Origin of the sequence: Ectothiorhodospira mobilis, assembly GCF_016584115.1 — a bacterium.
In the GTDB taxonomy this organism is placed as follows: Bacteria; Pseudomonadota; Gammaproteobacteria; order Ectothiorhodospirales; family Ectothiorhodospiraceae; genus Ectothiorhodospira; species Ectothiorhodospira mobilis.
In genome coordinates this window covers 1-55,040 of record NZ_NRSK01000014.1, presented here as the reverse complement: position 1 = coordinate 55,040, position 55,040 = coordinate 1, and the positions used below count along the sequence as shown (strand labels likewise).

At 68.4% G+C, this 55,040-nt stretch carries 54 protein-coding genes and 2 tRNA genes (1 of these 56 running past the window's edge); 33 read left to right on the top strand and 23 right to left on the bottom strand.

From position 1 onward, the window contains the following. Together CKO33_RS07475 and CKO33_RS07470 are read right to left on the bottom strand one after the other, a co-directional pair. Window positions 1–18, bottom strand: partial view of a type I secretion system permease/ATPase gene (locus tag CKO33_RS07475; protein WP_200181009.1) — the beginning only. 1,734 nt of this gene lie to the left of the window's left edge; the window shows 18 of its 1,752 coding nt (coding positions 1–18); its start codon is at window positions 16–18; its stop codon lies off the left edge, out of view. Window positions 19–206: 188 nt separating this feature from the next. Beyond that, entirely contained in the window at window positions 207–539 is a 333-nt protein-coding gene (locus CKO33_RS07470; protein WP_200181007.1) for a high-potential iron-sulfur protein, read from the bottom strand. Window positions 540–1,261: 722 nt separating this feature from the next. Between CKO33_RS07470 and CKO33_RS07465 the strand changes: the two genes are divergently transcribed. Next, window positions 1,262–1,786 (top strand): tetratricopeptide repeat protein, encoded by a 525-nt coding sequence (locus tag CKO33_RS07465; RefSeq protein WP_200181005.1) that lies wholly within the window; start codon window positions 1,262–1,264, stop codon window positions 1,784–1,786. A gap of 27 nt (window positions 1,787–1,813) precedes the next feature. Here CKO33_RS07465 and CKO33_RS07460 read toward each other — a convergent pair whose 3' ends face one another. The 3 genes from CKO33_RS07460 to pilV (CKO33_RS07450) are packed head-to-tail and all read right to left on the bottom strand — an operon-like array spanning window position 1,814 to window position 4,034. Continuing rightward, window positions 1,814–3,010, bottom strand: coding sequence for a pilus assembly PilX family protein (locus CKO33_RS07460; RefSeq protein WP_200181004.1), 1,197 nt, complete (start codon window positions 3,008–3,010; stop codon window positions 1,814–1,816). 29 nt (window positions 3,011–3,039) lie between these two features. Then, window positions 3,040–3,582 (bottom strand): prepilin-type N-terminal cleavage/methylation domain-containing protein, encoded by a 543-nt coding sequence (locus tag CKO33_RS07455; protein WP_200181002.1) that lies wholly within the window; start codon window positions 3,580–3,582, stop codon window positions 3,040–3,042. Continuing rightward, window positions 3,579–4,034 (bottom strand): type IV pilus modification protein PilV, encoded by a 456-nt coding sequence (gene pilV / locus CKO33_RS07450; protein WP_200181000.1) that lies wholly within the window; start codon window positions 4,032–4,034, stop codon window positions 3,579–3,581. Before pilV (CKO33_RS07450) ends, CKO33_RS07455 begins: the two co-directional genes overlap by 4 nt. A 216-nt stretch (window positions 4,035–4,250) precedes the next feature. Between pilV (CKO33_RS07450) and frdA the strand changes: the two genes are divergently transcribed. From frdA to frdD, 4 genes are read left to right on the top strand one after another with little or no spacing between them, the layout of a single operon-like run. Then, window positions 4,251–5,999 (top strand): fumarate reductase (quinol) flavoprotein subunit, encoded by a 1,749-nt coding sequence (gene frdA, locus CKO33_RS07445; protein ID WP_200180998.1) that lies wholly within the window; start codon window positions 4,251–4,253, stop codon window positions 5,997–5,999. After that, window positions 5,996–6,751, top strand: a complete 756-nt coding sequence (locus CKO33_RS07440) for a succinate dehydrogenase/fumarate reductase iron-sulfur subunit (RefSeq protein WP_200180997.1) — start codon at window positions 5,996–5,998, stop codon at window positions 6,749–6,751. Before frdA ends, CKO33_RS07440 begins: the two co-directional genes overlap by 4 nt. Then, complete coding sequence (locus CKO33_RS07435) at window positions 6,748–7,146, top strand: succinate dehydrogenase/fumarate reductase transmembrane subunit (protein WP_200180995.1); 399 nt, start codon at window positions 6,748–6,750, stop codon at window positions 7,144–7,146. The genes CKO33_RS07440 and CKO33_RS07435 overlap by 4 nt, the downstream gene beginning before the upstream one ends. Continuing rightward, window positions 7,143–7,487, top strand: coding sequence for a fumarate reductase subunit FrdD (gene frdD, locus CKO33_RS07430; protein WP_200180993.1), 345 nt, complete (start codon window positions 7,143–7,145; stop codon window positions 7,485–7,487). The genes CKO33_RS07435 and frdD overlap by 4 nt, the downstream gene beginning before the upstream one ends. A 6-nt stretch (window positions 7,488–7,493) precedes the next feature. Here frdD and CKO33_RS07425 read toward each other — a convergent pair whose 3' ends face one another. The 3 genes from CKO33_RS07425 to pilV (CKO33_RS07415) form a co-directional block, all read right to left on the bottom strand. After that, window positions 7,494–7,973 (bottom strand): DUF1640 domain-containing protein, encoded by a 480-nt coding sequence (locus CKO33_RS07425; RefSeq protein WP_200180991.1) that lies wholly within the window; start codon window positions 7,971–7,973, stop codon window positions 7,494–7,496. A 70-nt stretch (window positions 7,974–8,043) separates the two neighbouring features. Then, window positions 8,044–8,598, bottom strand: coding sequence for a PilW family protein (locus CKO33_RS07420; RefSeq protein WP_274600742.1), 555 nt, complete (start codon window positions 8,596–8,598; stop codon window positions 8,044–8,046). Further along, a complete protein-coding gene (pilV, locus tag CKO33_RS07415; protein WP_200180987.1) occupies window positions 8,595–9,029 on the bottom strand; it encodes a type IV pilus modification protein PilV in 435 nt (144 codons plus the stop codon). The genes CKO33_RS07420 and pilV (CKO33_RS07415) overlap by 4 nt, the downstream gene beginning before the upstream one ends. A 258-nt stretch (window positions 9,030–9,287) precedes the next feature. Between pilV (CKO33_RS07415) and CKO33_RS07410 the strand changes: the two genes are divergently transcribed. From CKO33_RS07410 to CKO33_RS07365, 10 genes are all read left to right on the top strand, one after another. Further along, complete coding sequence (locus CKO33_RS07410) at window positions 9,288–9,428, top strand: hypothetical protein (protein WP_200180980.1); 141 nt, start codon at window positions 9,288–9,290, stop codon at window positions 9,426–9,428. Window positions 9,429–9,594: 166 nt separating this feature from the next. Further along, window positions 9,595–10,215, top strand: coding sequence for a shikimate kinase AroK (gene aroK, locus CKO33_RS07405; protein WP_200180979.1), 621 nt, complete (start codon window positions 9,595–9,597; stop codon window positions 10,213–10,215). Window positions 10,216–10,289: 74 nt separating this feature from the next. Beyond that, the gene (aroB, locus tag CKO33_RS07400; RefSeq protein WP_200180971.1) at window positions 10,290–11,393 is read left to right on the top strand and encodes a 3-dehydroquinate synthase; all 1,104 of its coding nucleotides are present in this window, start codon (window positions 10,290–10,292) and stop codon (window positions 11,391–11,393) included. Next, window positions 11,390–12,565: a deoxyguanosinetriphosphate triphosphohydrolase gene (locus tag CKO33_RS07395; RefSeq protein WP_200180969.1), complete on the top strand. Its 1,176-nt coding sequence runs from the start codon at window positions 11,390–11,392 to the stop codon at window positions 12,563–12,565. The genes aroB and CKO33_RS07395 overlap by 4 nt, the downstream gene beginning before the upstream one ends. Before the next feature lie 14 nt (window positions 12,566–12,579). Next, window positions 12,580–14,193: an AAA family ATPase gene (locus CKO33_RS07390; RefSeq protein WP_200180967.1), complete on the top strand. Its 1,614-nt coding sequence runs from the start codon at window positions 12,580–12,582 to the stop codon at window positions 14,191–14,193. Window positions 14,194–14,304: 111 nt separating this feature from the next. Further along, on the top strand, window positions 14,305–16,068 hold the full coding sequence (gene dnaG, locus CKO33_RS07385; protein WP_200180961.1) for a DNA primase: 1,764 nt from the start codon (window positions 14,305–14,307) through the stop codon (window positions 16,066–16,068). Between the two features lie 130 nt (window positions 16,069–16,198). Next, window positions 16,199–18,055, top strand: a complete 1,857-nt coding sequence (rpoD, locus tag CKO33_RS07380; RefSeq protein ID WP_200180954.1) for an RNA polymerase sigma factor RpoD — start codon at window positions 16,199–16,201, stop codon at window positions 18,053–18,055. Window positions 18,056–18,120: 65 nt separating this feature from the next. Further along, window positions 18,121–18,197: transfer RNA gene (locus CKO33_RS07375), tRNA-Ile, on the top strand. Between the two features lie 227 nt (window positions 18,198–18,424). After that, a complete protein-coding gene (locus tag CKO33_RS07370) occupies window positions 18,425–18,769 on the top strand; it encodes a phenylpyruvate tautomerase MIF-related protein (protein ID WP_200180948.1) in 345 nt (114 codons plus the stop codon). Window positions 18,770–18,862: 93 nt separating this feature from the next. Then, window positions 18,863–19,486, top strand: a complete 624-nt coding sequence (locus CKO33_RS07365; protein WP_200180946.1) for an LptM family lipoprotein — start codon at window positions 18,863–18,865, stop codon at window positions 19,484–19,486. A 15-nt stretch (window positions 19,487–19,501) separates the two neighbouring features. Here CKO33_RS07365 and CKO33_RS07360 read toward each other — a convergent pair whose 3' ends face one another. Further along, entirely contained in the window at window positions 19,502–20,350 is an 849-nt protein-coding gene (locus CKO33_RS07360; protein WP_242472522.1) for an HDOD domain-containing protein, read from the bottom strand. 219 nt (window positions 20,351–20,569) lie between these two features. Here CKO33_RS07360 and mgtE point away from each other — a divergent pair, with 219 nt between their 5' ends. Next, window positions 20,570–22,231, top strand: a complete 1,662-nt coding sequence (gene mgtE / locus CKO33_RS07355; RefSeq protein WP_200180942.1) for a magnesium transporter — start codon at window positions 20,570–20,572, stop codon at window positions 22,229–22,231. Window positions 22,232–22,376: 145 nt separating this feature from the next. Here mgtE and CKO33_RS07350 read toward each other — a convergent pair whose 3' ends face one another. Then, the gene (locus CKO33_RS07350; RefSeq protein WP_338081748.1) at window positions 22,377–26,222 is read right to left on the bottom strand and encodes a DUF3427 domain-containing protein; all 3,846 of its coding nucleotides are present in this window, start codon (window positions 26,220–26,222) and stop codon (window positions 22,377–22,379) included. 39 nt (window positions 26,223–26,261) lie between these two features. Then, on the bottom strand, window positions 26,262–26,693 hold the full coding sequence (locus CKO33_RS07345) for an HIT family protein (protein WP_200180940.1): 432 nt from the start codon (window positions 26,691–26,693) through the stop codon (window positions 26,262–26,264). Between the two features lie 214 nt (window positions 26,694–26,907). Here CKO33_RS07345 and CKO33_RS07340 point away from each other — a divergent pair, with 214 nt between their 5' ends. Then, entirely contained in the window at window positions 26,908–27,885 is a 978-nt protein-coding gene (locus CKO33_RS07340; protein ID WP_200180938.1) for an Rpn family recombination-promoting nuclease/putative transposase, read from the top strand. Between the two features lie 243 nt (window positions 27,886–28,128). Here CKO33_RS07340 and CKO33_RS07335 read toward each other — a convergent pair. After that, window positions 28,129–28,205 (bottom strand) — tRNA-Arg (locus tag CKO33_RS07335). A gap of 118 nt (window positions 28,206–28,323) precedes the next feature. Continuing rightward, entirely contained in the window at window positions 28,324–29,544 is a 1,221-nt protein-coding gene (locus CKO33_RS07330; RefSeq protein WP_200180936.1) for a PQQ-dependent sugar dehydrogenase, read from the bottom strand. 151 nt (window positions 29,545–29,695) lie between these two features. Here CKO33_RS07330 and CKO33_RS07325 point away from each other — a divergent pair, with 151 nt between their 5' ends. Further along, complete coding sequence (locus tag CKO33_RS07325) at window positions 29,696–29,890, top strand: YjfB family protein (RefSeq protein WP_200180934.1); 195 nt, start codon at window positions 29,696–29,698, stop codon at window positions 29,888–29,890. Window positions 29,891–29,948: 58 nt separating this feature from the next. Here the strand turns inward: CKO33_RS07325 and amrA are convergent, their stop codons facing one another. Next, the gene (amrA, locus tag CKO33_RS07320) at window positions 29,949–30,515 is read right to left on the bottom strand and encodes an AmmeMemoRadiSam system protein A (RefSeq protein WP_200180932.1); all 567 of its coding nucleotides are present in this window, start codon (window positions 30,513–30,515) and stop codon (window positions 29,949–29,951) included. Beyond that, complete coding sequence (gene amrB / locus CKO33_RS07315; protein WP_200180930.1) at window positions 30,502–31,305, bottom strand: AmmeMemoRadiSam system protein B; 804 nt, start codon at window positions 31,303–31,305, stop codon at window positions 30,502–30,504. Before amrB ends, amrA begins: the two co-directional genes overlap by 14 nt. A 232-nt stretch (window positions 31,306–31,537) precedes the next feature. Here amrB and amrS point away from each other — a divergent pair, with 232 nt between their 5' ends. Continuing rightward, on the top strand, window positions 31,538–32,572 hold the full coding sequence (gene amrS / locus CKO33_RS07310) for an AmmeMemoRadiSam system radical SAM enzyme (RefSeq protein WP_200180928.1): 1,035 nt from the start codon (window positions 31,538–31,540) through the stop codon (window positions 32,570–32,572). A gap of 15 nt (window positions 32,573–32,587) precedes the next feature. Here the strand turns inward: amrS and CKO33_RS07305 are convergent, their stop codons facing one another. Further along, on the bottom strand, window positions 32,588–33,352 hold the full coding sequence (locus tag CKO33_RS07305) for a YdcF family protein (RefSeq protein ID WP_200180927.1): 765 nt from the start codon (window positions 33,350–33,352) through the stop codon (window positions 32,588–32,590). Between the two features lie 76 nt (window positions 33,353–33,428). Here CKO33_RS07305 and CKO33_RS13845 point away from each other — a divergent pair, with 76 nt between their 5' ends. From CKO33_RS13845 to CKO33_RS07275, 6 genes are all read left to right on the top strand, one after another. Beyond that, window positions 33,429–34,277 carry a hypothetical protein gene (locus CKO33_RS13845; protein ID WP_200180925.1) on the top strand — a complete coding sequence of 283 codons (849 nt, stop codon included), beginning with the start codon at window positions 33,429–33,431 and terminating at the stop codon, window positions 34,275–34,277. A gap of 165 nt (window positions 34,278–34,442) precedes the next feature. Beyond that, window positions 34,443–35,717, top strand: a complete 1,275-nt coding sequence (locus CKO33_RS07295; protein ID WP_200180923.1) for a bifunctional O-acetylhomoserine aminocarboxypropyltransferase/cysteine synthase — start codon at window positions 34,443–34,445, stop codon at window positions 35,715–35,717. A 35-nt stretch (window positions 35,718–35,752) separates the two neighbouring features. Beyond that, window positions 35,753–36,976 (top strand): HDOD domain-containing protein, encoded by a 1,224-nt coding sequence (locus tag CKO33_RS07290; protein WP_200180921.1) that lies wholly within the window; start codon window positions 35,753–35,755, stop codon window positions 36,974–36,976. Then, entirely contained in the window at window positions 36,969–38,207 is a 1,239-nt protein-coding gene (locus CKO33_RS07285) for an HDOD domain-containing protein (protein ID WP_200180919.1), read from the top strand. The genes CKO33_RS07290 and CKO33_RS07285 overlap by 8 nt, the downstream gene beginning before the upstream one ends. Before the next feature lie 69 nt (window positions 38,208–38,276). Further along, window positions 38,277–39,254: a lipoyl synthase gene (gene lipA / locus CKO33_RS07280; protein ID WP_200180917.1), complete on the top strand. Its 978-nt coding sequence runs from the start codon at window positions 38,277–38,279 to the stop codon at window positions 39,252–39,254. Window positions 39,255–39,262: 8 nt separating this feature from the next. Beyond that, the gene (locus CKO33_RS07275; protein ID WP_200180910.1) at window positions 39,263–40,018 is read left to right on the top strand and encodes a HesA/MoeB/ThiF family protein; all 756 of its coding nucleotides are present in this window, start codon (window positions 39,263–39,265) and stop codon (window positions 40,016–40,018) included. Between the two features lie 72 nt (window positions 40,019–40,090). Here CKO33_RS07275 and gatB read toward each other — a convergent pair whose 3' ends face one another. Genes gatB through gatC form a run of 3 tightly spaced genes read right to left on the bottom strand, consistent with a single transcriptional unit; the run spans window position 40,091 to window position 43,366 of the window. Beyond that, window positions 40,091–41,521, bottom strand: a complete 1,431-nt coding sequence (gene gatB, locus CKO33_RS07270) for an Asp-tRNA(Asn)/Glu-tRNA(Gln) amidotransferase subunit GatB (protein ID WP_200180908.1) — start codon at window positions 41,519–41,521, stop codon at window positions 40,091–40,093. Window positions 41,522–41,568: 47 nt separating this feature from the next. Then, a complete protein-coding gene (gene gatA / locus CKO33_RS07265; protein ID WP_200180907.1) occupies window positions 41,569–43,023 on the bottom strand; it encodes an Asp-tRNA(Asn)/Glu-tRNA(Gln) amidotransferase subunit GatA in 1,455 nt (484 codons plus the stop codon). Between the two features lie 55 nt (window positions 43,024–43,078). Continuing rightward, entirely contained in the window at window positions 43,079–43,366 is a 288-nt protein-coding gene (gatC, locus tag CKO33_RS07260; protein ID WP_200180906.1) for an Asp-tRNA(Asn)/Glu-tRNA(Gln) amidotransferase subunit GatC, read from the bottom strand. 125 nt (window positions 43,367–43,491) lie between these two features. On the opposite strand from gatC, the gene CKO33_RS07255 reads away from it, so the two are divergent. From CKO33_RS07255 to mreD, 3 genes are read left to right on the top strand one after another with little or no spacing between them, the layout of a single operon-like run. Further along, window positions 43,492–44,538, top strand: coding sequence for a rod shape-determining protein (locus CKO33_RS07255; RefSeq protein ID WP_090486492.1), 1,047 nt, complete (start codon window positions 43,492–43,494; stop codon window positions 44,536–44,538). After that, window positions 44,535–45,506 (top strand): rod shape-determining protein MreC, encoded by a 972-nt coding sequence (gene mreC / locus CKO33_RS07250; RefSeq protein ID WP_200181037.1) that lies wholly within the window; start codon window positions 44,535–44,537, stop codon window positions 45,504–45,506. Before CKO33_RS07255 ends, mreC begins: the two co-directional genes overlap by 4 nt. Next, window positions 45,499–45,990, top strand: a complete 492-nt coding sequence (mreD, locus tag CKO33_RS07245) for a rod shape-determining protein MreD (RefSeq protein ID WP_200180904.1) — start codon at window positions 45,499–45,501, stop codon at window positions 45,988–45,990. Before mreC ends, mreD begins: the two co-directional genes overlap by 8 nt. A gap of 9 nt (window positions 45,991–45,999) precedes the next feature. Here the strand turns inward: mreD and CKO33_RS07240 are convergent, their stop codons facing one another. Next, window positions 46,000–46,971 (bottom strand): ChaN family lipoprotein, encoded by a 972-nt coding sequence (locus CKO33_RS07240; protein ID WP_200180902.1) that lies wholly within the window; start codon window positions 46,969–46,971, stop codon window positions 46,000–46,002. Window positions 46,972–47,139: 168 nt separating this feature from the next. Between CKO33_RS07240 and rnd the strand changes: the two genes are divergently transcribed. Together rnd and CKO33_RS07230 are read left to right on the top strand one after the other, a co-directional pair. Next, window positions 47,140–48,312 carry a ribonuclease D gene (gene rnd, locus CKO33_RS07235; protein ID WP_200180900.1) on the top strand — a complete coding sequence of 391 codons (1,173 nt, stop codon included), beginning with the start codon at window positions 47,140–47,142 and terminating at the stop codon, window positions 48,310–48,312. An 87-nt stretch (window positions 48,313–48,399) separates the two neighbouring features. Next, window positions 48,400–48,876, top strand: a complete 477-nt coding sequence (locus CKO33_RS07230) for an FKBP-type peptidyl-prolyl cis-trans isomerase (protein ID WP_090486506.1) — start codon at window positions 48,400–48,402, stop codon at window positions 48,874–48,876. Window positions 48,877–49,013: 137 nt separating this feature from the next. Here CKO33_RS07230 and cspE read toward each other — a convergent pair whose 3' ends face one another. After that, the gene (gene cspE / locus CKO33_RS07225) at window positions 49,014–49,220 is read right to left on the bottom strand and encodes a transcription antiterminator/RNA stability regulator CspE (RefSeq protein WP_090486509.1); all 207 of its coding nucleotides are present in this window, start codon (window positions 49,218–49,220) and stop codon (window positions 49,014–49,016) included. A gap of 263 nt (window positions 49,221–49,483) precedes the next feature. Beyond that, window positions 49,484–49,906, bottom strand: a complete 423-nt coding sequence (locus tag CKO33_RS07220) for a Rok-like winged helix domain-containing protein (RefSeq protein WP_200180893.1) — start codon at window positions 49,904–49,906, stop codon at window positions 49,484–49,486. A 499-nt stretch (window positions 49,907–50,405) separates the two neighbouring features. Between CKO33_RS07220 and CKO33_RS07215 the strand changes: the two genes are divergently transcribed. Then, on the top strand, window positions 50,406–50,948 hold the full coding sequence (locus CKO33_RS07215) for a SprT family zinc-dependent metalloprotease (protein ID WP_200180891.1): 543 nt from the start codon (window positions 50,406–50,408) through the stop codon (window positions 50,946–50,948). 25 nt (window positions 50,949–50,973) lie between these two features. Here CKO33_RS07215 and CKO33_RS07210 read toward each other — a convergent pair whose 3' ends face one another. Next, entirely contained in the window at window positions 50,974–52,899 is a 1,926-nt protein-coding gene (locus CKO33_RS07210) for an ATP-binding cassette domain-containing protein (RefSeq protein ID WP_200180889.1), read from the bottom strand. A 121-nt stretch (window positions 52,900–53,020) separates the two neighbouring features. Here CKO33_RS07210 and CKO33_RS07205 point away from each other — a divergent pair, with 121 nt between their 5' ends. Together CKO33_RS07205 and metA are read left to right on the top strand one after the other, a co-directional pair. Continuing rightward, on the top strand, window positions 53,021–53,869 hold the full coding sequence (locus tag CKO33_RS07205; protein WP_200180883.1) for an ATPase: 849 nt from the start codon (window positions 53,021–53,023) through the stop codon (window positions 53,867–53,869). Window positions 53,870–53,902: 33 nt separating this feature from the next. Next, window positions 53,903–54,979 carry a homoserine O-succinyltransferase MetA gene (gene metA / locus CKO33_RS07200; RefSeq protein ID WP_200180881.1) on the top strand — a complete coding sequence of 359 codons (1,077 nt, stop codon included), beginning with the start codon at window positions 53,903–53,905 and terminating at the stop codon, window positions 54,977–54,979. Window positions 54,980–55,040 lie beyond the last annotated feature (61 nt).

Genomic DNA, 55,040 nt, shown 5'->3' with positions numbered 1-55,040 from the left:
ACTGGAGGTACGGGACATCGGGGATGGGGGGACCTGCGGTCGGGGTGAGGGACTCACGAAACCCGTTACCATAGCAGGGTGGCAGGGGGGTCACAAGGCAAGGGCTGGGGGACTGAAGTGACTGAGGGTGACTGAGGTACCTGGCACCTTTTTGGTCCCCAAAAAGGTGCCAGGTACCCGGGGACCCGGGTAGGGACCCGGGACCCTCAGCCCCTGGGCACGTAGGCGGTGCACCAGCCGCCTTCCGCCACCAGCTTGCCGGGGAACACGGCGCAGGGGCCCCATTCCTTGGCGGAGGGGTCGGTGTAGAGCAGGCAGTTGCCGCAGTTCTGCCCCTCCTGGTATTCGGGATGATCCACCTGGGTGGCGTCGTGCCGGTAGTTCAGGGCCCGGGCCTCCTTGGAGTCTTCATCCAGATGGGGCAGCCCGTCCTGGGCGGAGGCGGTGGTGGTCATTCCCAGACCCGCCAGGGGCGCGGCTGCCAGGCCGGTGGTGGTGAGCTGCAGGAAACGGCGACGCTGGAGATCGGTATCTTTCATCTTGCCTTTCCTCCCGTTCATGTATTTCCGTCCGCCGGGGACCGGGCACCGGATGCAAGCGTGATCCATAAAGGTGCCAGGTTCCCCATGGTGGGCCTCAGGAGGGTTGCCGGAAGGGTCCGCGCCCGCGGGCCAGGCCGCGGCCGCAGGGGCCCAGGCCCTGCCCTCTTCCACGCCCCATGCCTTGTCCCATGCCCGGCTGCATGGCGGGTTGCATGGCCGGGTTCACGGCCGCATCGTCCGGAGCAGAGGGCCCCGACATCATGGCCGCCCCCCATGCGCGGCCCATGCCGCGTCCGGCTCCCATGCCAGTTCTCATGCCCTGGCCCATACCAAACCCCTTTCTGCCTCTGTGACGCATGTCTTTCTCCTCCTGAATCGGTTGCCGATGGTTCAATTATGGACATATGCGCACATCACGCAAGGTGGGCCTAACCCCGAGACTTGGATTATGTGAACATATGCGCATTACTGAGACCGTGGAACCCTCCGGGGGTTCCCCGCGTAGGGGGGGGAAGGGGTGTGGTACCTGGCACCTTTTCCCCGGGAAAAAGGTGCCAGGTACCCGGGACCGAGGTACCCGGGACCGCCTGGGTCGCGGTATCTTCTTCCTGGTCGCCCGATCGGGGTCTGGAGCGATTGCAACGCCCCTTGAGTCACGGTTTCTGGTGTCTCACCATGGGAATCTAACCTGTACACAAAACCTGCCGATCCCTGGAACCATGGATTGCTCTGAATACCTCACGGTACTGGCCCTGCTGGTCTCCATCGTCGCGCTGGGGGTGGTCTTCCTAGCCTATACGGAATATATCCGGGTACGAAGCCTTCGTTCGGAACTGGAGGCCTGGCGCGCTGCGGTTGAGGATCGGCTTTACCGCAACGCCAAGGCCCAGCAGAGGATTCAGGCCAGCTACCATGTGGCATCGCCCGAGCAGAAGATCGCCTTGATCGAATCGGCCCTGACGGCCGATCCCGATACATTCAATGGCTACAATGCCCTGGGATGGGCCCGCATGGCCCAGGAGGACATCCCCGGCGCCATCGCTGCATTCGAACAGGCCGTCCTGCGTCACCCCAAGGACAAGGCCGGGTATTTCGACCTGGCATGGGGGCAATTGCAGGCCCATCGGCCCGACCGGGCGCGCAAGGCACTGCAAAAGGCCATCCAGGTGGATGCTTCTTCCCGGGAAGATATCGAAGAGGAACCAGAACTTGCGGATTTATTCCGGGAGAATGACAACACCTGACGACAGGCACAGCGTTGGTACCCGGGCTTAGAAGGCACCCAGGATCTCCCGCCAGGCCACGACACGGGGCGGGTGGGTCTGGCCCCAGAGGCCGTGGCGCTGGAGCTGCTCCAGGGCCCCGGTGCTGTATTTGAGGGTGAAGTTGCCCCCCAGGTCCGCGTCCACCCATCCCGGCCTGCCCTCCAGGGAGATGACCGAACCGAAGAGGTTGGCGGTGCCCTTGCCTGAGGTGATGCGGGCCCCGTCGCGCAACAGGATCAGCCCCTCGAAGGTGAAGGTGCCGTTGGCGGGGCCCAGGGCCACGTCGCCGGAGAGGATGAGTACCCCGGCGGCATGGGTGTTGCCGCCGAGGCGCACCTCCCCTTCCCCTTTCACCTCCACCACCGCCGGGGCTTCGCGGCTGCCCAGTTCGCTGGAGAGATCCACCCGCTCGCCGGAGTCCAGGGTATGGCTGCGGGTCCCGGGACGGGCCGCGAGGGCATCGGCGTATTCGCCCCAGTGCATTGCGGTGACGCCGCCTTCGGTGGCGGCGGCTTCGGTCTGGCGCAGGGCCGGGGCCCCCCGGATCTGGCCGGGGCGGTTGTTGCCCGCCTGGTTGCCGGTGCCCACGGCCTGGCTGTCGGCGTTGCCCACCAGGTAGATGCCGGCACGGTCCCCCTTCCCGGCCAGGGTGCCGTTGCATCGGGCCCCGGTGCAGCCGTTTTCCGGCAGCTTCCAGTTGCGCCCGTCAAAGTAGATGGCATTGCCGCTGTTGCTGCCCGTACGGGTCTCGCAGTGGGCGCCGTAGCAGGTGTAGGCGGATTCGGGCACCGGACCGCCGGGCCCGCCATCCAGTTCGGCCTCCAGGGTGCGCCGGGCACCTCCCGGCAGGGTGCCGGTGATGCGGACGGTGGCCCGGCCATGGTGGTAGTCCACGGATTCCAGCTGCCATTGGCCGGGGCGGTCGGCGTGGACGGCATGGGGGCCTTCCCCCACGGCCTGGAGGGTGGCTTCACGGTCGCCCCAGGCGTCGAAGTCCTCGTGGCGCATCACCGCCAGGACCTGGGCCAGTCCGCTTTCGGCGGCCAGGAAGGCCTCGGTGGCCTGCTTTTGATTGCCGGCGATGCGTTCCTGGATCACCGCTGCGTTCATCCCGGCCACCCCCAGCAGGGTGGTGAGGGTGAGGATCACCAGGCTCACCACCAGCACGGCGCCGTTCTCTCGTCCAGGGTTCTCGTTGGGCATCGGGGGCCTCCCTGCGTTGGGGTTGTCCGTCACAGTCGCTGCAAAATGGCCTGCCGCAGGGCCACCCGGAAGTGGAAGCGGCGGGTTTCGTCCCCGCCCAGGCGCAGATCCAGGGCAAGATCCAGGCCCAGCAGGTCGTGGTCCACGGGATGGCGTACGGGGGTTGCCTGCAGTGTGGAACCCGGCGCCAGGCCCTCCACCAGGGCCTGGCCGCCTGCGTCGGGGTCGGGACCGCAGCGCAGGGTCTCGTCGGCCACCCAGTAGAAGATCTCCGATTCCCCCGGGGGCTGGCCGCACCAATCCGCCGTGCGGTTGCGGGTGACCCCCAGCCGCCCCGGCGTGCCGGTATCCACCGCGGTGGCACCGCGCAGATCCCGCACCAGCAGGTCCATGGTATGGGCCACGGTGTTCTGCATCCGGGCCAGTTGCCGGGATTCCCGGTAGGCACTCTGGTTGGCGACGAAGATCTGCACCACTCCCGAGAGCAGGATCAGGCCGATCACCAGGGCGATCATCCATTCCACCAGCCCCACGCCCCGCTGGCATCCGGCGACGCGCACCCCGGGGCTCACGAGCCCGCCCCCCCGGGCAGGGTGACGGTGTATTCGAAGACCGCCTCGTCCCCCTCCCGCGCGAAACGGCCCTCGGCCCAGCGCACCCGGATGGTGCAGGTGGTGGGGGCGGCCCCGTCGCAGTCGATGTCGCTGCCGGTGATGCCCGGCAGCCGCAGGGCGGCGGGCGCATCGTTGCCGGGGGCACCCCAGGCGGTACGCCAGGGACCCTCCACCGACCGGGGGTCCGGGGTGCCGTCCACGGCCAGGGAGATCCACAGGCGCTCCGCCGCCTCCCGGGCCATAACGCTGGCAAGGGTGCGCTGCTGGGCGGAGTGGATGGACTGGATGCCGAGCAGGTGCAGCCCCGCGATCCCCAAGAGCCCCACGGACAGCACCAGCAGGGCCACCAGGACCTCGGTGAGGGAGAATCCGCGCTGGAAGGGGGGGATACGTGAGCGATGCGCCTGCATGGCATCCGGCTCCCATGGGTCTTGTTGCCGTAGGGGCATTATGCCCCGTTCCCCGGCCCCCCGTTCACCCCCCGGGAGGCACGGCTGATGAAGCGGGGACGGACACGGATATGCGGCGCGGGCGGGGATGATCCACCCCGCCATGCCCTGGCCGGGGCGGGCCGCCTTGGGTACCATGCCGGCCTGCGGTTCCCCCTGCGCAGGAGCGCCCACGCAATGCAGACAATCGATGCGGATGTGGTGGTCATCGGCGGCGGCGGCGCCGGCCTGCGGGCCGCCATCGCGGCGGCGGAGGCGGACCCGGATGCCGCCGTGGCCCTGGTGTCCAAGGTGGTGCCCACCCGCAGCCACACGGTGGCGGCGGAAGGGGGGGCCGCCGGGGTGATCCACCCGGAGGATCATCCGGACAAGCATTTCGACGATACCGTCTCCGGCGGGGACTGGCTCTGCGAGCAGGACGTGGTGGAGTGGTTCGTGGGCCGCTGCACCCCGGAGATGACGCAGATGGAGCACTGGGGCTGCCCCTGGAGCCGGCGCCCGGACGGGGAGATCAACGTGCGCTACTTCGGCGGCATGAAGTCGCCCCGCAGCTGGTTCGCCGCCGACCGCACCGGTTTTCACATGCTCCATACCCTGTTCCAGACCAGCCTGAAGTACCCCTCCATCCGCCGCTTCGACGAATGCTTCTGCATGGACCTGCTGGTGGAGGACGGCCGCCTGCGGGGGGTGCTGGCGGTGCATGTGCCCAGCGGTGACAGCCTGCTGCTGCGCTGCCGGGCGGCGGTGCTGGCCACCGGCGGTGCCGGGCGCGTCTACCGGCAGAACACCAATGCCGGCATCGTCACCGGCGAGGGCATGGGCATGGCCCTGGCCTGCGGCACGGGGCTGCGGGACATGGAGTTCGTGCAGTGGCACCCCACCACCCTGCCCGGCAGCGGGCTGCTCATCACCGAGGGGGCCCGGGGCGAGGGGGGCATCCTGCTCAACCGCCACGGGCGGCGCTATCTGCAGGACCATGGCCTGGGTCCGGTGGACCCCTGGCCCCGGCCCCGGGCCATGGAGCTGGGCCCCCGGGACCGGGTCTCCCAGGCCTTCTGGCACGAGGACCGGGCGGGCCGCACCGTGCCCACCCCCCAGGGCACGGCGGTGCACCTGGACCTGCGTCACCTGGGTCGGGAGACCCTGGAGGAGCGCCTGCCCCAGATCCTGCATCTGGCCCGCACCTTCGCCGCCGTGGACCCGGTGGAGGCGCCCATCCCCGTGCGTCCGGCGGTGCACTACACCATGGGCGGGGTGCCCACCGACCGCCACGGGGCCACCGCCGTGGAGGGGCTGTATGCCGCCGGGGAATGCGCCAGCACGGGGCTGCACGGGGCCAACCGCCTGGGCTCCAATTCCCTGGCGGAGCTGCTGGTGTTCGGCCGGGCCGCCGGCGAGGCGGCGGTGGCCCATGCCCGCAACGGCCCGGCGCCGGCGCCGGGGGTGGAGCGCCAGGCCGAGGCGGCCCGGCGGCGGTGGCATGCCCTGCTGGAGCCGCACCACGGCGAGCGCCTGGCCACCCTGCGGGATGCCATGCAGGCGGCCATGGAGGAGGGCGTGGGCATCGTGCGTGAGGCCGAGGGCATGGCCCGGACCTGCGAGACCCTGGCGGATCTGCGCGCCCGCTATCGCCGCGGGGTGCGCCTGGACGATACGGGCCGGGCCTTCAACACCGAATGGCTCGCCACCCTGGAGCTGGGCCATGCCCTGAAGGTGGCCCAGGCCATCGCCCATGCGGCCCTGGCCCGCCGCGAATCCCGCGGGGCCCATCTGCGCAGCGACGGCTACGACCGGCGTGACGATGAAGGCTTCCTGTGTCATTCCCTGGCCTGGGATCAGGGGGAGGAGCCACCGCGCATCGACCATACCCCCGTCACCCTCACCCGCTCGGCACCGGGGGAGCGGGTCTACGGGGGGCCGGCATGAGCGATACCCGCACCATCGTCCTGGAGTGCCTGCGCTACCATCCCGAACGGGACGAGGCCCCGTATCACCAGCGCTTCGAGGTGCCCTTCACCCCCGAGATGTCGGTGCTGGAGGGGCTGCAGTACATCAAGGATCACCTGGACGGCAGCCTCACCTTCCGCTGGTCCTGCCGCATGGCCGTATGCGGCAACTGCGGCTGCATGGTCAACGGCGAGCCGGTGCTCAGCTGCCAGGTGTTTCTGCGGGACTACCATCCCGGGTGCGTGCGCGTGGAGCCCCTGGACCATTTCCCCATCCAGCGGGACCTGGCGGTGGACCCCTCGGATTTCCTGGACAAGCTGGCACAGGTGGCCCCCTACCTGATCCCGGACCCGGTGCGCACCCCGGAGGACGGCCCCCACCGGCAGACGCCCCAGCAGATGCAGGACTATCTGGACACCTCCGCCTGCATCAACTGCCTGCTGTGCTATGCCGCCTGTCCCCAGTACGGCCTGAAGGCGGACTTCCTCGGGCCCGCCGCCCTGGCCCTGGCCCATCGCTACAATGCCGATTCCCGGGATGCCGGCCGGGCGCGGCGCATGGAGGTGATGAACAGTGATGCGGGGGTGTGGGGGTGCACCCTGGTGGGGCGCTGCTCCGAGGTCTGCCCCAAAGGGGTGGACCCGGCGGGGGCCATCAACCGCAACAAGCCCGCTGCGGCCCTGGATACCCTGCGGCGACTGCTGCAATCGGGAAGGACCTGCACCTCATGACCTCAACCCGCCCCTATATCCGATCCATGAAGGGCTGGTGGCGCCGCCATCCCGCCTACCGGTGGTATCTGCTGCGGGAGGCCACCAGCGTGGTCATCGGCCTGTATGCCCTGTGCCTGCTCTGGGGGATGACGGCCCTGCTGCTGGGCCCCGGGGCCCATGATGTCTGGCGGGCCTGTGTACAATCGCTGCCGGGGCGGGTCTTCCAGCTGCTGGCCCTGGCGGCCTTCGCCTGGCACGCCTGGACCTGGTTGCGGCTGCTGCCCCTCACCCTGGCCCCCCTGCGCCTGGGGCGTCACCGCATCAGCCAGACCCGGGTCCACCGCGCCGCCCTGGGGGCCTGGGCCCTGACCTCCGTCGCCCTGCTGGTGGCCGCCGCCGGGGGCCTGCGATGAGACCCCGCAACCTGGAACCCCTGTTCTGGACCCTCTTTGGCGCCGGCGGGATGCTGGCGGCCCTGGTGGGGCCCGCGCTGGTGCTGATCCTCGCGCTGCCCTTCCCCCCGGGGGCCCTGGAATACGCAACCCTGCGCGGCGCCATGACCCATCCCCTGGTGGCCCTGGGGCTGGGGGTCACCGTGGGGCTGTGGCTGTTCCACGCCGCCCACCGCATCCTCCACACCCTGTACGACCTGGGGGTGCCCCACGCGCAGTGGCTGCCCCGGGTCTGCTATGGGGGGGCCGCGGCGGGGGCCCTGGCGGCCCTGGGGGTGGCCCTGGCCTGGGTGCTGCAGTAGCGGGCCTCAACGCCCCAGCAGATAGCTCAAACCCGCCAACAGGAACGCGGCATGGGTCATGAGCAGGCCCCCCGTCCAGGTCACGGTCCACTTGATGATCTCCCCCTTGGTCTGGGCGATCTCCTTCTGCAGGCGGTGATCCATCTGCCGCATTTCACTGCGCATCTGCAGGATCTCCTTCTGCACCTCGCCGATCTCCTTCTGTACATCCCCCCGTAACTGCTCGATTTCTTTCTGAAGCCGTCCCTCCATCTCCCGGGTCTCCCCCCGCAGCTGTTCAATCTCCTTCTGCACCTCCCCCCGCAGCTGTTCGATCTCCTTCTGCAGGCGCAGCTCGGTCTCCCGCAGGGCCGTGCCCGTGGCCAGGTCGGTCACTTCGGGATAGCGTTGTTCCATGTGCTCGAAGGCCTCGGCGATCACCCGGGCCCGGGCCCGGTCATCCGGGGCGCTGCTGAGCTGTTCGTAGAGGTCGATGACGGAGGTCATGGGCGGGATCCTGCAGGGCCATTCATGGAATTATCCCAGGCTGGCGGCGGGCGCGCCAATCGCCCCGCCTTCACGGCTGTGTCTGGATGCGTGCCAGTATCCGGTTGCGCAGGGCCACATGGAAGGACAGCCGATGGACCCTGGGGTTCGCGTTCTCCCCGGCATGGCTCTGGAAGACCAGATCGATGCGCACCCCCGTGGGATCGGCGGCATCGGGGAGCAGTGTGGCCTCAAGGCGGCTGCCGGGACGGAAACCGCGGATGAGTTCCTGGCTGTGCCCGGTGCCGGAACGGCAGCGCAGGCCGTTGTCCTCGATCCAATAACGCACCGTATGCACCCCGGGGTCTGCACCGCACCAGTCGATGCGGCGATCCCGGGTCACCTGCAGCGCCCCGTCGGCCCAGTGCACCGCCCCGGCCCCGCGCAGGTCCCGCGTCAGGTACTCCGTGACGAAGGCCAGGGTCTCCTGCAGCCGGGCCCAGCGCTGGGTCTCGCGGTAGGTGGTCTGGTGGGCCAGGAAGACCTGCAGGGCACCGGCCAGGAGGATGAGGCCGATCACCAGGGCGACCATCCATTCCACCAGGGAAAATCCCCGGCTGCGGTGAGACCTCCGGCGGGCCTTCATTTCATCACCTCCGGGGGCAGATCCACGACGTAGTCGAAGGTGGTCCCCTCCTCCGGCTCCCGGAAACGCCCCTCGCTCCAGGCCACGGTGATGGCGCATTGCCCGGTGCTGCAGGTGATGCGGCTGTCCCCCGCGCCGGGCAGGGCCGCAAGATCGGGGGCATCGGCATCGGCGGACCACTGCCGCCGCCAGGCCGAGCCCACCGCCCCCGCCTGCAGGGGGCCTGCGGCCGCCGCCATCCACAGGCGTTCCTCCGCGTCCCGGGCGGCGATGCTGGCCAGGGTCCGCTGATAGGCGGAATGGGCCCCCTTGAGGGCGGACAACTGCAGGGCCGCCAACCCCAGCAGGCCCACGGAGAGCACCAGCAGGGCCACCAGGGCCTCGATCAGCGAAAAGCCCCGCTGCAGATGGAGGGGTAAAGAGGTCTCCATGGCTCACCTCCCTGTGAACGCCATTGCCGTGCCATGCCCCCTCATTAGCAGAATCCCCCGGTTTGTCCAGTCCCCATGGACCCGTCCCCCTTGTCTCCCCGGGCGGGATGGTCCACCCTTCCCTGCAACCGGCGCGACCCCGGGTCCGCGCCGGCCACGCGGGGCAGCGGCCATGGGCCGGTGCATCCGCCCCTCCGGGCCACGGACCGGACGGCCTGCTGCCCCTGGATGCATGCGACCGCAGGAAGGAGGATGAGGATGAACGACATGGCAAGCACGGCCGCCATGGCCGATACCGGTGCCGCCCTGCAGCTGGGGGTTCCCTTCATGGTCACGCTGTACGTGATCATCGGGATCATCCTGGCCGCACAGATCATCACCGTCACGCTGCAGAAGTGACTCCTGCGCCGGTCGCGGCGGGGGAATCCCGCCCGCGGACAGGCCCACCGCGACCGGCCCCTCCCACACCCCGCAATCCCTCCGGCGACGTGACGGATACGGCCGGGGGACGTACCATGCCCTGCACACCACCGGCCCAAGTCAACACCGGATACGGGGCATCCCCTTGGCGGAAAGAACCAACATCGTCCTCGTCGGGCCCATGGGCGCCGGCAAGTCCACCGTGGGCCGCCACCTGGCCGCCCGCCTGCAGATGCCCTTCGTGGACAGCGACCGGGAACTGGAGTCCCGCACCGGCGTGGACATCCCCACCATCTTCGAATACGAGGGGGAGGAGGGATTCCGCCGCCGCGAGGCCGCCGTCCTCGAGGACCTGTGCGCGCGCCATGGCATCGTCCTGGCCACGGGCGGCGGGGCCGTGATGCGCGCGGAGAACCGGGAGCGGCTGCAACGCTGCGGCCTGGTGGTCTACCTGCGCACGCCGGTGGCCCTCCAGCTCAAGCGCACGTCCCGGGACAGGAACCGCCCCCTGCTGCAGACCGAAGACCCCCGCGCCCGCCTCGAGGCCCTCCTGGAGGTACGCGACCCCCTCTACCGGGAGATCGCCCACCTGATCGTGGACACGGACCGGGAACACCTGCGCTCCACGGTGCGCCTCATCGCCCGCCAATACCGGAACGAAGGCGATGGGGCCCGCCCCGGCACCAGCCCCGGGAAAGGACGCAACGCGGGCGCACGCCCCAGCCGGAAACGCAGGACCGCACCCGGGCGGACGGGGGGCCGTTAGCGCCTGGGGAACGCCCCCGGGCGAACGGGGGGCCGGGGAAGACGGTTCAATGGTCTGTCCTCCCCGGCTTTAGTATGATCCCCCTCATGGATACGCTCAGCGTCGAACTGGGGGAGCGCGGCTACCCCATCCACATCGGCCGCGGCCTGCTGCATCAGCCCGACCTCCTGGGGGACCGGGTCAGTGGTCGGCGCGTGGTGGTGGTCAGCAACGAGACGGTGGCCCCGCTCTATCTGCACACGCTGCAGGATACCCTTTCCGCGGCGGGGGCCGGGGCCGTGGACGCCCTGGTGCTGCCGGACGGGGAGCGCCACAAGAACCTGGAGACCCTGGAGCGGATCTACACCGGCCTGCTGCAGCGCCGCCTGGACCGGGGGGATCTCCTGGTGGCCCTGGGGGGCGGTGTCATCGGCGATCTCACCGGCTTCGCCGCCGCCACCTACCAGCGCGGCATCGACTTCATCCAGGTGCCCACCACCCTGCTGGCCCAGGTGGACTCCTCGGTGGGGGGCAAGACGGGGGTCAACCACCCCCTGGGCAAGAACATGATCGGGGCCTTCCACCAGCCCCGCATGGTGCTGGTGGACACCGACACCCTGAACACCCTGCCGGACCGGGAGCTGAGCGCCGGGCTGGCAGAGGTGATCAAGTACGGTCTGATCGACGACGCGGAATTCTTCGCCTGGCTGGAGGAGCACCTGCCGGCGCTCCGGGCCCGGGAACCCGGGGCCCTGGCCCATGCCATCCGCCGCTCCTGCGCCGACAAGGCCCGGGTGGTGGCCCAGGATGAACGCGAGTCCGGCCGCCGTGCCCTGCTCAACCTGGGCCACACCTTCGGCCACGCCATCGAGACCGGCATGGGCTACGGCCAGTGGCTCCACGGCGAGGCGGTGGCGGCGGGCACGGTGATGGCGGCGGATCTGTCCCTGCGCCTGGGCTGGCTCGGGGCCGGGGAACGGGAACGCATCGTCCGGCTCCTGCAGGCCGCGGGCCTGCCGGTGGAACCGCCGCCGGGCCTGGGGCCGGAGCGCTTCCGGGAGATCATGGCGGTGGACAAGAAGGTCCAGCGGGGGCGGCTGCGCCTGGTGCTGCTGCAGGGGATCGGCCGGGCGGTGGTCACCGCCGGGTTCGACCCCATGGCCCTGGACGAGACCCTGGATGCGCTGACCCGGCCATGAACCACACACCGCTGAACGCGCCCTCCCCCATGGCCCCCTACGCGGCCCGGGACGCCGTCAGCCACGGCCGCCGCCACCCGGAACCGCCCCCCACCTACCGCAGCGAGTTCCAGCGGGACCGGGACCGCATCATCCATTCCACCGCCTTCCGGCGTCTGGAATACAAGACCCAGGTCTTCGTCAACCACGAGGGGGACCTGTTCCGCACCCGCCTCACCCACAGCCTGGAGGTGGCCCAGATCGCCCGGGCCATCGCCCGCATGCTGGGGCTGAACGAGGACCTCACCGAGGCCATCGCCCTGGCCCACGACCTGGGACACACCCCCTTCGGCCACGCCGGCCAGGACGCCCTGGACCAGTGCATGACCGGGTACGGGGGCTTCGAGCACAACCTGCAGTCGCTGCGGGTGGTGGACCATCTGGAGGCCCACTACGCCGAGTTCGACGGGCTCAACCTCACCTTCGAGACCCGGGAGGGCATCCTCAAGCACTGCACGGCAGAGGTGGCCGCCGGCCTGGGGGACGTGGGCCGCCGCTTCGTGGACGGCGGCCAGCCCAGCCTGGAGGCGCAGCTCAACAACCTGGCCGACGAGATCGCCTACAACAACCACGACGTGGACGACGGCCTGCGCTCGGGGTTCATCACCCTGGACCAGCTGCGGGGCATCACCCTCTTTCGCGAGGCCCTGGCCGAGGTGAACGCCCGCCATCCGGGCCTGGACGAGAAACGGGTGCGCCACGAGGTGATCCGGCGCATGATCAACCGCCTGGTAACCGACCTGATCGAGAGCAGCCGGGAGGCCATCGCCCGGGCCGCCCCGGACAGCCTGGAGGCGGTGCGCGCCCAGGATCGCCCCCTGATTCGATTCAGTCCACGGATCCGGGAATACAACCTTGAACTCAAGGGTTTCCTGCGCCAGCATCTTTATCGTCATTATCGCGTCCGACGCATGACCGCCAAGGCGGCCCGGGTGCTCCAGGCCCTGTTCGCCGCCTACATGGAGGATCCGGCCCTGCTGCCCCCCGAACACGAGCACAAGGCCCGGCGCCTGGCGGCGGAAACCGGGGAGGCCGGACGCGCCCGGGCCGTAGCCGACTACCTGGCGGGCATGACCGACCGCTTCGCCATCGCCGAGTACGGGCGCCTGTTCGACCCGAAGACACTTTCTTGACATCCAGGGATCCCATGGCCAACGACACACTGTCCGCCGACTGCCTCGAATGCCTCGGGCTGCGCCAGCCCCCCTTCGCCCCCGCGGCAGGCGAGGACTTCCTCTACAGCGATCCGGGCATCGACATGCCGGTGAACACGGTCCTGCGTCATCTGGAGAAGGACCAGAACGTGGTCCTGCTCAAGGGCGAGAAGGGGGCCGGCAAGAGCACACAACTGCTGCGCGTTCTGGCCCGGGGCCGGGACGAACTGGACTTCTGCGCCTTCAAGGCCCGGGCGGGGATCAGCCTGGCGGCCATCGAATACACCGTGCGCCAGTACTGGAAGGACGCCGCCCCCGAAGGACAGGCGAACGACCCCCTGGACCGCTTCCTGGGCGGGCTTGTGGAGGCCAGGATGCGCCCCGTGCTGGCCATCGACGATGCCCAGTTGCTGGATACGGAGGTGCTCAAGGAACTGATCCAGGTCCGCCGCCGGGTCTACGAGGCCACCGGGCAGCGCTTCGGCCTGCTGCTGGTGGGGGAGCCGGAGGTGGACGAGCGCATGCAGTCGGTGGACGATGCCCTGGATGTCCCCGAGGCCCAGGTGAGCGTGCAGGTGCGGGCCTTCACCCCGGAGCAGACCACCGCCTACCTGCGCCACCGCCTGGAGGCCGCGGGTCTGGAAGGGCCCAGCCCCCTGGACCAGGAGGCCCTGCAGGAGATCCATCAGGAATCCGGCGGTCTGCCCGGTCGCATCAACGCCGTGGCCACGGAACGGCTGCGGCAGCACTGCCAGGGGGATGCAGGTGCCGGGAACGGCGCAGGCAGCGGCACCCCCTTCTGGCGCCAGCGCTGGTTCGGCCCCGCGCTGGCCGGGGTGCTGCTGGTGGCCGCGCTGGTGATCACCCTGAGCCTGCTGGGCGGTGGCGAGGACGAGGAGCCCCGCCGGCTGCCGGTGCAGAGCCAGCCCCTGGTCCTGCCCGACCAGCCCCGGCGTGCGGAGCCCGAACCCGCCGAAACCACAGCGCCGCAACGCCAGCTCCCCGGGACCCCCTCCCCGGGCGGAACATCCGGGGAAACGCCGTCGCCGTCACCACAGGAACGGCCCGAACCCCGGGAAAGCGCCCCCGTTCCGGAGCCGGAGGCCCCGGCCACGGACACTGAGGCCGAACCGGCCCCGGAAGCGGAAGCGCCGGAACCCGAAGCCACTCCGGAACCGGAACCCGAACCGACGCCGGAACCGGAGGCCACCCCGGAGCCGGAACCGGAACCGGAGACCGCACCCGAACCCGAACCGGCACCGACCTCCGGAGACGAAGCGCAGCCCGGGGCCGGGGCGCAGGACGGCATGCGCCTGCACGACGCCGCCTGGATCCGGCAACGGGAGCGCAGCCGCTACACCATCCAGATCGTGCTGAGCAGCAGCGAGGAGCGCATCAGGGCCTATGCACAGGAGACCAATCTGCCTGGTGATGTGGCCTGGTACCACACCCGCAGGGATGGGAAGGACTTCTATGCCCTGATCTTCGGCAATTATCCCGGGGCCGAGGCCGCGCGCAGCGCCATCCCCGCACTGCCGGCCGAGGTGCGCAGGAACCAGCCCTTCATCCGCAGCTTCGGCTCCGTGCAGGACGCCATGGTGGACTGAACCGGGGGCGCCCAGCGTCCCCGCCACGACGACGCCCGCAACACGCGGGCGCCCCTCCCCCGCCGGGCGTGCATAAGGGATAATGCATGCCCGACGGTCTGTGTCCGCCCCATGTCCCGCATCCCCCGCGCCTTCATCGACGAGCTCATCGCCCGCACCGACCTGGTGGAACTGGTGGGTGCGCGCGTGCCCCTGAAGAAGCAGGGCCGGGAATACACCGCCTGCTGCCCCTTCCACGCCGAGAAGACCCCGTCCTTCTACGTCAGCCCCCAGAAGCAGTTCTATCACTGCTTCGGCTGCGGTGCCCATGGCACGGCCATCGACTTCCTCATGCAGCACGACAACCTGGATTTTGTGGAGGCCGTGGAGGAACTGGCCCGCCAGGCGGGCATGGAGGTGCCCCGGGAGGCCGGGGACCGGCGGGAGGCGGACACCCACGCCCCGCTCATCGCCGCCAACGAGGCGGCGGCGGCCCGTTTCGAGGCCCACCTGCGCCGCCACGCCCGCGCCGTGGACTATCTCAAGGCCCGCGGCGTGAGCCCGGAGGTGGCCCGGGACTACCGCCTGGGCTATGCCGTGGACACGCGCGACGACCTGCTGCGCGCCCTGACCCCGGACCACGGCGAGGCCACCCTGGCGGCGGCGGGGCTGACCACCCGCCGGGAGGGCGGCCGGCCCTATGACCGCTTCCGCGGCCGGCTCATGTTCCCCATCCGCGACGGCCGGGGACGGGTGGTGGGATTCGGCGGCCGCCTGCTGGGGGACGGCACCCCCAAGTACCTGAACACCCCCGAGACCCCCGTATTCCACAAGGGCCACCTGCTCTACGGCCTGTTCGAGGCCCGCCGGGCCCGTACGCGGCTGGAGACCCTGCTGGTGGTGGAGGGCTACATGGACGTCATCGCCCTGGCCCAGTTCGGCCTGCGCAATGCCGTGGCCACCCTGGGTACCGCCACCACCCGGGACCATCTGGAACGCCTGTTCCGCGTGGTCCCCCGGGTGGTGTTCTGTTTCGACGGCGACCGTGCCGGCGGCGAGGCCGCCTGGCGGGCGGTGGAACAGGCCCTGCCGGTGCTGCGGGACGGGCGCGAGGTGCGCTTCCTCTTCCTGCCCCAGGGGGACGATCCCGACAGCCTGGTGCGCCGCGAGGGCCCGGAAGGCTTCCAGGCCCGCGTCCGCGACGCCAAACCCCTGTCCGACACCCTGCTGGACGGCCTGGCGCAGCGCCATGACACCTCCAGCCGCGAGGGCCGGGCGACCCTGGGACAGACGGCGGCGGCCCTGCTGCGCCCCATGCCCCCCGGGCTGCTGCGCAGTCAGCTGGCGGCGGATGTGGCACACGCCGCCGGGGTCTCCCCGGAACGCTTCGAGCAGCAACTGGAGCCGGACACCCCCCACGCCAAGCCGCCTCCGTCCGCCACACCGCCACGCCGCCCCCCGCGTCGACCCGGCAATCTGCAGCGGCTGACCCTCACTCCGGTACGCCTGGCCCTGTCCCTGCTGCTGAACCGGCCGGACCTGGCGGCCCGCGTCGCCGACACCGCCTGGCTGCGGGAACTGCAGACCCCCGGCGCGGATCTGCTGGCGCAGATGCTTGAAACCCTGCACGCCCACCCCCATCTAACCCCCGCGGCGCTGGTGGAGCGCTGGCGGGACAGCGAAGCGGCACCGCATCTACTAAAATTGGCCCAGTGGCAACCCCCGCCCGCGGAGGAGGCCACTCCGGAACAACTCCTGGAGGATGCCCTGGGCCGACTGCGGCATCGCCATGCCCGCCAACGGGCGGACGCCCTGCTCAAGGCGGCCGGGGAACGGCCGCTCACGGAGGAGGAGAAACGGATGCTCCAGGAACTTTTATCCCGCCCGGCCCCCTAACGCCCCGGATCACCAAGGACCGGTTGACACGGATTTACGTGGTTGTCAACAGGATTTACTGCTATACTTGAATGTTTACCCCCGCCCGTCACCCCAACGGTGAGCATAAGTCCAGTTTGAGCAGGTTTCCATGAATCACGAAGAACAGCAATCCCGTCTGAAAGAGCTGATCGCCAAGGGCAAGGAGCAGGGCTTTCTGACCTATGCCGAGGTGAACGATCACCTGCCGGACACCATCGTCGATCCGGAGCAGATCGAGGACATCATCGCCATGATCAACGACATGGGGATCACGGTCCACGAGCAGGCCCCGGACTCCGACAGCCTGATCCTGTCCGACAGTTCCGTGTCGGCGGACGAGGACGCCGCCGAGGAGGCTGCCGCCGCCCTGGCCTCGGTGGACGGCGAATTCGGGCGCACCACCGATCCCGTGCGCATGTACATGCGCGAGATGGGCACCGTGGAACTGCTCACCCGCGAGGGGGAGATCGAGATCGCCAAGCGCATCGAGGACGGCCTCTCCCAGGTGCTGTTCGCCCTCGCCCATTATCCCAAATCCATCGCCACCCTGCTCTCCGAGTACGGCCGCGTGGAGGCCGGCGAGAGCAAGCTCACCGACGTGGTGGTGAGCTTCATGGGCCCGGACTCCGATGAGATCGCCGCCGCGCGCCCGCAGCGGGAGGAGCCCCCGGTGCAGGCCGAACGCGAGGACGATGCGGAGGACGAGGACGACGACGGCGATGACTCCGAGGAGGACGCCCCGGAGGACACCGGCCCCGACCCGGAAGAGGCCCGGGTGCGCTTCACCCAGCTGGAGGCCATGTACGAGCGGGCCATGGAATGCGCCGCCCAGGGGCAACAGGAGGCCTATCGCCAGGCCCGCGAGGAGATGGCGCGCTACTTCATGGAATTCAAGCTGGTGCCGCGCCTGGTGGACCAGTTCACCGCCGACCTGCACGACATGGTGGAACGCATCCGCGCCCAGGAGCGGACCATCCTGCAGATCTGCGTGGACCAGTGCCAGATGCCGCGCCGGGAGTTCGTCCACTCCTTCCCCGAGAACGAGACCAACAACCAGTGGCTGGACGGTGTCCTCGGCAAGGGCAAACCGGCCCGCTACAAGACGCTCCTGGAGTCCCGCCGCGAGGAGATCCTGCGCGCCCAGGCACGCCTGGCCGCCATCGAGGAGGAATCCTCCCTCAGCATCAGCGAGATCAAGGACATCAACCGGCGCATGTCCATCGGCGAGGCCAAGGCCCGCCGCGCCAAGAAGGAGATGGTGGAGGCGAACCTGCGCCTGGTGATCTCCATCGCCAAGAAGTACACCAACCGTGGCCTGCAGTTCCTGGACCTGATCCAGGAGGGCAACATCGGCCTGATGAAGGCGGTGGACAAGTTCGAATACCGGCGCGGCTACAAGTTCTCCACCTACGCCACCTGGTGGATCCGCCAGGCCATCACCCGCTCCATCGCCGACCAGGCCCGCACCATCCGCATCCCGGTGCACATGATCGAGACCATCAACAAGCTCAACCGCGTCAGCCGGCAGATGCTGCAGGAGATGGGCCGGGAGGCCACCCCCGAGGAGCTCTCCAAGCGCATGGAGATGCCCGAGGACAAGGTGCGCAAGGTGCTCAAGATCGCCAAGGAACCCATCTCCATGGAGACCCCCATCGGCGACGACGAGGACTCCCACCTGGGGGATTTCATCGAGGACGTGAACGTACAGTCCCCCATCGAGTCGGCCACCCGGGAGAGCCTGTCGGAGACCACCCGCGAGGTCCTGGCCAGCCTCACCCCGCGGGAGGCCAAGGTGCTGCGCATGCGCTTTGGCATCGACATGAACACGGACCACACCCTGGAAGAGGTGGGCAAGCAGTTCGACGTCACCCGCGAGCGCATCCGTCAGATCGAGGCCAAGGCCCTGCGCAAACTGCGCCACCCCTCCCGCTCGGAGATGCTGCGCAGCTTCCTGGACCTGGAATGATCCACCCCAACGCCCCGGCAGGCTGTCGCCACCGGGGCGTTCTGCTGTATCTTTGCCCTCCACACGGGCCTGTAGCTCAGTCGGTTAGAGCAGAGGACTCATAATCCTTTGGTCGTCGGTTCGAGTCCGACCGGGCCCACCATTAAAATCAGGTAGTTACCTGATCCTTCCACTCCCAAGGATTCCGGCCTCATGGCGCTGGGCTCCCCTGCGGCACCCAAGCGGGATCACCCGGGCCGAAACCCAACCCTCTGCCGCTGCCTCGCCCCCGACCTCAAGCCCACTGGCCACCGGGTTCCGGCGGGGCGGGGGCCGGCGGTATCCTGCGGGGATACCCCGAATCTCATCCCTGTCCCCGCGGAGGACCCGATGCCGACCCTGAAGATCCAGTCCAATGTCCCGGCCAACGAAGAGACCTGGGATGCCCTGATCACCGCCGCCTCCCGGCAGGTGGCCGAGATGCTGGGCAAGCCGGAGGGCTATGTCATGATCATCGCCGAATCCACGCCCCGCATGGCCTTCGGCGGCAGCCGCGAACCGCTGGCCTATCTGGAACTCAAGAGCCTGGGTCTGCCCGAGGAGCGCACCCCGGAGTTCTCCGCCACCCTGACGGGGCTGATGGGGGAGCACCTGGATGTGCCGCCGGAGCGGGTCTATATCGAATTCGCCTCCCCGGCCCGGCATCTCTTCGGTTTCAAGGGGGGCACTTTCTGAAGCGGGTTGCCCATGGGATGGCCTGGACATAGGATGGGATGGATCCGGGTTGCCCCCGGAGGCGCACCCGATCCACCCCCTCTGCAACAAACCATGAAACGCCTACCCGCCCTGCTGGCCAGCCTTTGGATCGCAGTCCTCCTATCGGGATGCGCCAACCGTTACCCCCTGGATATCCCCGAAGAACAATGGGAGACCATGACGTCGGAACAACGACTGGAGGCCCGTCGGCAGCAGGCGGCCCTGGATCAGGCCCGGGCCGAGCAGCGAACGGCTCAGGCCCGGGCCCGCGAGGAGGAGGCCGCAAGGCGACGGGCGGAACTGGAGGTGCGACGGCAGGAAGCCGGATTCGGCGAGCGGGTTCAGTGTGTGCTGAGCCACGCCAGAGCCCATCTGGGAGGCAGTTGGCAGAGCGTGCAACCACTGGCCCTGGATGTGGTGCAGGGCATGGAAGTGGGCTTCGAGATCCAGGCCGTGGAGGATGACTGGGTACGATGGCAGGACAAGGGATACGCCCATTTCGACGGCACGCGCCTGACCCTGTGCCCCCGCCCGGATCAATACCAGGACCACGCCGCCGCCTGCGCCCAACTGGTGGGCACGACCAATGACTATCGTCGCGGACTGCGCGGCCAGGTCGAGGGGCACCGGTTCCTACGCGGGCGACTGCGGTGTGACCTGCATCCTGCCAGCGCGGTGCTCCACCGACGGCAGTGAAATCCCAGGGACCGATCAGCAGATATCATCCCGCAGCATGAGTTCGTCGGCCATATCGGCCTGCAGGATGTCGTGGTCGTACTCGCTCAGGCGCAGATGCTCCAGGACCTGGCCGCCGACGGCGGGCCATTCGGGGTCCTCCTTCTGGTACTTCACCCGGCTCAGCACGTTGACGGCCACCTTGGCCAGGGCATACAGGGTCTTCTGCGCCTCGGATACGCGGGTGTCTTCAAGGAAGGATGGATCGTGGTGGCGCAGGATGAGCTGGGCCAAGGCATCGGGCAGGTGCCAGGACTGGGTCACGTAGTAACCGATGATGGCGTGATTGACAGGGTAGTGCCGCTCCTCCACATCGGTGAAGACCTGCTGCGGGGCGTCGTTGGCCTCCATCAAAACCTCCCGGTAATCGGGGTAGCGGATGGCCATGATGGGGATACCGCAATCCCGGAACAGACCAAAGCTGTAGGCATCTTCCGAAGAGCAGGCCGGGCGCAGACGGAGGTGATCCCTGAGCAGGAGCATGACCTGGGCGGTCTGGGTGGCCGTGTCCCAGAACTTCTCCAGGGAGATGGACGACTTGCCGCGGATGGACTGGCGCAGCAGCTGCCCCGCCACCAGCTGGCTCACCACCCGGGTGCCGAGCAGGTGCACGGCATTGTGGATATCCGTGATCTGCCGCCCCAGTCCGAAGGCCGGGGCATTCACCGTCTTGAGCACACTGGCGGAGAGCCCCACGTCCCGGGCGATGATGTCGGCGAACTGCCCCAGGGGGGCCTGGGGGGATTGGTTCAATTGCTGGAGTTCCGAGAGCACACCAGGGTGGGCGGGGATATTGAATTCCCGGAAGGCCTGTTCTTGGTGCATGAAGCACTCCATATCCGTGGGGTATGTCCTGCGCAGCCTCTTGCCGCCCCATGAGATTTACAACGTTGACACCCTGCCCACGGCTAAAGCCGGGGGCTTCCCGCGCAACATTGGTGACTGGAACCGCGTGGCTCCATGCCCGGATGGCATGGGAGGCCGGGGTCCACGACGACGGGTACACTTGCCCGCGAGCCATTCCGCCGGGGATGATGTTACACCATGCATCATGACAAAAACGATCACGTAATCATCCCCATCGACGCCCTGCGCGACGCGCTCAGTCGCAACAAGCGCAAGCGGGTACGCCGCATCCTGCGGACGATGCACCCCGCCAAGGTCGCCAGTCTGCTGGAGACGCTGACCGCGGAACAACGCATCGCAGCCTGGCAGCAGATCGATGAACGGGTCGAGCACAAGGTGCTCTCCCACCTCTCTGCGGCGATGCAGACCCAGCTCACCCAGGAGGCCGGAGCCGGTGAACAGGATGAGGCGCCGGACGGCCCGGACGTCGGGCAGATGGCGGCCGAAGCGGGTTCTTCGGAGGTGGCCCCGGAGACGCAGCTCAAGCTGGTGCTGGAGGCACTGGAGAACGGCAAGCTCAAGCGCATCGCGCGGCTGTTCCGCAAACTCCACCCGGCGCGCATCGCCGGGCTGCTGGAGTCCGTGCCGGCCAGCGAGCGTGCGGCGGCCTGGGACATGGTCGACCACGAGCGCACCGGCAAGGTCCTGCGCCATCTGCATGAAGGGGTCCGCCGGCGTCTGGCCGAGGAGATGGAGCTCGACGACCTGGTCGACGCCGCCCGTGCGCTCGAGCCCGATGACCTGGTGGACCTGATCCAGGACCTCCCCCACCAGCTGGGCCGCGAGATCCTGCTGGCCCTGAACCGGCGCGAGCGCGAGCGTGTGGAATCCCTGCTGTCCTACGACGAGGACAGCGCGGGCGGGCTGATGAACCCCGACCAGATCGCCGTGCGCGCCGACATCAAGGTGGGCACGCTGCTACGCTATCTGCGCCTGCTGGAGGACCTGCCACCGAACACGGACAAGTTCTTCATCGTCGACCGGGACAATCGCTACCAGGGCATCGTACGCGCCCGGCGCGTCCTGACCACACGGCCGGAGACGACCATCGCCGAGTTGATGGAGACCGACTTCGAGCCGGTGCAGGCCGAGCAGCCCAGCGAGGCCATCGCGCGGCGTTTCGAGGATCACGACCTGATCTCGGCGCCGGTCGTGGACGCCGAAGGCCGGCTGCTCGGTCGCATCACCGTCGACGACGTGGTGGACGTCATCCGCGAGCAGGCCGAACGCTCGATGATGGGGATGGCCGGTCTCCACGAGGAAACCGACATGTTTGCTCCGGTGCTGGCGAGCAGCCGCCGGCGCGCGGTCTGGCTCGGGATCAATCTGCTCACCGCCTTCCTTGCCGCCTGGGTGATCGGGCTGTTCGAGGCCACCCTGGAGCAGGTGGTGGCACTCGCCGTGCTGATGCCCATCGTCGCCAGCATGGGCGGGATCGCCGGCAGTCAGACCCTGACCCTGGTCATCCGCGGACTGGCCACCGGCCAGCTGGGTTCGGGCAACACCCGCATCCTGCTGCTCAAGGAGATCGGGATCGGTGTGCTCAACGGGATGCTCTGGGCCCTGGTGGTCGCCGCGCTGGCGGTGCTCTGGTTCGGCAACTGGACCATCGGCGGGATCATCGCCGCCGCGATCCTGCTGAATCTGTTGTGCGCCGCCCTGGCCGGCGTGGCGATTCCGATGATCATGCGCAAGCTCCAGATCGACCCGGCACTCGCGGGCAGCGTCGTGCTGACCACGGTCACCGACGTGGTGGGGTTCTTTGCCTTTCTCGGCCTCGCCACCCTGATCCTGCTCTGAGCATCGCGACGGCTCCCCCACCGGGCACCCGGCATGGAGTTGCCTAGGCTGGGCGATGCACAGGAGAAGAGGTGGATTTCAACTCAAACCCATGCAGGTGAGACCCAACAAGTAGCAGTTCAAGGGCACGTTGCCTGTTCATCGCTCAGCCTCCCAAGGGGGGCTGGATCACCTCGAAATCCACACTCATTGGCCCACTGCCCTGGTGTTTCAGGTATCGCACCGGCCCGTGATAGGTGAAGGGTGCGGCCTTACCCTGTTCCAGCTTGTTTTCCCGGATGAAGAGATGGATAGCGATGCCCATCTCCTCATGGTGAGTGATCTCCCGGCCCCGCTTGCTCTGAGGCGTTGTCTGATTCTGAGTCTGCCAGCGAAACCGGATGTCATCCACCCAATGGTCCAGATACCGATGATCGGCCGCCTTGCCCTGCTTGTTCAGGGTCACCAACAGGACATGGACTTTTTGCTCTCGAAGCACCACATGCCCACTGTTCCAGCTGCCTGGATTGAACTCCGCGTTGAAAAGGCCGGGTATCTCTTCCCGAGCAAACCGTTCCCCCACCACCATCCACAACGGATCCAGCAGGCCCTTGAATCGGGCAAAGGTGCGGAACTGCTCCTGTAACTCCGGCGTGACCACGATATCCTCGTAATCCGGATTGCTGGCCCGCAGCCGGTACTGACCACTGGGGTCCTTGAGCACCTTGCGCAGCAGGTACTGGTTGTCGCCGGTCCCGTCCTGGCGCTCGATGGCCAGGATATCCCCGGTGATCCGACCCGCGCTTTCGGCACTGGCCAGTTCCAGCAGCAGATAGTCGCCATCCTGCACCGGCTGCTTGCCGCCGTTCATGGAGTTGCCGGAGGCGCGGGCGATGAAGTGCCGGGTGGGATCCAGGCGACCGTAACCTTCCAGGGGCAGACTGCGGTATTCCTCACAATCGGCAGTGCCCGTCTTGAAGTGGCCGCAGGCGATCTTGAGGTTGGGGAAATACGGCAGCGAGACCTGCTCCGGCCTGCGGCTGGACAAGGCTGTGACCGTGGCGCCACCCAGACCCTGCCTGGCCTCATAGGTAGCCAAACGGTAATCCACCAGTTCCTGCACCAGGCTCGTCAAGGTGGAAATCCGGTCCGGGGCCACCGCCGTGACGCCGATGAAACGATCTCCCTCAAGGGTGAAAAAAGACCCACCGGCCCAGGCCATCACTGGATTCTTGTGCCAGTAACCCAGCCAGTCATCCGGCGGCTCGGTGAGGCCCTGATACGATTCCGGCAGGTCCGCCAGCAGCGGGCGTCGACGCTGCAACACCTGCCAGGATCGGGCCGCCAGATCCGCCAGAGTGGGCGCCTCCCGCCAGCCATCCAGCTCCTGGAAGGCCTCCAGCAGGACCATCTTGTAGCTCTTGTTCATGGCGGTGGTCTCCAGTTCCCGGAGCAGATCCGCCTGCTGCTCGATCACCGTCCGCTCCTCGGCCTGAAGATCGGGCTCCAGGGCAGCGATCAGCCCGAACCAGTGACCATACTGGCGACGCACGGCCTGCAGGCTGGCACCGGCGCGGTAGAACTCGGTCAGGGTCGGCCGACGGCCGAGGGTGTCGCGCAGGGTGAGGTACTGATCCTGAAGATCACTGCCGCCCAGGGATTTGAGAAAATCGATGAACCGCAGGTCGTAGTTGACGTAACAGCCCGTGGGCAGATCCAGGCTCTGGTTTTCCAGATCGCGGGCAAACCGGGCCAGATCCTGATGGGTCATGGTCCGGTTCATCAGCGCCATGGGCTTGTGCAGAAAGCTCTGGTGATTGGCCACGAAATCCAGCACCACCAGTCGCTCCTTCGCCTCGGCCTTGCGCAGGCCCCGCCCCAGTTGCTGCAGGAAAAGGATGCGGGATTCGGTGGGACGCAGCATCATCACGGTGTCGATGGCCGGCAGGTCCACCCCCTCGTTGAACAGGTCCACGCAGAACAGCACCTGCAACCGGCCATTGGCCAATTGTTCCAGCGCCTCTCCCCGGGACAGCCTGGAATCGGCATAGACCGCCGCTGCCCTGATGCCCTGCCGAGCAAACTGGTCAGCCATGTAATCGGCGTGGCGGGTGGAGATGCAAAAGGCCAGGGTGCGCCGCTGAGCCCGTTTCCGCCAGGTGCTCAGGGCATGACGGGCGCGGGCCAGGGTGGCCAGCCGATTGCCCAGCAGGTCCGGGTCGAAACGGCCGTTGCGCCAGGGGATGCTCTGGTAGTCCACGTCCTCGTCGAAAACCCCAAAATAGTGGAACGGCACCAGCAGATCCGCGTTCACCCCGGTGAACAGGTCGCTCTCGAAAACCCGGTTGTCATCACACAAGGAGAGGATGCTGGCGTTGTCGGTGCGGTCGGGGGTGGCGGTGAGGCCCAGCAGGAAGGTGGGCGCAAAGTGGTTCAGCAAACGGTGATAGGTGGGCGCGGCAGCGTGATGGAATTCGTCCACGACGATGTAATCGAAATGCCCCGGCCCGAAGCGCTCCAGGTGATCGACACGACCCAGGGTCTGGATCGAGGCACAGAGGATGTCCACCTGAGCATCCCGCTGGCGACCATGATAGAAGCCGATCCGGGCACTGGGCCGGATACGGGCGAAGGTGCCAGCAGCCTGGTTGAGAATCTCTTCCCGGTGGGCCACGAACAGAATCCGGCGGGCGTTCGCCTGCTGCGTGTCGAAGGCAGCAAGCCAGGTCTTGCCCAGACCGGTGGCCATGACCACCAGTCCGCGCCGGTAGCCGTCCAGGCGCGTCTGCTCCAGCGCCTCCAGGGCCTGAGCCTGGATGTGGGTCGGCGTGGGGGGAGGCTCCGACTCGGTGCTACCCGGCTCCCATGAACGCTCCGGCGGAATGCGGCGGGCCTCGTAGGCATCGATCCATTCATCGGACAGGGCCATCGTGGCCGGATCGTTGAACAGGGCCTGGAACTGCTCACGGGCCTCCAGAAATCCCTTGTCCCCCGGATAGTTGATCCGGTAGTTCCATTCCAGGCCCTGCTGCAGGGCCTGGCGACTGATATTGCTGGAGCCGATGAAGGCGCAGCCCCAATGGGTATCAGTCTCCTGCGAACCGGCAAACAGGTAGGCCTTGAGATGAAAGCTCCCGCCCCCGCTCTGGTAAACCCGCACCTGAGCGCCCTGCTCCTGCAGCAGCATGAGGGCGCGCAGGGCCTGGGGATCGGTGATGTCCAGATAGTCGCTGGTGAGGATGCGGATGCGGGCGGGTGTGCGGCCAGTGGCTTCGCGATCCAGCGCCGCCTGCAGATCAGGCAACAGCAGGCGCAGGCCGGTGTGCTTGATGAAGGCCACCGCCATGTCGATGGCATCGGCGCGATGAATGCCGCTGCATAGATGGGGCAGGAAGGGATTGTCGTCACCGCCCGTAATGAGTTGGCGGGTGGCCTTGTGGAGCAGGCAGTTCAGCCAGTGCTCTTCCCGATCGGGGCGTTGATCCTCGGTGAGCCAGCATTCCAGCCCGGCCAGTCCGGTGAGTTCCCGAGTCCAGACGCGGATCTGGTCTTCATCGGCATCGGTGAAATGTCGGCCGTTGCGATCACGTTCACCCGTTCCCAGCTTGAAGCTGCAATAGATGACACCGCCGGGTTTCAGGGCCTGCCAGAGCGCATGGAAGTTGGCGGGCATATGGGTAGCAGGCACATGCAGCAGGCTGGCGCAGGCCCAGATGCCGTCATACCTTTCAACCTCGTCCACCTCATCGAACCGCCGAACGGGCACCGGCCGGCCGAGCAATTGTGAGGCATGATCCGCCAGCGCCTGACTGGCATCGAAGGCACTGACACCATAGCCCCGCCGCTGGAAGGCCAGGGCATCGCGCCCGGCACCGCAACCGGCATCCAGCACCCGCGCGCCGGCCGGCAGGTGGCTGAGAAAGCGCTGGTACAGGGGCTCCATATCCACGTGCAGGGTGTCGGCGATGAACTGGCCTGCGTGCTGGTTGTAGTAGTAGATGGTGCTGTTCACGTCCCTGATGCCCTGGGTTTAGCGAGCCGGTACATCTTATTATCCCGTCTCATCCACCGCATCAAGAGCCAGCGCGCTGCGCAGATAGGCCACCAGGTCGGCCTGCTTCCCGGGATCGTAGGGCTCCGGATCGCCGTATCCCCAGACAGGCCCCGGCCAGGCGGGATCACCCGCGTGGCGGCCCACCACATGCCAGTGCAACTGCGGCACCAGGTTGCCGAGTGTGGCCAGGTTCGTCTTTTCAACGCCAGGCAGGACTGCCAGCACACGGGCACACTCGGCAAGCACCCCGTCCACCACCATGCGCTGACCGGGGGCGAGTTCCCACCATTCGCGAAAGCAACCCATCGCCGGGATCACCAGTAGCCAGGGATAGCGCGCGTCCCGAAACAGCCGCACCAGACAGCCATCCCGCGTTCCCACGGACACGCTGTCTGCCTCCAGACGTTCATCCAACTCGAACAAGGTCATTCCTCCTGTCTATCCATGCGCACCCGGGAGCTGTGTATCATTCTGCACCCTGGGCACACGGTACCATCCCAAGTAACCAGGCAGCGCCCGGTTGACCTTTAGCCCCTTCCGGATATCTGGACCATCAAGGGATGTCGGCGCGCCTTTGAGGTATCCTCCCGGGAGGATCCGGATCCCGTCCCCGGGCATCACCCCAGGCGAGACCAGCTTCCCCATGGCCCAACACGACAACAGCTACAAGCTGCTCTTCTCCCATCCGCGCATGGTGCACGATCTGCTGACCGGCTTCGTCCGGGAAGCCTGGGTGGAGCAGCTCGATTTCACCAGCCTGGAGAAGGTCAGTGGCTCCTACGTGACCGATGAGCTGCGGGATCGCGAGGATGACATCATCTGGCGCATCCGCTGGGGAAAGGACTGGCTCTATGTGTACCTGCTGCTGGAATTTCAAAGCAGCGTGGACCGGTTCATGGCGGTGCGCATCATGAGCTACGTGGGTCTGCTCTACCAGGATCTGATCCGGCAGAAGGCGCTGACCCCCACAGGCAGGCTCCCGCCTGTGCTGCCGGTGGTGCTCTACAATGGGGAGAATAGATGGCATGCGGCACCCAACGTCGCCGATCTGGTCGAACCGGTACCGGGAGGACTGGAGCACTACCGCCCTGCCCTTACCTACCTCCTGCTGGATGAGGGGGCCATCGTTAACGATCCGACCTGGTCTGAGCCGGCACGCAATGTGGTGGCCGCCCTGTTCCGCCTGGAGAACAACCGGGACGAGCAGGAGATGCTCCATGTCCTGGGCAGGCTGGTGGACTGGCTCAAGGCACCCGAGCAGACCGGCCTGCGCCGGGCCTTCGTGGTCTGGATACGACGTGTCCTGCTCCCCCACCGGGCACCCGGCATGGAGTTGCCCGAGCTGAACGATTTACAGGAACTGCATGAGGTACACACCATGTTGGCTGAGCGCATCAAAAAATGGCCGGAACGCTGGCGCCAGGAGGGCCTTGAACAGGGGCGGGAAGAAGGCACCCGCCGCATGCTCGCCCGTTTGATCGTCAAAAAGTACGGCGTGATCCCCACCTGGGCGCAGAACCGACTCGACCAGGCCGGTACCGAGCAGCTGGAAACCTGGGCCGAGGCCATCTTGGAGGCCGAGACGCTGGAAGCTTTGCTGAGCGAGACGCCCGGACACTGATTCCCATCATCAGTGATGGTATACGTCATGTGGTCCAGCGGATGGGTCTACTTTTTTAGCCGGGGACGGAATCGAACCGCCGACACGGTGATTTTCAATCACCTCACCCCCGCGCCTGACGAGAAGTTGCCACACCTGAACTCACAGAAGAAGTGCTGAAAACAAGTACTGTCAGGCGTGATCAGCACTCCCGGCCATTCCGGCGCCGATGGAGAGGCTGTAAGCCTTTGATTGGAGGGAAGATGGCGCGCCCGGCAGGATTCGAACCTGCGACCCCTGCCTTCGGAGGGCAGTACTCTATCCAGCTGAGCTACGGGCGCGTTACGAAGGGATTGTACCACACCCCAGACGGCCCGGGGACCGGGCCATCTGGGACAGGCGCGGGAGAATAGCCCAATCGTTGCCGTTCGCCAAGCCCCCCGCCCTTCCGGATGGGGTTCACCGGCCCTGCGGTGCAGGGCGTGATTCTCCCCCTTCGGGGCGCCGCAGGGGGTCGAGCCGGTAGAGCCCGCCGTCGGGCATATCGGTGAGGACGTAGAGGTGGCCGTCCGGACCCTGGGCCACATCGCGGATGCGTCCGATCTCGCCGCGGAGCAATGCCTCCTGGTGGACCACTTGGTTGTGCTCGTTGAGTTCGATGCGCAGGATCTTCTGCTGGGCGAGGGCCCCCATGAAGAGGTCGTTCCGCCACTGCGGGAAGGCATCCCCCGTGTAGAACGTCATGCCCGAGAAGGCGGGGGAGGGATCCCAGGACGCCACGGGGTCCGTGACGCCGGGGGCCGAGGGCACACCGATGGGCTGCTGCCCCCGGTAGGTGTCGCCGAGGCTGACGTCAGGCCAGCCGTAGTTGTTGCCGGCCTCGATGAGGTTGAGCTCGTCGCCGCCGTGGGGCCCGTGCTCGTGCTGCCAGATGGCGCCGCTCCCGGGTTGGATCGCCATTCCCTGGGCATTGCGGTGGCCATAGCTGTAGACCTCCGGGCGGGCCCCCTCCTGCCCCACGAAGGGGTTGTCATCCGGTACCGAGCCGTCCGCATGGAGTCGCACGGTGGTGCCCACCGAGGTGCTGGGCGTGGGGATATCCACCTCCCTTTCCCGCCGCTGCCCGCGCTCCCCCAGGGTCACCAGCAGGGTGCCATCGTCCAGGAACGCGATCCGGGAACCGAAGTGGTAATTGGGCTCAAGGAATGGCGTCTGCCGGTAGAGTTCTTCCAGCTGGGTGAGCCTCGTGCCTTCCAGGCGTGCGCGGGCGAGCACGGTGCCGCCCTTGCCGTCTTCGCGGAGGGTGTAGGTCAGGTAGATCCATCCCGTCTCCCCGTAGTCCGGGGCCACGGCCACGTCCAGGAGACCGCCCTGATTCTCGGCCCAGACCTGGGGCATATGGGAGACTGCGGTGGCCTGGCGGCCATCCACCAGATAGAGGGTGCCGCCGCGTTCGGTGATGAGCATGCGGCCATCCGGCAGCCAGTCCACGGCCCAGGGGTGCCGCAGGCCGTCCACCACCCGTACCACGCGAAACGCCGCCAGCTCGGATTCCACCCGGGCCCGGACGATCTCCCCGTCCGGTGAGGCCCCATCCGGATCGGCATGCGCGAAAGAGCCGGGGAACAGGAGCGGGAACAACACCAGGAAAAGGCCTGCCATGCGCATGATGTGCACCATCCATTGATTCCGTTTTCAACCTATCGGCGGGGCGTTTTGAGCGATGGATGGGGCCTTCGGGGCTGAACTCCATCGCCGCGCTGCCGACAAACCGTGATGGGACTGCCCGCAAGCGGTCCGAGCCCACCCATCAGCCCAGACAGGTGTTTCCATGGATTCCAGCCCCATCGCCGCCCTTTCCACCCAACTCGTGCAGCAGCAGACCGCCCAGTCGGCGCAGGTGGCCGTGGCCAAAAAGGCCATGGACAGCCAGGCCCAGACAGCAGCGGGTCTCATCGAGGGCATGAACAAGACCGCCGCCGCCCTGCCCGATCACCTGGGCAACAACGTCAACACCACCGCCTGAGGCCATCCCGGGTCCGGGATGCGGCCCCGGGGGCCACGCCCCGATGCGCGGGGCCGGCTCATACCCCTTCCTCCAGTTCCCGCACCGTATAGCGCCAGAAGGCCAGCTCCCCGGACCAGTGGTCCGGGGGCAGCCCTGCCTTGCGCCGCAGGGCTGCGACAAAATCCGCCGGATCCGGAAGGCTCTCCCATACCGCCGGCAGGAAGGTGGCCCATTGCGATCCGCGGCAGAGGATCAGGCCATCCACACCCGGGCGCAGGGTGCGCAGCAGTTCCGGTTCATCCTCCACCTCCAGGGGCTCCGCGGGTCCCAGCACGGAGAGGACGATGCGCAGTGCCGCCACTTCCTCCCGTTCCACAGGCGGGAAGCGGGGATCGCGGAAGGCGGCGGCCCAGGCGTTGTGGGCCACGTCCCGGGCCAGGGGGCGATGGGCCTCCAGGGTGCCGATGCAGCCCCGCAGTCTCTCCTCCTTCTTCAGGGTGACGAAGGTGGCCGCCGGCCGGGTCAGGGGCTCGGGCAGACGTTCGTCCTCCAGCGGCGGCGGGGCCGGCGGGTGCTCCAGGGCGCGCCGCGCCACCTGGAACAGCAGCCGGCGCTCCGCTTCCTGCAGATCAATGGAATGCATAGGCACCGTACCCCACCACGGGTTCCCGCGGACCGGCGGTATCCCCGGAACTGCGCTGGTCCAGCACCCGGGCCTCAAGGCCATGGCGGCGGGCACTGAGCAACAGCCCCTGCATGGGCACGTGGCCGCAGGCCTGGCCCGGCTGGATGGCCTCGGGGCGCAGGGCGGCGATGGCCTCGGAGGTGCGGGTATCCACCTCCCGGGCGGTGGCGTAGTCCAGGTAATGGCTCAGGTCGGAACTCACCACCACCAGGGTGTCCTTGTCCCCCCATACGGTCTCCAGGGCCTGGGACACCTCCCCGCCACTGGCGCTGCCCACCAGCAGGGGCACCACGGTGAAGTCCTCCAGCAGGCACTGCAGGAAGGGCAGCTGCACCTCCAGGCTGTGCTCGCTCTCGTGGGGATCATCGAAGCGGAACACCGTGGGCAGGCGCACCACCCGCTCCACGACCTCCTGGTCCACCGGCACGGCCCCCAGGGGGGTCTCGAAGGCCTCACTGGTGGGGGCGGCGATGCCGTAGAAACCCACCCGGTGGGCCGGCCCCACCAGCACCACCCGACGGATGGCAGCGAGTTGCTCTGCGGCGAGGGCGGCGTAGGCACTGCCCGCCACCGGGCCGGAGTAGATGTAGCCCGCATGGGGGGCGATGAGGGCCTTGGGGGGTGCCGGCAGCGCGCCGCGCCCGCGGGATTCCTGCAGATAGCCCCGGACCATGGAGGCCAGGGCCTCGGGTCGGGCGGGATAGAACTGCCCCGCGACGGCGGGGGGACGAACGCTTGCCACGATCATCTCATCCTCCTGAGGCCTTGTATCGCCGGCTCACGGCGCCGGCGCGTAACGGGATCGGGAACCTTTCCCCTTGGGACCGTATCGGATGCGGATGGATCCCTGAACACGGACCCCGGAAGGCCCGGCCCCGGCGTACCGTACGGGGTAATGGATCGTAGTGTAATACCCGACCACTTCACTTGGTTTGACGCGGTTCTCAACCCGAACCGAAAGGGGATGCTAGAAGAAGGTCATGCAGATCGATGCCGACACCCCCATGGTCCCCACCCGTCACTGGCACCGCCTGGCGGACGGGCGACTGCAATGCGATGTCTGCCCGCGGGAGTGCAAGCTCCAGGAGGGGCAGCGGGGGCTGTGTTTCGTCCGGGGCCGCTACGGCGATCAGGTGGTGCTCACCAGCTACGGCCGCGCCTCCGGCTTTGCGGTGGACCCCATCGAGAAGAAACCCCTCTACCACTTCCTGCCCGGCAGCCGGGTCCTGTCCTTCGGCACCGCCGGCTGCAACCTCAGTTGCCGCTTCTGCCAGAACTGGGACATGAGCCGTTCCCGGGAGATGGACCGCATGCAGGCCCGGGCCTCCCCGGAGGAACTAGCGCAGATGGCCCGGCAACGCGGCTGCCGCAGCGTGGCCTACACCTACAACGATCCGGTGATCTTCCTAGAATACGCCACCGACACCGCCCGCGCCTGCCACGAGGCGGGCATCCGCAGCGTGGCGGTCACCGCCGGCTACATCAACCCCGGGGCGCGGGAGGACTTCTTCGCCCCCATGGACGCCGCCAACGTGGACCTGAAGGCCTTCGACGAGGCCTTCTACTGGAAGCTCTGCGGCGGCCATCTGGAGCCGGTGCTGGAGACCCTGCGCTACCTGCGGCGGCAGACCGGCATCTGGCTGGAGTTGACCACCCTGCTGATCCCGGGGCAGAACGACGACCCGGCCCAACTGGACGCCATGACCCGCTGGGTGGTGGAGACCCTGGGGCCGGACGTGCCCATGCACTTCACCGCCTTCCACCCGGACTGGCGCATGACCGACCGGATGCCCACGCCGCCGGAGACCCTGCGCCGGGCGCGTCGCATTGCCCGGGACAACGGCGTGCACCACGCCTACACCGGCAACGTGCGCGATCCCGAGGGCAGCACCACCTGGTGCCCTGCCTGCGGCGCCCCCCTGATCCGGCGTGATGGCTACCGCATCCTGGAGATGCGCCTTGCGCCGGGGGGGCACTGCCCCGACTGCGGCAGCGTCTGCGCCGGCGTCTTCTGAAAGACCCGGGGGGGATCAGCCGCCCCCGCCCAGGGGGCGGTCGCCGTAGCGGACCCGGTACCAGGCCAGTCCCAGGTATTCATGCAGGGCGAAGCGGGTGCGCTCCATGGCCCGGGCCTGGGGGATCAGGCCGCGCCAGTCGAAACCGGGCTCCTCCTGCGGGCGGCTGCAGTAGACGGGCATGGCCCGGATCTGCAGCGGCGTGCGCCGGAAGCACCAGCGGGCCCGGGGGAGGTGCAGGGCGTGGGTCACCAGGATGGCCTCCCCGATGCCCTCGGCGGCCAGCAGGCGCGCCGTGTTAAAGGCGTTCTCGCAGGTGTTGCGGCTCTCCTCCTCCCGCCAGCGCACCGGCACGCCGAATTCCGCCTCCAGCACATCGGCCATGAGCGCCGCCTCACTGCGGGGCTCGTCCCCCTCCACGCGCCCGCCGCTCACCAGAAGGGGCAGCCCCGTGCGCCGCTGCAGCACCGCCCCGTAGCGGGCCCGGACCAGGGAATAGCGGTTCACCGTATCGCCGCCGTACTCCGGGGCATCGCTGCGCCGGCCCCCGGCCAGGACGACGATGGCCCCAGCCTGGGGGGCCTCGGTCACCGCCCCGGAGCGCTGCTGCAGGCCGCCCACCAGGGCATGGGAGATCATGGGCAGGGAGGCCAGATACAGGCTGCCCAGCCCCAGCGGCACCAGGAGGCGCCCCGCGCCGCGGCGCCACAGGGCAAGCCCCAGCAGGGTCAGGATCAGACCGCTGGCGGGGGGCATCAACAGGAGTTCGAGGGTATGCATCCGGATTGGCTTCCTCTTTCGGGGTCCGTGCCGCGCAGGCCCGCCTTCCCCTAGAATGGCGGCGGGAGGTGCCAAGATGAAGAGCCTGCAACAACGGCTGGCGGAACACGGGTTCGTGGCCAATGAGGAGTATGACCATGCGGTGCGCTGCCTGCTCTCCGCCCGGCACGACCACCTGCGCTGTCTCAATATCGAGGGCAACCAGGGGGGACGCCGCACTGCCTTCGCCCATGCCCTGGGTCAGGCCCTGGACTATGCCCACATCCTCTACCACGAGTTCACCCCGCCGCCCCCCGATGAACCCGTGCGCCTGGCCCCACCGCAGGAGGCGGAAGAGGCCGTGGGCGAGCCACCGGTGGCCCCCCTGGATCGGGTGATGGCCGAGGCCTGCGCCCTCAGCGAGGGGGAGCCGACCCTGCTCATCCTGGATGCCCTGCACCGGGCCCCCTTTCGCGAGCACCTGCGCCTGGCGGAATTTCTGGGCGACGGTCTGTGGCACTACGGCGCGATCAGCCTCAAGGCCCACCGGCGCCACCTGATGGTCTGCCTGATCAGCGACGACCCCCTCTACCATACCCTGCAGCGGCGCTGCTTTCGCATCTGGGTGGACCCGGACCCGGCGCGGGCGGTGCGCCCCACACCGGCGGACCTGGATCTTCCCGGGAGCGCCGCCCCCATGCTGGAGGCCCTGGCATCCCTCTTCGCCGAACTGGAAGTGAACCCCACCCTGGAGGAGTACCGCCGCCTGGTGGACGACCTGCAACGGAACGTCACCTCCCTGGAAGACCTGCGTCTGTCCCTCTACGGCTGGGTGGAGGGGGTGGACCGGGAACACCTGATGTCCGCCCCCATGCGCCGGATCCTGGAAGGGAAACTCCCCGCCCTGGGGATCCCGCCGGCGCAACCGCCGCCGGGGGATCGCTGACGTATGCAGCAAAATTCCGCTATCATGACTCCCCTTGCAACATCCCTTGCCGCGGCACAGACGGGCCGCGAGACCGTCCGCATCCCTGGCGGTGGCTGAACGGGTTGCCGCCACCGTCGCCTGCCCGCGCCGCTTCGGGGGACGGGACTTCCCGTGGAGGAACCGATGAGATTCGAGACCCTGGCCGTGCATGCGGGCTTCAGCCCGGACCCCACCACCAAGGCCGTGGCGGTGCCCATCTACCAGACCACCTCCTACGCCTTCGATGACACCCAGCACGGGGCCGACCTGTTCGACCTGAAGGTCCAGGGCAACATCTACACCCGCATCATGAACCCCACCACCGACGCCCTGGAGAAACGGGTGGCGGCCCTGGAAGGGGGTGTGGGGGCCCTGGCCCTGGCCTCGGGCATGTCGGCGGTCACCTACGCCATCATGACCCTGGCGGACGCGGGTCACAACATCGTCACCACCAGCACCCTCTACGGTGGCACCTACAACCTCTTTGCCCACACCCTGCCCCGCTACGGCATCCAGGTGCGCTTCGCCCCCCCGGGGGACCTGGACGCCATGCGCGCCCTCATGGATGACCAGACCCGCGCCGTGTTCTGCGAGACCATCGGCAACCCGGCGGGCAACGTGGCGGACATCCAGGCCCTGGCGGAGCTGGCCCATGAACACGGTGTGCCCCTGATCGCCGACAACACCGTGCCCACCCCCTACCTGTGCCGGCCCTTCGAATTCGGCGCCGACATCGTGGTGCATGCCCTCACCAAGTACATGGGCGGCCACGGCACCACCATGGCCGGCGCCATTGTGGACTCCGGCCGATTCCCCTGGGACGAGTACAAGGACAAGTACCCCCAGATGTGCGAACCGGACCCCTCCTACCACGGCGTGGTCTATACCGAGGCCTTCGGGGAGGCCGCCTACATCGGCCGTGCCCGGGTGGTGCCGCTGCGCAACATGGGGGCCGCCCTGTCGCCCTTCAACAGCTTCCTCATCCTGCAGGGCATCGAGACCCTGCCGGTGCGCATGGACCGCCACTGCGACAACGCCCTGGCGGTGGCCCGCTTCCTGCGCGACCACCCGAAGGTCAACTGGGTGCACTTCTCCGGCCTTGAGGACCATCCCGAGCATGCCCTGGCGCAGAAGTACATGGGCGGCCGGCCCGCCAGCATCCTCTCCTTCGGCATCCAGGGTGGGCGCGAGGCGGGGGCCCGCTTCATCGACGCCCTCCAGCTCACGCTGCGCCTGGTGAATATCGGCGACGCCAAGACCCTGGCCTGCCATCCGGCCACCACCACCCACCGCCAGCTCTCCCCCGAGGAACTGGCCCGGGCCGGTGTGGGCGAGGACATGGTGCGTCTCTCCATCGGCCTTGAGCACGTGGACGACATCCTGGAGGATCTGGACCAGGCCCTGAAGGCGGCGGCCTGAAGCCCCCCGCCGCCATCCATCCGCGGACCCGGAACATGCCCGCTGCCATCCGAACGGAACTGCTCAGACCCCTCAGCCCCATCCGGGAACTCTCGGAGGCCGGCCTGGAGCAGCTGCGCCAGCAGGTGCAGACCCGGGGACTGCGGGCCGGCGCCAAGTTCAGCCCCGCCGATGACCAGGATCACCTGCTCTACCTGGCGGCGGGGACGGTGAACCTGGTGCGCCGCGGCACGCCCATCTCCGTGGACAGCCGCTCCACCCGCGCCCACCTGCCCCTGTTCAGCGAGCGCGGCCAGGGGGAGTTCGCCGTGGCCGAGACCGACTGCGTACTGCTGTGCGTCGACAAGGAGGCCTTCGCCCGCCTGCTCAACGCCGAGCGCACCCGCGGCTTCGAGGTGGAGGACACCGAGACCACCACGGAGGAGGCGGCGATCCTGCAGCGGGTCTACGAGGCCACCACGCGCAACCGCCTGGAACTGCCCACCATGCCCGAGGTGGCCATGAGCATCCAGCGCCTGACCCGCGACCCGGATGCCGGCATCGACGAACTCACCCAGGTGATCCAGACCGATCCCTCGGTGGCCGGGGCCCTGATCCACGCCACCAACAGCCCCGTCTACCGCTCCACCAAGCGCATCACCAACATCCGCGAGGCCGTGGTGCGCCTGGGGTTTCGCACCACCGAACGGCTGGCCTTCAACCTGGCCATGCGACACACCTTCTCCGGCGGCCCACCCGCCGTGCGCCAGCGCATGAACCACCTCTGGCAGCACAGCGTGGATGTCTCCGCCATCGCCCATGTGCTCGCCCGCCACGTGCGCGGTTTCGAACCGGAACGGGCCCAGCTGGCAGGCCTGATGCACCGCATCGGCACCATCCCCATCCTGCAGCATGTGGCCCGCCAGGGCCTGGAGGTCTCCCCCGCCGCCCTGGAGGCCACCATCGACAAGCTGCACACCCTCACGGGGGTGATGGTGATGAACTACTGGGGCATGGACCCGGAGATGGTGATGGTGGCGGAGCAGTCCGAGCGCTGGATGCGGGATCCCGCCCCGGAGCCGGACTACTGTGACCTGATCATCGTCTCCCAGCTGTTCAGACAGGGGCGGCAGGAGGACGGAAAGGACCTGCCCCGGCCGGACCAGGTGCCCGCCTTCGCCAAGCTGGGCCTCGGCCCGCTGGAGGAGGACATGAACCTGGCGGTGCTGCGGGAGGCCGAGGAAGAGATGGCCATCATCCGACAGGTGCTCCATGGCTGAAAGCGTCGATCCCACGCTCCTGGACCGGCTCACCCCCGTGGGCGAACTGGACCCCGCCGCCCGGGAACACCTGGCCCGCAAGTCGGTGTACCTGGATCTGGCCCCCGGCGACAAGCTGCAGGCGGCCGATGCCACCCGCTGGATGCTCTACCTGCTGGAGGGCAAGATCAGCCTGTTCAGCGAGGGACGCCCGCTCATCATCGAGGCCCATGGTCCGCGCGCGCAGCAACCCGTCTTCGGCACGGGACGGCTGCGGGACTACGCCACCGCCCTCTCCCACAGCCGCCTGCTGCGCCTCGACCGCAACCTCTACGAGACCCTGGTCCGGCAACAGACGGAATCCGGCTACGAGATCCGTGAGACCCCCCTCAGTGAGATGGAGAGCGGTCTGTTCGGGGCCATCTACCAACGCATCATCACCGGCCAGCTGGCCCTGCCTGCCCTGCCGGAGGTGGCCACGCGCATGCAGGCGGCCATGAACGACCCGGAGATCGACGCCGCCCGCCTGGCGCGCATCGTCCAGACCGACATGGCGGTGACCGGGGGGCTGCTCAAGGCCGCCAAGAGCGCCCGTTACGGCGGCAGCAGCCCCATCCACAACGTACGCGACGCCATCGTCCGTATGGGCTTTGACACCACCCGCCAGTTGGTGACCGCCATCGCCCTGAAGCAGGTCTTCCGCACGCAGATCCCCGCCATCCGGCAGCGCATGCGCACCCTCTGGGAACGCAGCGTGCACGTCTCGGCCCTGAGCCACATCCTGGCGCGCCACGGCCACGGCTTCGATGCGGAGCACGCCATGCTGGCGGGGCTGCTGCATCAGGTGGGCATGGTACCGCTTTTGGACGACCTGGCCCGCCTCCATCCGGACCTGCCCGAGGGGGAACGGGAGGAGATCCTGCAGCACCTGCACCCGGTGGTGGGGGAACTGGTGATCAACGACTGGGGTCTGGATGCGGATATCGTCCAGGTGGTCTGCGAGGGCGGACGCTGGGACCGCAACGGGACCCGTCCCCCGGACTACTGCGACGTGGTGCTGGTGGCCCAGCTCTATTACCTGGCCCACACCGACGACCCCGCCCGGGGGGATGTCCCCCGCTACGACCAGGTGCCGGCCTATGCCAAGCTGGGCCTGCCGGAGCCCGACCGGGAACTGAAACTGGATCTGTTCGAGGAGGCCCGGGAGGAGATCCGCGAAGTGATGGATCTGCTCGGCGCCTCCGCCGCCTGAACAGGCGCCCCGCGCCACGGCGGCCCCCTTGTCACTGCCGCCCCGGGCGGCACGACCACGGAACACACCATGACCGAAACCCTCCACAAGCGCCCCGCACGGGGCGAGAAGCAGCGGGCCGCCGACAAGGTGGCGCGCATCCCGGTGAAGATCGACCCCACCCGGCGCCCACAGCGCAAGCCCCCCTGGATCCGGGCCCGCGCCCAGGGCAATCCCCAGGTGCAACACCTCAAGCGGGTGCTGCGGGACAGCCACCTGCATACCGTGTGCGAGGAGGCCTCCTGCCCCAACCTGGGGGAATGCTTCAGCCACGGCACGGCCAGCTTCATCGTCATGGGGGACATCTGCACCCGCCGCTGTCCCTTCTGTGACGTGGCTCACGGCCGTCCCGAGCCCCTGGACCCGGAAGAGCCCCTGAACCTGGCGCGCACGGTCCAGGCCATGGGGCTGCGCTATGTGGTCATCACCTCCGTGGACCGGGACGACCTGCGGGATGGCGGCGCCGGCCATTTCGTGGAATGCATCCGCCGCACCCGGGAGCTGAGCCCGCAGACCCGGGTGGAGATCCTGGTGCCCGACTTTCGCGGGCGCATGGAGCTGGCCCTGGAGGTGCTGGAGGAAGGCCTGCCGGATGTCTTCAACCACAACCTGGAGACGGTGCCCCGCCTCTACCGCCAGGCCCGGCCGGGGGCCGACTACGCCTGGTCCCTGCGCCTGCTCAAGGATTTCAAGGCGCGCCATCCCCACATCCCCACCAAGTCCGGCCTCATGCTGGGTCTGGGGGAGACCTCGGAGGAGGTGGAGGCGGTGCTGAAGGACCTGCGGGACCACGACTGCGAGATGCTCACCCTGGGACAGTACCTGCAGCCCAGCCGGCACCATCTGCCCGTGGACCGCTACGTCACCCCCGAGGAGTTCGACCGCCTGGCCCGGGTGGCCTATGACCTGGGCTTCTCCCAGGTGGCCAGCGGCCCCATGGTGCGCTCCTCCTACCATGCGGACCAGCAGGCCGCCGCCTACGACGCCGCGCGCAAGGCAGAGTCCTGAAGCGGGCCATGGACGATCAGCAGCTCCTGCGCTACAGCCGCCAGATCCTGCTGCCCCAGGTGGGGGTGGAGGGCCAGCGCCGCCTGCAGGCGGCGCGGGTCCTGATCATCGGCCTGGGGGGGCTGGGCAGCCCGGCGGCCCTGTACCTGGCCGCGGCGGGGGTGGGCCGGCTCACCCTGGTGGACTTCGACCAGGTGGACCTGTCCAACCTGCAGCGCCAGATCCTGCACACCACCGACCGCATCGGCCGGCCCAAGGTGGAGTCGGCACGACAGGCCATCGCGGCAATCAACCCCCAGGTGGAGGTGGAGACGTGGCCCCAGGCCCTGGAGGGGGCCGCCCTGGAGACGGCCATGAGGGAGGCGGATCTGGTGCTGGACTGCAGCGACAACTTCGCCACCCGCTTCGCCGTCAACCGGGCCAGCGTGGCCACGGGCACGCCGCTGGTGTCGGCGGCGGTGATCCGCATGGAGGGCCAGCTCACGGTGTTCGAGCCGGGGGTGGCGGACAGCCCCTGCTATCACTGCCTCTATGGCGAGGCGGAGGAGACGCAGGCGGAGGGATGCAGCCAGTCGGGGGTGCTGGCCAGCCTGCCCGGGGTCCTGGGCAGCCTGCAGGCCACCGAGGCCCTGAAGGCCCTCCTGGGGCTGCCCACCCTGCGGGGGCGGTTGCTGCTGCTGGATGCCCTGGCCATGGAGTGGCGCACCATCCGCATCCGCCGCGATCCCGCATGCCCGGTGTGCGGGGTGCGCCCGGCGGTCTAGAACCGCTCCGCCGGGCTGGGGGCGGACCGTCCCGGTTCCGGAACCCCGGAACCGGGACGCATCCGGCGGGCCTTAGAGTTTCCCCTTCAGCAGTTCGTTCACCTGCGCCGGGTTGGCCTTGCCGCCGGTGCGCTTCATCACCTGCCCGACGAAGAAGCCAAAGAGCTTGTCCTTGCCGGAGCGGTACTGCTCCAGCTGCTGGGGATGGTCCCGCATGACCTCGTCGATCACCTGCTCGATGGCCCCGGTGTCGGTGATCTGCTTGAGCCCCTTGGCCTCGATGACGGTGTCCGCATCCCCCTCGCCGGCCCACATGGCCTCGAAGACGTCCTTGGCGATCTTGCCGGAGATGGTGTTGTCGTGGATGCGCCGCAGCAGCCCGCCGAGTGCCTCAGCGGTCACGGGGCTGTCGCCGATGTCCAGGCCATCCTTGTTCAGGGCGGCGGAGAGTTCCCCCATGACCCAGTTGGCCGCGGTCTTGGCCGGACCCTGGCAGGCCTCCGCCACCGCCTCGAAGTAATCGGCCATCTCGCGGCTGGCGGTGAGCACGCCGGCGTCGTAGGCGGAGAGGCCGTACTGCTCCATGAAGCGCTGTTTCTTCTCGTCCGGCAACTCCGGCAGGGTGGCCCGGACCTTTTCGATGAAGGCGGCATCGAGATCCAGGGGCAACAGGTCCGGGTCCGGGAAGTAGCGGTAGTCGTTGGCCTCCTCCTTGGAGCGCATGGGACGGGTCTCCCCCTGGTCGGGGTCGAACAGGCGCGTCTCCTGCACCACCGTGCCGCCCCCCTCCAGGACGTCGATCTGCCGCTCCACCTCGTAATCGATGGCCCGCTCGACGAAACGGAAGGAGTTGAGGTTCTTGATCTCGGTGCGGGTGCCGAAGGTGTCGCTGCCCCGGGGGCGCACGGAGACGTTGGCGTCGCAGCGGAAGGAACCCTCCTGCATGTTGCCGTCGCAGATCCCCAGGTAGCGCACCAGGGAGTGGAGCTTCTTCATGTAGGCCACCGCCTCCCGGGCCGAGCGCAGATCCGGTTCGGAGACGATCTCCAGAAGCGGCGTGCCGGCGCGGTTGAGGTCGATGCCGGTCATGCCGTGGAAGTCCTCGTGCAGGCTCTTGCCCGCATCCTCCTCCAAGTGGGCGCGGGTGATACCCACGGTCTTGCCCTGCCCGTCCTCCAGTTCGATCTCCAGCCGCCCGTGGGAGACCACCGGCAGTTCGTACTGGGAGATCTGGTAGCCCTTGGGCAGGTCCGGGTAGAAGTAGTTCTTGCGCGCGAAGACGGAGCGGGGGGCGATGTCGGCCCCGATGGCCAGGCCCAGCTTCACCGCCATGCGCACCGCACCCTCGTTGAGTACCGGCAGCACCCCCGGCAGCCCCAGGTCCACGGCGCAGGCCTGGGTGTTGGGGGCGGCGCCGTAGGCGGTGGAGGCGCCGGAGAAGATCTTGGATCTGGTGGCGAGCTGGGCGTGGATCTCAAGCCCGATGACCGTTTCCCATTGCATATTCAATGCCCGGTAGGAGGGTGAGGAGTCGTGTTCGTGGGGACGGCTTAATTGAAGCCGCCCGGCGCCATGCGGTGCCACTCGGTGCCCATCTGGTATTGATGGGCCATACCCAGGAGGCGTGCCTCGTCGAAGTAGTTGCCGATGAGCTGCATCCCCACGGGCAGTCCGTCGGCCAGGCCGGCGGGCAGGGACATCCCCGGCAGCCCCGCCAGGTTCACGGCGATGGTGTAGATGTCCGAGAGGTACATGCTCACCGGATCGTCCGTCTTCTCGCCCAGGCGGAAGGCGGTGTCCGGGGTGGTGGGCCCCAACAGGACATCCACCTCCTGGAAGGCGCGGGCGAAGTCATCGGCGATGAGGCGGCGGATCTTCTGCGCCTTGAGGTAGTAGGCGTCGAAGTAACCGGCGGAGAGGGCGTAGGTGCCCACCATGATGCGCCGCTGCACCTCGGCGCCGAAGCCCTCGCCCCGGCTGCGGGTGTACAGATCCAGGAGGTCCCTGGGGTCCTCGCAGCGGTAGCCGTAACGCACGCCATCGAAGCGGGCCAGGTTGGAGGAACACTCCGCCGGGGCCACCACGTAGTAGGCGGGCACGGCCAGCCCGGCGTTGGGCAGGTCCACCTCACGAAACTCCACCCCCAGTCCCCTGTAATGGTCGATGGCCTCCTCCAGCACCCGGGCCACGGCCGGGGCCATGCCCTCGCCGAAGAAGGGTTTCGGCAGGCCCACACGCAGACCCTTGACGGGGCGGTCCAGGGCCGTCGTGAAGTCCTCCCCGGGACGCTCCAGGCTGGTGGAGTCCCGCCGGTCGAAACCCGCCATAACGTTGAGCAGCAGGGCGCAGTCCTCGGCGGTGCGGGCCATGGGGCCGCCCTGGTCCAGGCTGGAGGCGAAGGCCACCATGCCCCAGCGGGAGACGCGCCCGTAGGTGGGCTTGAGGCCGGTGATGCCGGTGAGGGCCGCCGGCTGGCGGATGGAGCCGCCGGTGTCGGTGCCGGTGGCCCCGGGGGCCAGGCGCGCCGCCACCACGGCGGCGGAGCCGCCGGAGGAGCCCCCGGGTACCCGTTCCGTGTCCCAGGGGTTTTTCACCGGACCGTAGTAGCTGGTCTCGTTGGAGGAGCCCATGGCGAACTCGTCCATGTTGGTCTTGCCCAGCACGGGGCAGCCGGCGGCCTTGAAACGCTCCACCACACCGGCGTCATAGGGGGCGACAAAGTTGTCCAGCATGCGCGAGCCGCAGCTGGTGCGCACCCCCTCGGTGCAGAAGATGTCCTTGTGGGCCACGGGCACGCCGGTGAGCGGCCCGGCCCGGCCCTGGGCCCGGGCCTCATCCGCGGCGCGGGCGGCCTCCAGGGCCTGCTCGGCGGTGACGGTGATGTACCCGTTGAGGGCATCGTCCAGGGTCTCGATGCGCCGCAGGTAATGTTCGGTGAGCTCGACGCTGGAGACCTCCCTGGCCTGGAGGGCGGCGGCGAGCTCGGCGATGGTCTTCTCGTGCATGGGTCGTTCCGTAGTCGGGGCTGGGGTCGTCGGGGTCACGCCCTGGGCGGGGCCCTCACTCGATCACCCGGGGCACCAGGTACAGGCCCGCCTCCACGGACGGGGCGATGGCCTGGAAACGGTCGCGCCGGTCGGGCTCGTCGGGCTCGTCCGGGCGCAGCCGCTGGGAGGCCTCCACCGGATGGGCCATGGGGGTCACGCCTTCGGTGTCCGCCGCGTCCATCTGCTCCACGAAGGCCAGGATCCCGGACAACTCCCGGGCATAACCCTCCAGGTCCTCCGGGCGCACCGCCAGGCGGGCCAGATGGGCGATCTTCTCCACTTCGTCGCGCGACAGGGACATGGAAATGCTCCGAACGTGCTCAAGGGTTGGACAGGCGGGATAACGTAGCACAAGTCCCGCCTTGCCCAAAGCGTGGCGGCGTTGCTAGAGTTATCGCTTTCGCAGGCGTCGCCACACCGGATCCCATGCTCAGCCGCATCCTCGGTCTTCTCTCCAACGACATCTCCATCGATCTCGGAACCGCCAACACGCTGATTTACATGCGGGGCAAGGGGATCGTCCTCAATGAGCCGTCGGTGGTGGCCATCCGTCAGGACCGGGGCCCCGGCGGGCCGCGCTCGGTGGAGGCCGTGGGCATCGCCGCCAAGAAGATGATCGGGCGCACCCCCGAGAACATCCAGGCCATCCGCCCCATGAAGGACGGCGTCATCGCCGACTTCACCACCACGGAGAAGATGCTGCAGCACTTCATCCGCAAGGTGCACCACCACCGCATGTTCCGCCCCAGCCCGCGGGTGCTGGTGTGCGTGCCCTGCGGCGCCACCCAGGTGGAACGCCGCGCCATCCGCGAATCCGCCGCCGGCGCCGGCGCCCGCCGCGTCTATCTCATGGAGGAGCCCATGGCCGCCGCCATCGGCTCCGGCATCCCGGTGGACGAGGCGCGGGGGTCTATGGTCCTGGACATCGGCGGCGGCACCTCCGAGGTGGCGGTGATGTCCCTCAACGGCATCGTCTACTCCGCCTCGGTGCGCATCGGCGGCGACACCTTCGATGACGCCATCACCGCCTATGTGCGCCGCAACTACGGCATCCTCATCGGCGAGGCCACCGCAGAGCGCATCAAACACGAGATCGGCTCCGCCTACCCGGGCAAGGAACTGGAGGAGATCGAGGTCAAGGGGCGCAACCTGGCCGAGGGCGTGCCCCGCGCCTTCACCCTCAACAGCAACGAGATCCTGGAGGCCCTGCAGGAGCCCCTGCACGGCATCGTCAGCGCCGTGCGCACCGCCCTGGAGCAGACCCCGCCGGAACTGGGCTCGGACGTGGCCGAACGCGGCATCGTCCTCACCGGCGGCGGCGCCCTGCTGCGGGACCTGGACCGCCTGCTCATGGAGGAGACGGGCATCCCCGTGGTGGTGGCCGACGACCCCCTCACCTGCGTCGCCCGGGGCGGGGGCAAGGTGCTGGAGATGATCGACGAACACGGGACCGACTTCCTGTCGCTTGAATAACGCCGGGAGGAGGATCCGCCATCAAACAGCCGCTCTTTAACCTGGGGCCCTCCCCGGCGTTACGGCTGGTCCTCTGTGCCGCCCTCTCCCTGGTCCTCATGACCCTGGACCATCGTCACCAGCACCTGCAGGAGCTGCGCTCCGCCCTGGCCACCCTGGTCTACCCCGTGCAATACGCCGCGGACCTGCCGGTGCGCATCGGCCGCTGGACGTCCGAACAGTTCGCCACACACCGGACCCTCATCTCCCGCAACGCCCGCCTGCAGGCGGAGAACCTGCGCCTGCAGGGGCGCATGCTGCGCTTCGAGGCCCTGCAGGCGGAAAACGCCCGCCTGCGGACCCTGCTGGACACCTCCTCCCGGGTGCGCGAGGAGGTGGTGATCGCCGAACTCCTGTCCGTGGATCTGGACCCCTTCCGCCAGCAGGTGGTGCTGGACAAGGGCCGGGTGCACGACGTCTATCCGGGACAACCCCTGATCAATGCCCAGGGGGTGGTGGGGCAGGTGCTGGAGGTGCACCCGATGCACAGCATCGCCCTGCTCATCTCCGACCCCAGCCACGCCCTCCCGGTGCGCATCCAGCGCACGGGGCTGCGCACCCTGGCCATGGGCACGGGCAATCCCAAACGCCTGGAACTGCGCTTCATCCCCCCCAGTGAAGACGTGCGCGTGGGGGACATGGTGCGCACCTCCGGCCTGGGCGAGCGCTTCCCGGCGGACTACCCCGTGGCCGAGGTGGTGCATGTGGAGCGCCCCGAGGGGGCGGAGTTCGCCGTGGTCCAGGCCCGCCCTCTGGCCCGTCTCGACCGCACCCGGGAGGTGCTGCTGCTATGGAGCCGGCGGCAGGAACAGGCCCCGGAACCCTCGCTGGAGGAAGCCCCCCCTGCCCGCACCCCCGGGCAGGACGCCTCCCCGCCCGCCGGGGTGACCCCGGACAAGACCGAACCGCGGGGGGATGGCGATGCCTAGCCCGGCCGCACCGCTGCTCGCCATCCCGGCCACCCTGATCCTCGCCCTGGGGCTCATGATCATGCCCCTGCCGGAATGGCTCAGTCCCTGGCGCCCGGAGTGGCTGGCCATGGCCGTGCTCTACTGGAACATGGCCCTGCCCCGCCGCGTGGGCGTGGGCACGGCCTGGATCGCCGGCCTGCTGCTGGACGTGGCCCGGGGGGCCCTGCTGGGACAGCACGCCCTGGCCCTGGCCCTCATCGCCTGGATCGCCATCCGCCTGCATCAGCAGGTGCGCTTCGCCCCCCTCTGGCAACAGGCCATCACGGTGGGGGGGATGCTGGCCCTGTACCTGCTGGTGATCCTGTGGGTGGATGGCATCACCGGCCATGAGCCCGGCACCTGGCACTACTGGGCCCCCCTGCTCACCAGTATCCCCTGCTGGCCCCTGGTCTTTGTCCTGCTGCGGGGGGTACGCCGGCGCTGGTGCCCCCACCTGGCCTGAGGCCGACACTCAACCGCCCGGCTCCTGGCCCATGCCCTCCAGCTGCTGGCGAAACGCCTCGCAGGGGTCGGTGACGCGCACCCGCGGGGTGAACCAGACGATGTCATACCGCCCCTGCAGGGTATCGCCGTAATCGGCCATGCGCCGGCGGTCTTCGGAGACCTCCAGGAACCCCACGCTCAGCACCCGGTCCCCGGGCAGGTAGAACGGCACCCCATAGTCGCGGCGGACATGGCCGTTGCCGGCGATGAGCACGGCAGGACGGGCCGCCAGCTCTTGCAGGGCCCGGGCCATGACCGCGTCCCGGGCCCGCTGGGCCTGCACCATGCCGCCCACCCGCTCCGCCGGCAGATAACCGCAATGGGCCTCCAGGATGTCCTCCACCAGCCGCCTGCCGGCGGCCGCCGGCAGGGACCGGTCCAGCCCCAGCCGGCGGACCTGCTCCGCCCCCAGCACCGCATCCATCCCCTGGCGGGCGATGCGCGCCGCCCGGGGCGCGGACAGGTTGGCCGCCACCAGGGGCCGGTCCTGGTCCAGGACCCACTGCACCAGGGGGCGGTACAGGGGCCAGGGCCAGTGGCGCACCGCCACCTCCAGCTCCCGCCCCAGACGTTCGGCCTCCCGCACCCCCCCGGCGCGCAGGCGGTCGATGCGGGGCTGCTGCCCCCGGTCGAAGATCTCGAAGGCCACCCCGGGTCCTTCCCCCTCCCCCCGGGCCAGCCATTCGAGGACCTCGCCGTGGAGGCGGTGATGATCCGGGTTGTCGTGCACCTCCCCCAGGAGCACATACGCGGCACCCTGCAGATGCTGGCGCAGCTCTTCCCGGGACAGGAATCGGGCATGATCCACGGACCAGATCCGCCCCACCAGGGGATGCTCCTGCAGATGCGGGGCCTTCCATTCCGTGGCGGGGGCGGGATGCAGTGCCACCAGCGCCGCCAGTGCGGCGGCCGCGAGCAGGGCGAGGGGTCCGCGGGACATGGGGCCTCCGGGGCTGGTGCGGGGGGCGATGGACGGTATACTGTCGCCCGCCCGCCGGGACGGTCAAGCGGCCCGGCCACACCCACCCGGACCTGCCGGAGCCCTCATGACACAGCCTATCCCCCCGACCCCCCCTGGCAGCGTCGGCTCCGCCGGGAGGAGATGAACATGGAATCCCCCCGGTTCATCGACGACGCAGACGCCCTCCGGGATCTCTGCATCCGCCTGCAGCAGGCCCCCTGGATCGCCCTGGACACGGAATTCCTGCGGGAGAAGACCTACTACCCCCGGCTCTGTCTGGTGCAGGTGGCCACGGAGGAGACGCTGGCCTGCATCGATCCCCTGGCCCTGGAGGACCTCTCCCCCCTGACCGCCCTGCTCCAGGACCCGGCGATCCTCAAGGTGCTGCACGCCGGTGCCCAGGACCTGGAGATCTTCTTCCACCGGGACGGCCGCGTCCCCGCCCCCGTCTTCGATACCCAGGTGGCGGCGGCGCTGCTGGGGCACGGGGACCAGATCGGCTATGGCCGCCTGATCCAGGCGGTGCTGGGGGTGGAACTGGAGAAGGGGCACTCCCGCACCGACTGGAGCCGCCGCCCCCTGGAACCGGAGCAGCTGCGCTACGCCGCGGATGACGTCCGCTACCTGGCCCGGGCCTACCCGCGTATGCGCCAGGCCCTGGAAGCCAAGGGGCGCCTGGCCTGGCTGGAGGAGGACTTCCGCCGCCTGGAGGACCCGGCCACCTACCGCCCGGACCCGGAGGGGGTCTGGCAGCGGGTCAAGGGGCTCAACACCCTGCGCCGGCCCCGTCAGCTGGCGGTGGTGCAGGAGCTGGCCCGCTGGCGTGAGCAGGAGGCCATGCGCTGCGACCGCCCCCGCCGCTGGCTGCTGCAGGACGAGGTGATGCTGGACCTGGCGCGCCGTCAGCCCCAGGACCTCCAGACCCTGGCGAAGGTGCGCGGCCTGGCGGAGACCACGGTGCAGCGCCACGGGGAGACCCTGCTGGGGTTGATCCGCGGGACAGCCGCGCGCCCACAGGAGGCCTGCCCTGCCCCCCTGCCCCGGGGCGGCCGTCTCGATCCGGAGCGGGAGACCCTGGTGGATGTGGCCATGGGACTGCTGCGCCATCAGGCCCTGATCAACGACATCAGCCCCGCGGCCATCGCCACCCGCAGGGACCTGGAGGCCCTGGTGGCGGGGGACGCCCAGTCACCGCTGCTGCGGGGCTGGCGGGCCCGGCTGGCGGGGGATGCCCTGCGCGCCTGGCTGCAGGGGGAGACCCGCCTGGAGGTGGCCTCGGGCGCCCTCAGGGTCACCCCCCGCAGCGGATCCGCATCGTAGCAATCGACCCAACGGATGGTGAACTACGGTCCCCATGCGGGTTAGACTGGCCGCTCATTCAAAAAGAGCAGTTGGAGGCACGGCCGCATGCAGATCGGCAGCAATAAGGTGGTGAGCATCGATTACAAGCTCACCGATGACGAAGGCCGGGTGATCGATGATTCCTCCGAACGGGGCCCCCTGGACTATCTCCACGGGGCGGGCAACATCATCCCGGGCCTGGAACAGGCCCTGGAAGGGAAAGAGGAAGGCGAGCAGGTGCAGGTGCGGGTGGAGCCGGCCGATGCCTACGGCGAACGCGATGAGGAGATGATCCATACCCTCCACCGCGACCAGTTCCAGGGCGTGGACGAGCTGGCGGTGGGCATGCAGTTCCAGGCGGGCACCGAGAACGGTGGCGCCCAGATCGTGACCATCACCGCCATCAACGGGGACGATGTGGTCATCGACGCCAACCATCCCCTGGCCGGCACCCCGCTGAACTTCGATGTGAAGGTGCGGGGCATTCGTGAGGCCAGCGAGGAAGAGGTGTCCCACGGCCACGTACACGCGGACGAAGGCTGATCACCGACACAACCCGCGCGGCAGACGCCGCAACGGTCCTCCATTCCATCCCCAATAAAAAAGGGCCCCGCCTTGCGGCGGGGCCCTTTTTTCATTCCCTTGCTTTCAATCCCTTGCGGTTGCGGCGAAGACCGTGATCAGCCTTCCACCGTGACATTGACCGCCTGCAGGCCCTTGGGGCCCTGCTGCACTTCGTAGTTCACCCGCTGGCCCTCGGCCAGGGTCTTGAAACCGTCGGCCTGGATCGCCGAGTAATGCACGAACACGTCGGCACCGCCATCCGCAGGGGCGATAAACCCGAAGCCCTTCGTCTCATTGAACCACTTCACAGTACCGGTAGACATGAATCCTAACCTCAATCTTCTCTTTCAGATGAATACAGCTCCATGCAGCGTGCCTGTGCCGACGTAGAACGCACAACTCATTCCGCTACACGCGACGCAGTCTAGCCGCTTCGGGTCCGTCATGCCATAGCGGAAGCGGGACGGCTGCATCCGCAGCCCCCGGGAAAACCCTTCCAGGGCATCGTTTTTCCTTTCTTTTCATCGCATTAGCCGGAAGGGGGAATTTTTCCCGGCAACCGCCGCCCTGCCGCTGCCAAAGGGGGTCACAGCGGCCCGTAGACCCCGCGGCCCCGGTTCTGCAGGCGGCCCTGGCGCTTGAGATAGGAGAGGGTCTGGCTGATGTTGCGGGTTTCCAGCCCGCGGGACTCCAGCTCCGCCTTGATCTGCCGGGTGTTCATCTCCCCCTTCTCCTGCAGCAGATCCACCACCTTGCGGCTGAGGTTGGCGCTGCTGCCATTGCTCCGGCGCGTGGCGGCTCGCTTGCGGCCGCCCCCCAGACGCTTGATCTCCTTGTCCAGGGCCGCCAGCTCGGCCTTGTGCCGGGCCACCATCTCGCGGCGCTGGGCCATGAGTTCCTCCAACTTCTCCCGCCGCTCCTGCTCAATCTTTTCGCGTTCCTCCTCCTCGCGGCGGCGGGCCAGTTCGTAGAGCTCCTGTGCCGAAAGATTCTCCAGTACCTGGTTCATCGTCTGTCTATGCTCCCCATGGATCCTTCGTGAAAGACGCAGAACGGAGACCGGAAGGTCTCCCCCGGACATGCATTTCATCCAGCGATACCGATATCGTGTCCCGCATGCCCTCTGCAGGGAGAATCACCCGCATCGGCCAGAGACGACGGTTCGCATTGCAATGCATATGTCCTGCAGCCAAAAAACACTATCCTTTTTTATTTTTGGCGAGAAATCATGCAATGTCAAAGTCGGCACGAGGAAAGACATGGATAAGAGGCACCGGGATCATACATGAACGATAAAGAAACGGATGCGCCCCCCTTTTGGCCCATCGCTTTGCAGTGAAAACGAAACCCCCTGAAGCGGGGTGCCCATCGGGGCATGCGTATGAAAAAGGGATGGCGCAAAGTCCTTCGACCCCTTGTCCGTCACCGGGCCCTGCATTGCGTCTCCCGGGACGGGCGTTCAGAATCACCGCTCCCGATTCCGCAAGACATCCCGCCAACACATACCGATGCCCCTCGACGACGCGCAACAGCAGGCCATCCGCGATGCCGTGCAGGCGTTCTACCGCAGGGCGGGACCCCATTACGGGGTGGACCCGGCCCCGCCGGCGGTGCGCTTCGATCTGCGCGGCCGGGCCGCCGGACAGTGGCGGGTGCTGCGCGGGGAGGAGGCCCTGCGCTTCAATGCCCATCTCTTCGCCATGGACTGGGGGCGGCAATTCCCCGACACGGTGGCCCATGAGGTGGCCCACAGCATCGTCTACCGGCGTTTCGGCCTGGGGCGGGACCGGCGCCGTCCCCATGGGCCGGAATGGCGGGAGGTGATGCAATGGCTGGGATTCGAGCCGCGGGTGACCCACGACTCCGACCTCAGGGGGGTGCCGGTGCGCCGCACACGGCGCTACGCCTACCGCTGTGGCTGTCAGGTGTACGCCCTGGGGGCCCGGCGGCACCGCTCCGCCCAGTCGGGGGAGCGGATCTATTACTGCCGCCGCTGCGGCCAGACCCTGGTCTACGCCCCGGAGGCGGATCTGCCGGAGGATGCGGCCTGAGGGCTCAGGGGCGAGAGGCGCCGATTCAGCCGCCGCCCCCCTCCAGGGCCTCCCAGCGGGCGTAGGCCTCGGCCAGGGCCCGCTCCTTCTCCTCCATGGCCGCCTGGGTGGCGGCGATCTCCTCCCGGGGACGCTGGTAGAAGGCCGGGTCCCCCAGGGTCTGCTGCAGGGCGGCCAGTTCCGTCTCCAGGGCCTCGATGCGCCCCGGCAGGGCCTCCAGCTCCCGCTGGTCCTTGTAGCTGAGCTTCTGGGCCGGGCGCCGGGGGGCCTGCGGGCCGGGTACCCCCTGCTTGTCCTCCTTCGTGGGGGGGGCGCCAGCGGTCCCCCCGGGGGTCGACGGGGCCTTGCCGGTGCTGCGGGCCCGCTGACGCACCCAGTCGCTGTACCCCCCCACGGATTCCTCAAAGCGCCCGTCGCCGGCCCAGGCCAGGACGCTGGTGGCCACGTTGTCGAGAAAGGTCCGGTCGTGGCTCACCACCAGCACCGTCTCCGGGAACTCCACCACCCGGGCCTCCAGCATCTCCAGGGTCTCGGCATCCAGATCGTTGGTGGGTTCGTCCAGCACCAGGACATTGGCGGGACGGATGAAGAGCCGGGCCAGGAGCAGGCGGTTACGCTCGCCGCCGGAGAGGGCCTTCACCGGCTGCCGGGCCCGGGCGGGCTCGAACAGGAAATCCTGCAGGTAGGAGAGCACATGACGGCTCTCCCCGCCCACGTCGATGCGGTCGCGCCCCTCCCCCACGTTGTCCACGACGCTGGCCTCCTCGTCCAGGGCGGCGCGGTGCTGATCGAAGTAGGCCACCTCCAGGCGGGTGCCGCGGCGGATGCGGCCGGCGTCGGGCTCCAGTTCCCCCAGCAGCAGCCGCAGCAGGGTGGTCTTGCCCACACCGTTGGGACCCACGATACCCACCTTGTCCCCCCGCAGGATGAGGGTGGAGAAGTCCCGGATCACCGGCTCGCCGCCGAAGCCGAAGGATACCCCCTCCGCCTCCACCACCATGCGCCCGGTATCCCCGGCGGACTGCAGGGTGAGCCGGGCGCTGCCCTGACGCTCACGGCGCTCGGCACGCTCGGCGCGCAGGGCCTTCAGGGCCCGCACCCGGCCCTCGTTGCGGGTACGGCGGGCCTTGATGCCCTGGCGGATCCAGGCCTCCTCCTGGGCCAGCTTCTTGTCAAAGCGCTCGTTCTGACGCGCCTCCGCCTCCAGGGCCTCGGCCTTGCGCCGCAGATAGGTGTCGTAGTCCCCGGGCCAGCTGGTGAGGCGCCCCCGGTCCAGTTCCACGATGCGGGTGGCCAGGCGGCGCAGGAAGGCCCGGTCATGGGTGATGAACAGCAGGCTGCCCTCGAACCCCAGCAGGAAGGATTCCAGCCATTCGATGGCCTCCACGTCCAGGTGGTTGGTGGGTTCGTCCAGCAGCAGCAGATCCGGCTCCGTCACCAGGGCCCGGGCCAGCAGGACGCGGCGCTTGAGCCCCCCGGAGAGGGCATGGAAGGGGGCGTCCGGGTCCAGTCCCAGGCGGGAGAGCACCATCTCCACCCGCTGCTCCCGGTTCCAGCCATCGGCGGCCTCCAGTTCGTTCTGGCAGCGTTCCAGGGCGGTGAGCTGTGATTCATCGGCCCCCTGCTCCATGGCCCGCACCAGTTGGTGGTAGCGCCGCACCAGCGCCCCCAGGGCCCCCAGGCCATCGGCCACCACGTCGAAGACGCTGCCCTCCAGCCCCCCGGGCACGGCCTGTTCCAGCCGGGCCACCCGCAGGCCGTCACCGCGTTCGATCTGGCCGTCGTCGGGGGCGATCTCGCCGCTGATCACCTGCATCAGGGTGGACTTGCCGGCGCCGTTGCGCCCCACCAGGCAGACCCGCTCCCCCGGCTCGATGCTCAGATCCACCCCGTCCAGCAGGGGCGGGTGACCGTGGCTGAGCTGGATATTGCGCAAAACCAGTGACGGCATAACGGAATCCGGGATGATGAAAAAGGCAGTCATTGTAACCCGAGGCCGGCCCGGACCTCGCGGAGGGATCCGGACAACCTGTTAAAATGCCCGCATCTCCCATTTCGACGGACACCACCCCGTGAAACTCACCCCTTCCGAATACCGGCTGTGGAGAAACAAGTGCATCACCCTGCTGGGGATGTCCGGTGTGGGCAAGACGCGGCTCGCCCATCTGCTGCGCCGTGCCCACTGGTTCCACTTCTCCGGCGACTACCGCATCGGCAGCCGTTACCTGGACGAGCCCATCCTGGACAACATCAAGCGCCAGGTGATGCATATCGAATTCCTGCGCGAGCTGCTGCGGTCGGATTCCATCAGCATCGTGAACAATCTCTCGGTGGACAACCTGCAGCCGGTGTCCAGCTTCCTGGGCAAGCTGGGCAATCCGGAAAAGGGCGGCCTCTCCCTGAAGGAATTCAAGCGCCGCCAGCGCCTGCACCACGATGCCGAGGTGGCGGCCATGCGCGATGTGCCCGAGTTCATCCGCAAGGCCCACGAGATCTATGGCTACGACCATGTGGTCAACGATGCCGGCGGCAGCGTCTGCGAACTGGAAGACCCCGGGGTCATGGAACTGCTGGCGGAGCATTCCCTGATCATCTACATCAAGGCCACGGAACGGGACGAGCAGCAGTTGATGCAGCGGGCCGAGGAAAGCCCCAAACCCCTGTTCTACCGGGAGGACTTCCTGGACCAGGAGCTGACCATCTACCTCCGGGAGAACCACCTGGACTACGTGGCCCAGATCGACCCGGATGCCTTCGTGCGCTGGATGTTCCCGCGCCTGTTCCGCGACCGCCTGCCCCGCTATGAGCGCCTGGCGGAGCAGTACGGCTATACCATCACCACCGATGAACTGGCCCGGGTGCACAACGAGGCCCAGTTCAACCAGCTGATCGAGCTGGCCCTGGAACGCCGGCCGGACTGAGCGGCCGCCCCGAACCCAGACCGGACCCACGCCATGCCCCTTGTCGCCCACACCCCGCTGCCCACCTTCCAGCGCCTGAAGCAGGAGGGCCAGACCGTCCTCACGGGGGACTACGCCCTGCGTCAGGACATCCGCGCCATGCACATCGGCCTGCTGAACATGATGCCGGATGCCGCCCTGGCGGCCACCGAGCGTCAGTTCTTCCGCCTGGTGGGCGAGAGCAACCAGATCGCCCAGTTCTACCTCCACCCCTTCACCCTGGACGCCCTGGAGCGGGGCCCCAAGGGGCGGGAACACATCCAGCGCTACTACGAGCCCTGGGAGAAGATCCAGGAAGAGGGCCTGGACGCCCTGATCATCACCGGCGCCAACGTCACCCAGGTGGACCTGTCCCTGGAACCCTTCTGGGAGCCCCTGATCGAGGTGATCGACTGGGCCTACGAGAACGTCACCTCCACCCTGTGCTCCTGCCTGGCCACCCACGCGGTGATGCAGTTCCGCTACGGCCAGGCCCGCCGCCCCCTGGGCTTCAAGCGCTGGGGGGTCTATCCCCACCGGGTGGTGGACCGCGCCCACCCCCTGGTGGCCGGGGTGAACACCCGATTCGACGTGCCCCATTCCCGCTTCAACGAGATCTCCCGGGAGCAGTTCGAGGCCGCCGGACTGAAGGTGCTGGCGGAAAGCGAGGAGGCCGGGGTGCACCTGGCGGTGAGCGAGGACCAGTTCCGCATCGTCTTCTTCCAGGGGCACCCGGAGTACGACATCATCAGCCTGCTCAAGGAGTACAAGCGGGAGGTGCGCCGCTACGCCGAGGGCGGCCGCCCGGACTACCCGCCCATCGTGCAGAACTACTTCACCCTCAAGGGCGAGGCCATCCTGGAGGAATACCGGGAGTTGCTGAACTGCGCCCTGGCCCGGGGGGAGACCCCGCCGGAGTTCCCCGAGGGACTGCTCATCGAGCAGCTGGACAACACCTGGCACGACACCGCCGAGGCGGTGATCAACAACTGGATCGGCAACGTCTACCAGTCCACCCACATCGACCGCAAGCGACCCTTCCGCGACGAGGTGGATCCCCAGGACCCCCTGGGACGGCGACAGGGTGACTGAACCGCCCCACCCCCAGCCCACAAGGAACCCCCAGCGAGTGCCATGACGGACACCACAGCCC

What these genes read in the sequence shown, in the direction of transcription:
- CKO33_RS07470 (WP_200181007.1), bottom strand. Translation starts at nt 539, where the DNA reads ATGAAAGATACCGATCTCCAGCGTCGCCGTTTCCTGCAGCTCACCACC.
- CKO33_RS07465 (WP_200181005.1), top strand. Translation starts at nt 1,262, where the DNA reads ATGGATTGCTCTGAATACCTCACGGTACTGGCCCTGCTGGTCTCCATC.
- CKO33_RS07460 (WP_200181004.1), bottom strand. Translation starts at nt 3,010, where the DNA reads ATGCCCAACGAGAACCCTGGACGAGAGAACGGCGCCGTGCTGGTGGTG.
- pilV (WP_200181000.1), bottom strand. Translation starts at nt 4,034, where the DNA reads ATGCAGGCGCATCGCTCACGTATCCCCCCCTTCCAGCGCGGATTCTCC.
- frdA (WP_200180998.1), top strand. Translation starts at nt 4,251, where the DNA reads ATGCAGACAATCGATGCGGATGTGGTGGTCATCGGCGGCGGCGGCGCC.
- CKO33_RS07440 (WP_200180997.1), top strand. Translation starts at nt 5,996, where the DNA reads ATGAGCGATACCCGCACCATCGTCCTGGAGTGCCTGCGCTACCATCCC.
- CKO33_RS07435 (WP_200180995.1), top strand. Translation starts at nt 6,748, where the DNA reads ATGACCTCAACCCGCCCCTATATCCGATCCATGAAGGGCTGGTGGCGC.
- frdD (WP_200180993.1), top strand. Translation starts at nt 7,143, where the DNA reads ATGAGACCCCGCAACCTGGAACCCCTGTTCTGGACCCTCTTTGGCGCC.
- CKO33_RS07425 (WP_200180991.1), bottom strand. Translation starts at nt 7,973, where the DNA reads ATGACCTCCGTCATCGACCTCTACGAACAGCTCAGCAGCGCCCCGGAT.
- CKO33_RS07420 (WP_274600742.1), bottom strand. Translation starts at nt 8,598, where the DNA reads ATGAAGGCCCGCCGGAGGTCTCACCGCAGCCGGGGATTTTCCCTGGTG.
- pilV (WP_200180987.1), bottom strand. Translation starts at nt 9,029, where the DNA reads ATGGAGACCTCTTTACCCCTCCATCTGCAGCGGGGCTTTTCGCTGATC.
- CKO33_RS07410 (WP_200180980.1), top strand. Translation starts at nt 9,288, where the DNA reads ATGAACGACATGGCAAGCACGGCCGCCATGGCCGATACCGGTGCCGCC.
- aroB (WP_200180971.1), top strand. Translation starts at nt 10,290, where the DNA reads ATGATCCCCCTCATGGATACGCTCAGCGTCGAACTGGGGGAGCGCGGC.
- CKO33_RS07395 (WP_200180969.1), top strand. Translation starts at nt 11,390, where the DNA reads ATGAACCACACACCGCTGAACGCGCCCTCCCCCATGGCCCCCTACGCG.
- CKO33_RS07390 (WP_200180967.1), top strand. Translation starts at nt 12,580, where the DNA reads ATGGCCAACGACACACTGTCCGCCGACTGCCTCGAATGCCTCGGGCTG.
- dnaG (WP_200180961.1), top strand. Translation starts at nt 14,305, where the DNA reads ATGTCCCGCATCCCCCGCGCCTTCATCGACGAGCTCATCGCCCGCACC.
- rpoD (WP_200180954.1), top strand. Translation starts at nt 16,199, where the DNA reads ATGAATCACGAAGAACAGCAATCCCGTCTGAAAGAGCTGATCGCCAAG.
- CKO33_RS07370 (WP_200180948.1), top strand. Translation starts at nt 18,425, where the DNA reads ATGCCGACCCTGAAGATCCAGTCCAATGTCCCGGCCAACGAAGAGACC.
- CKO33_RS07365 (WP_200180946.1), top strand. Translation starts at nt 18,863, where the DNA reads ATGAAACGCCTACCCGCCCTGCTGGCCAGCCTTTGGATCGCAGTCCTC.
- CKO33_RS07360 (WP_242472522.1), bottom strand. Translation starts at nt 20,350, where the DNA reads ATGCACCAAGAACAGGCCTTCCGGGAATTCAATATCCCCGCCCACCCT.
- mgtE (WP_200180942.1), top strand. Translation starts at nt 20,570, where the DNA reads ATGCATCATGACAAAAACGATCACGTAATCATCCCCATCGACGCCCTG.
- CKO33_RS07345 (WP_200180940.1), bottom strand. Translation starts at nt 26,693, where the DNA reads ATGACCTTGTTCGAGTTGGATGAACGTCTGGAGGCAGACAGCGTGTCC.
- CKO33_RS07340 (WP_200180938.1), top strand. Translation starts at nt 26,908, where the DNA reads ATGGCCCAACACGACAACAGCTACAAGCTGCTCTTCTCCCATCCGCGC.
- CKO33_RS07330 (WP_200180936.1), bottom strand. Translation starts at nt 29,544, where the DNA reads ATGGTGCACATCATGCGCATGGCAGGCCTTTTCCTGGTGTTGTTCCCG.
- CKO33_RS07325 (WP_200180934.1), top strand. Translation starts at nt 29,696, where the DNA reads ATGGATTCCAGCCCCATCGCCGCCCTTTCCACCCAACTCGTGCAGCAG.
- amrA (WP_200180932.1), bottom strand. Translation starts at nt 30,515, where the DNA reads ATGCATTCCATTGATCTGCAGGAAGCGGAGCGCCGGCTGCTGTTCCAG.
- amrB (WP_200180930.1), bottom strand. Translation starts at nt 31,305, where the DNA reads ATGATCGTGGCAAGCGTTCGTCCCCCCGCCGTCGCGGGGCAGTTCTAT.
- amrS (WP_200180928.1), top strand. Translation starts at nt 31,538, where the DNA reads ATGCAGATCGATGCCGACACCCCCATGGTCCCCACCCGTCACTGGCAC.
- CKO33_RS07305 (WP_200180927.1), bottom strand. Translation starts at nt 33,352, where the DNA reads ATGCATACCCTCGAACTCCTGTTGATGCCCCCCGCCAGCGGTCTGATC.
- CKO33_RS13845 (WP_200180925.1), top strand. Translation starts at nt 33,429, where the DNA reads ATGAAGAGCCTGCAACAACGGCTGGCGGAACACGGGTTCGTGGCCAAT.
- CKO33_RS07295 (WP_200180923.1), top strand. Translation starts at nt 34,443, where the DNA reads ATGAGATTCGAGACCCTGGCCGTGCATGCGGGCTTCAGCCCGGACCCC.
- CKO33_RS07290 (WP_200180921.1), top strand. Translation starts at nt 35,753, where the DNA reads ATGCCCGCTGCCATCCGAACGGAACTGCTCAGACCCCTCAGCCCCATC.
- CKO33_RS07285 (WP_200180919.1), top strand. Translation starts at nt 36,969, where the DNA reads ATGGCTGAAAGCGTCGATCCCACGCTCCTGGACCGGCTCACCCCCGTG.
- lipA (WP_200180917.1), top strand. Translation starts at nt 38,277, where the DNA reads ATGACCGAAACCCTCCACAAGCGCCCCGCACGGGGCGAGAAGCAGCGG.
- CKO33_RS07275 (WP_200180910.1), top strand. Translation starts at nt 39,263, where the DNA reads ATGGACGATCAGCAGCTCCTGCGCTACAGCCGCCAGATCCTGCTGCCC.
- gatB (WP_200180908.1), bottom strand. Translation starts at nt 41,521, where the DNA reads ATGCAATGGGAAACGGTCATCGGGCTTGAGATCCACGCCCAGCTCGCC.
- gatA (WP_200180907.1), bottom strand. Translation starts at nt 43,023, where the DNA reads ATGCACGAGAAGACCATCGCCGAGCTCGCCGCCGCCCTCCAGGCCAGG.
- gatC (WP_200180906.1), bottom strand. Translation starts at nt 43,366, where the DNA reads ATGTCCCTGTCGCGCGACGAAGTGGAGAAGATCGCCCATCTGGCCCGC.
- CKO33_RS07255 (WP_090486492.1), top strand. Translation starts at nt 43,492, where the DNA reads ATGCTCAGCCGCATCCTCGGTCTTCTCTCCAACGACATCTCCATCGAT.
- mreD (WP_200180904.1), top strand. Translation starts at nt 45,499, where the DNA reads ATGCCTAGCCCGGCCGCACCGCTGCTCGCCATCCCGGCCACCCTGATC.
- CKO33_RS07240 (WP_200180902.1), bottom strand. Translation starts at nt 46,971, where the DNA reads ATGTCCCGCGGACCCCTCGCCCTGCTCGCGGCCGCCGCACTGGCGGCG.
- rnd (WP_200180900.1), top strand. Translation starts at nt 47,140, where the DNA reads ATGGAATCCCCCCGGTTCATCGACGACGCAGACGCCCTCCGGGATCTC.
- CKO33_RS07230 (WP_090486506.1), top strand. Translation starts at nt 48,400, where the DNA reads ATGCAGATCGGCAGCAATAAGGTGGTGAGCATCGATTACAAGCTCACC.
- cspE (WP_090486509.1), bottom strand. Translation starts at nt 49,220, where the DNA reads ATGTCTACCGGTACTGTGAAGTGGTTCAATGAGACGAAGGGCTTCGGG.
- CKO33_RS07220 (WP_200180893.1), bottom strand. Translation starts at nt 49,906, where the DNA reads ATGAACCAGGTACTGGAGAATCTTTCGGCACAGGAGCTCTACGAACTG.
- CKO33_RS07215 (WP_200180891.1), top strand. Translation starts at nt 50,406, where the DNA reads ATGCCCCTCGACGACGCGCAACAGCAGGCCATCCGCGATGCCGTGCAG.
- CKO33_RS07210 (WP_200180889.1), bottom strand. Translation starts at nt 52,899, where the DNA reads ATGCCGTCACTGGTTTTGCGCAATATCCAGCTCAGCCACGGTCACCCG.
- metA (WP_200180881.1), top strand. Translation starts at nt 53,903, where the DNA reads ATGCCCCTTGTCGCCCACACCCCGCTGCCCACCTTCCAGCGCCTGAAG.